General features: G+C 68.8%; 45 protein-coding genes (1 of these 45 running past the window's edge). 30 read left to right on the forward strand and 15 right to left on the reverse strand.

The genetic code is table 11. The annotated features are described in order from the left end of the window. Positions 1 to 430: 430 nt before the first annotated feature. Positions 431 to 1,849: a M24 family metallopeptidase gene (locus F8M74_RS20300; RefSeq protein ID WP_141253718.1), complete on the forward strand. Its 1,419-nt coding sequence runs from the start codon at positions 431 to 433 to the stop codon at positions 1,847 to 1,849. A 7-nt stretch (positions 1,850 to 1,856) separates the two neighbouring features. On the opposite strand, the gene rtcR is transcribed toward F8M74_RS20300, so the two are convergent. Further along, positions 1,857 to 3,479 (reverse strand): RNA repair transcriptional activator RtcR, encoded by a 1,623-nt coding sequence (gene rtcR / locus F8M74_RS20305; RefSeq protein ID WP_141253719.1) that lies wholly within the window; start codon positions 3,477 to 3,479, stop codon positions 1,857 to 1,859. A 144-nt stretch (positions 3,480 to 3,623) separates the two neighbouring features. Here rtcR and F8M74_RS20310 point away from each other — a divergent pair, with 144 nt between their 5' ends. From F8M74_RS20310 to F8M74_RS20335, 6 genes are all read left to right on the forward strand, one after another. Next, entirely contained in the window at positions 3,624 to 4,859 is a 1,236-nt protein-coding gene (locus tag F8M74_RS20310; protein WP_141253720.1) for an RtcB family protein, read from the forward strand. Between the two features lie 162 nt (positions 4,860 to 5,021). After that, the gene (gene rtcA / locus F8M74_RS20315; protein ID WP_141253721.1) at positions 5,022 to 6,038 is read left to right on the forward strand and encodes an RNA 3'-terminal phosphate cyclase; all 1,017 of its coding nucleotides are present in this window, start codon (positions 5,022 to 5,024) and stop codon (positions 6,036 to 6,038) included. 84 nt (positions 6,039 to 6,122) lie between these two features. Continuing rightward, a complete protein-coding gene (locus F8M74_RS20320; RefSeq protein ID WP_141253722.1) occupies positions 6,123 to 6,908 on the forward strand; it encodes an Fpg/Nei family DNA glycosylase in 786 nt (261 codons plus the stop codon). A 235-nt stretch (positions 6,909 to 7,143) separates the two neighbouring features. Beyond that, positions 7,144 to 15,045: a CARDB domain-containing protein gene (locus F8M74_RS20325; RefSeq protein ID WP_162295018.1), complete on the forward strand. Its 7,902-nt coding sequence runs from the start codon at positions 7,144 to 7,146 to the stop codon at positions 15,043 to 15,045. A 58-nt stretch (positions 15,046 to 15,103) separates the two neighbouring features. Continuing rightward, positions 15,104 to 15,346: a hypothetical protein gene (locus F8M74_RS20330; protein WP_140864752.1), complete on the forward strand. Its 243-nt coding sequence runs from the start codon at positions 15,104 to 15,106 to the stop codon at positions 15,344 to 15,346. 16 nt (positions 15,347 to 15,362) lie between these two features. Continuing rightward, on the forward strand, positions 15,363 to 16,739 hold the full coding sequence (locus F8M74_RS20335) for a sigma-54 dependent transcriptional regulator (protein WP_141253724.1): 1,377 nt from the start codon (positions 15,363 to 15,365) through the stop codon (positions 16,737 to 16,739). Between the two features lies 1 nt (position 16,740). Here the strand turns inward: F8M74_RS20335 and F8M74_RS20340 are convergent, their stop codons facing one another. After that, positions 16,741 to 17,463 (reverse strand): hypothetical protein, encoded by a 723-nt coding sequence (locus F8M74_RS20340; protein ID WP_141253725.1) that lies wholly within the window; start codon positions 17,461 to 17,463, stop codon positions 16,741 to 16,743. Positions 17,464 to 17,568: 105 nt separating this feature from the next. Between F8M74_RS20340 and F8M74_RS20345 the strand changes: the two genes are divergently transcribed. The 5 genes from F8M74_RS20345 to F8M74_RS20365 all read left to right on the forward strand — a co-directional run bounded on the left by F8M74_RS20345 (position 17,569) and on the right by F8M74_RS20365 (position 22,669). Continuing rightward, positions 17,569 to 18,828: a PleD family two-component system response regulator gene (locus F8M74_RS20345; RefSeq protein ID WP_141253726.1), complete on the forward strand. Its 1,260-nt coding sequence runs from the start codon at positions 17,569 to 17,571 to the stop codon at positions 18,826 to 18,828. Between the two features lie 86 nt (positions 18,829 to 18,914). Beyond that, the gene (locus tag F8M74_RS20350) at positions 18,915 to 19,664 is read left to right on the forward strand and encodes a YebC/PmpR family DNA-binding transcriptional regulator (RefSeq protein WP_141253727.1); all 750 of its coding nucleotides are present in this window, start codon (positions 18,915 to 18,917) and stop codon (positions 19,662 to 19,664) included. 24 nt (positions 19,665 to 19,688) lie between these two features. Beyond that, entirely contained in the window at positions 19,689 to 20,264 is a 576-nt protein-coding gene (ruvC, locus tag F8M74_RS20355) for a crossover junction endodeoxyribonuclease RuvC (protein WP_011554951.1), read from the forward strand. Continuing rightward, a complete protein-coding gene (ruvA, locus tag F8M74_RS20360; protein WP_141253728.1) occupies positions 20,261 to 20,869 on the forward strand; it encodes a Holliday junction branch migration protein RuvA in 609 nt (202 codons plus the stop codon). The genes ruvC and ruvA overlap by 4 nt, the downstream gene beginning before the upstream one ends. A 408-nt stretch (positions 20,870 to 21,277) precedes the next feature. After that, positions 21,278 to 22,669, forward strand: a complete 1,392-nt coding sequence (locus F8M74_RS20365; RefSeq protein WP_228559861.1) for an ELWxxDGT repeat protein — start codon at positions 21,278 to 21,280, stop codon at positions 22,667 to 22,669. A gap of 3 nt (positions 22,670 to 22,672) precedes the next feature. Here F8M74_RS20365 and F8M74_RS20370 read toward each other — a convergent pair whose 3' ends face one another. Further along, the gene (locus F8M74_RS20370; RefSeq protein WP_090493225.1) at positions 22,673 to 23,752 is read right to left on the reverse strand and encodes a hypothetical protein; all 1,080 of its coding nucleotides are present in this window, start codon (positions 23,750 to 23,752) and stop codon (positions 22,673 to 22,675) included. A 202-nt stretch (positions 23,753 to 23,954) separates the two neighbouring features. On the opposite strand from F8M74_RS20370, the gene ruvB reads away from it, so the two are divergent. The 6 genes from ruvB to F8M74_RS20400 all read left to right on the forward strand — a co-directional run bounded on the left by ruvB (position 23,955) and on the right by F8M74_RS20400 (position 30,947). Further along, the gene (ruvB, locus tag F8M74_RS20375) at positions 23,955 to 24,986 is read left to right on the forward strand and encodes a Holliday junction branch migration DNA helicase RuvB (protein ID WP_141253730.1); all 1,032 of its coding nucleotides are present in this window, start codon (positions 23,955 to 23,957) and stop codon (positions 24,984 to 24,986) included. 6 nt (positions 24,987 to 24,992) lie between these two features. Next, entirely contained in the window at positions 24,993 to 26,468 is a 1,476-nt protein-coding gene (locus tag F8M74_RS20380; RefSeq protein WP_141253731.1) for a hypothetical protein, read from the forward strand. A 469-nt stretch (positions 26,469 to 26,937) separates the two neighbouring features. Beyond that, complete coding sequence (gene lpxC, locus F8M74_RS20385) at positions 26,938 to 27,882, forward strand: UDP-3-O-acyl-N-acetylglucosamine deacetylase (protein WP_011554945.1); 945 nt, start codon at positions 26,938 to 26,940, stop codon at positions 27,880 to 27,882. Positions 27,883 to 27,929: 47 nt separating this feature from the next. Then, positions 27,930 to 29,015, forward strand: a complete 1,086-nt coding sequence (locus F8M74_RS20390) for a thioredoxin domain-containing protein (RefSeq protein WP_141253732.1) — start codon at positions 27,930 to 27,932, stop codon at positions 29,013 to 29,015. Positions 29,016 to 29,040: 25 nt separating this feature from the next. After that, entirely contained in the window at positions 29,041 to 30,276 is a 1,236-nt protein-coding gene (locus F8M74_RS20395) for a DUF4388 domain-containing protein (protein ID WP_141253733.1), read from the forward strand. 53 nt (positions 30,277 to 30,329) lie between these two features. Continuing rightward, positions 30,330 to 30,947 (forward strand): hypothetical protein, encoded by a 618-nt coding sequence (locus tag F8M74_RS20400; protein WP_141253734.1) that lies wholly within the window; start codon positions 30,330 to 30,332, stop codon positions 30,945 to 30,947. A gap of 43 nt (positions 30,948 to 30,990) precedes the next feature. Here the strand turns inward: F8M74_RS20400 and F8M74_RS20405 are convergent, their stop codons facing one another. Further along, entirely contained in the window at positions 30,991 to 32,580 is a 1,590-nt protein-coding gene (locus tag F8M74_RS20405; RefSeq protein ID WP_141253735.1) for a leucyl aminopeptidase, read from the reverse strand. Positions 32,581 to 32,721: 141 nt separating this feature from the next. Here F8M74_RS20405 and F8M74_RS20410 point away from each other — a divergent pair, with 141 nt between their 5' ends. The 3 genes from F8M74_RS20410 to F8M74_RS20420 all read left to right on the forward strand — a co-directional run bounded on the left by F8M74_RS20410 (position 32,722) and on the right by F8M74_RS20420 (position 34,970). Next, positions 32,722 to 33,615 carry a zinc dependent phospholipase C family protein gene (locus tag F8M74_RS20410; RefSeq protein ID WP_141253736.1) on the forward strand — a complete coding sequence of 298 codons (894 nt, stop codon included), beginning with the start codon at positions 32,722 to 32,724 and terminating at the stop codon, positions 33,613 to 33,615. 90 nt (positions 33,616 to 33,705) lie between these two features. Next, on the forward strand, positions 33,706 to 34,488 hold the full coding sequence (locus F8M74_RS20415) for a sulfite exporter TauE/SafE family protein (protein WP_141253737.1): 783 nt from the start codon (positions 33,706 to 33,708) through the stop codon (positions 34,486 to 34,488). After that, positions 34,485 to 34,970 carry a hypothetical protein gene (locus F8M74_RS20420; protein ID WP_141253738.1) on the forward strand — a complete coding sequence of 162 codons (486 nt, stop codon included), beginning with the start codon at positions 34,485 to 34,487 and terminating at the stop codon, positions 34,968 to 34,970. Before F8M74_RS20415 ends, F8M74_RS20420 begins: the two co-directional genes overlap by 4 nt. Positions 34,971 to 35,016: 46 nt before the next feature. Here F8M74_RS20420 and F8M74_RS20425 read toward each other — a convergent pair whose 3' ends face one another. After that, the gene (locus tag F8M74_RS20425; protein WP_141253739.1) at positions 35,017 to 35,892 is read right to left on the reverse strand and encodes a tetratricopeptide repeat protein; all 876 of its coding nucleotides are present in this window, start codon (positions 35,890 to 35,892) and stop codon (positions 35,017 to 35,019) included. Positions 35,893 to 35,900: 8 nt separating this feature from the next. Then, positions 35,901 to 37,520, reverse strand: coding sequence for a short-chain fatty acyl-CoA regulator family protein (locus F8M74_RS20430; protein ID WP_141253740.1), 1,620 nt, complete (start codon positions 37,518 to 37,520; stop codon positions 35,901 to 35,903). A gap of 473 nt (positions 37,521 to 37,993) precedes the next feature. Here F8M74_RS20430 and F8M74_RS20435 point away from each other — a divergent pair, with 473 nt between their 5' ends. The 4 genes from F8M74_RS20435 (at position 37,994) to F8M74_RS20450 (ending at position 41,406) form a co-directional block, all read left to right on the forward strand. Continuing rightward, positions 37,994 to 39,409 (forward strand): hypothetical protein, encoded by a 1,416-nt coding sequence (locus tag F8M74_RS20435; RefSeq protein WP_228559863.1) that lies wholly within the window; start codon positions 37,994 to 37,996, stop codon positions 39,407 to 39,409. Between the two features lie 57 nt (positions 39,410 to 39,466). Next, on the forward strand, positions 39,467 to 39,712 hold the full coding sequence (locus F8M74_RS20440) for a hypothetical protein (protein ID WP_140794029.1): 246 nt from the start codon (positions 39,467 to 39,469) through the stop codon (positions 39,710 to 39,712). Positions 39,713 to 39,826: 114 nt separating this feature from the next. Further along, complete coding sequence (locus F8M74_RS20445) at positions 39,827 to 40,672, forward strand: DUF692 domain-containing protein (protein ID WP_141253742.1); 846 nt, start codon at positions 39,827 to 39,829, stop codon at positions 40,670 to 40,672. Then, on the forward strand, positions 40,669 to 41,406 hold the full coding sequence (locus tag F8M74_RS20450; RefSeq protein WP_141253743.1) for a DUF2063 domain-containing protein: 738 nt from the start codon (positions 40,669 to 40,671) through the stop codon (positions 41,404 to 41,406). Before F8M74_RS20445 ends, F8M74_RS20450 begins: the two co-directional genes overlap by 4 nt. A gap of 22 nt (positions 41,407 to 41,428) precedes the next feature. Here F8M74_RS20450 and F8M74_RS20455 read toward each other — a convergent pair whose 3' ends face one another. Genes F8M74_RS20455 through F8M74_RS20475 form a run of 5 tightly spaced genes read right to left on the reverse strand, consistent with a single transcriptional unit; the run spans position 41,429 to position 48,401 of the window. Further along, a complete protein-coding gene (locus F8M74_RS20455) occupies positions 41,429 to 44,218 on the reverse strand; it encodes a PKD domain-containing protein (RefSeq protein ID WP_141253744.1) in 2,790 nt (929 codons plus the stop codon). Between the two features lie 4 nt (positions 44,219 to 44,222). Beyond that, positions 44,223 to 45,347, reverse strand: coding sequence for a carboxypeptidase regulatory-like domain-containing protein (locus F8M74_RS20460; RefSeq protein ID WP_141253745.1), 1,125 nt, complete (start codon positions 45,345 to 45,347; stop codon positions 44,223 to 44,225). After that, positions 45,347 to 46,990, reverse strand: a complete 1,644-nt coding sequence (locus F8M74_RS20465; RefSeq protein ID WP_141253746.1) for a caspase family protein — start codon at positions 46,988 to 46,990, stop codon at positions 45,347 to 45,349. The genes F8M74_RS20460 and F8M74_RS20465 overlap by 1 nt, the downstream gene beginning before the upstream one ends. Before the next feature lie 10 nt (positions 46,991 to 47,000). Then, positions 47,001 to 47,819: a hypothetical protein gene (locus F8M74_RS20470; RefSeq protein ID WP_216619953.1), complete on the reverse strand. Its 819-nt coding sequence runs from the start codon at positions 47,817 to 47,819 to the stop codon at positions 47,001 to 47,003. Between the two features lie 6 nt (positions 47,820 to 47,825). Beyond that, the gene (locus F8M74_RS20475; protein ID WP_171410236.1) at positions 47,826 to 48,401 is read right to left on the reverse strand and encodes an RNA polymerase sigma factor; all 576 of its coding nucleotides are present in this window, start codon (positions 48,399 to 48,401) and stop codon (positions 47,826 to 47,828) included. Positions 48,402 to 48,560: 159 nt separating this feature from the next. Here F8M74_RS20475 and serC point away from each other — a divergent pair, with 159 nt between their 5' ends. The 3 genes from serC to F8M74_RS20490 all read left to right on the forward strand — a co-directional run bounded on the left by serC (position 48,561) and on the right by F8M74_RS20490 (position 50,680). Next, the gene (serC, locus tag F8M74_RS20480; RefSeq protein WP_141253749.1) at positions 48,561 to 49,649 is read left to right on the forward strand and encodes a 3-phosphoserine/phosphohydroxythreonine transaminase; all 1,089 of its coding nucleotides are present in this window, start codon (positions 48,561 to 48,563) and stop codon (positions 49,647 to 49,649) included. A 41-nt stretch (positions 49,650 to 49,690) separates the two neighbouring features. Then, on the forward strand, positions 49,691 to 50,248 hold the full coding sequence (locus F8M74_RS20485) for a chalcone isomerase family protein (protein ID WP_141253750.1): 558 nt from the start codon (positions 49,691 to 49,693) through the stop codon (positions 50,246 to 50,248). A 183-nt stretch (positions 50,249 to 50,431) separates the two neighbouring features. Further along, positions 50,432 to 50,680: a GlsB/YeaQ/YmgE family stress response membrane protein gene (locus tag F8M74_RS20490; RefSeq protein WP_141253751.1), complete on the forward strand. Its 249-nt coding sequence runs from the start codon at positions 50,432 to 50,434 to the stop codon at positions 50,678 to 50,680. Between the two features lie 22 nt (positions 50,681 to 50,702). Here the strand turns inward: F8M74_RS20490 and F8M74_RS20495 are convergent, their stop codons facing one another. The 4 genes from F8M74_RS20495 to F8M74_RS20510 form a co-directional block, all read right to left on the reverse strand. Next, on the reverse strand, positions 50,703 to 51,740 hold the full coding sequence (locus F8M74_RS20495) for a PA0069 family radical SAM protein (RefSeq protein WP_140794007.1): 1,038 nt from the start codon (positions 51,738 to 51,740) through the stop codon (positions 50,703 to 50,705). A 121-nt stretch (positions 51,741 to 51,861) separates the two neighbouring features. Beyond that, complete coding sequence (locus F8M74_RS20500) at positions 51,862 to 52,257, reverse strand: hypothetical protein (protein WP_141253752.1); 396 nt, start codon at positions 52,255 to 52,257, stop codon at positions 51,862 to 51,864. A gap of 464 nt (positions 52,258 to 52,721) precedes the next feature. After that, positions 52,722 to 55,505: an Ig-like domain-containing protein gene (locus tag F8M74_RS20505; protein ID WP_141253753.1), complete on the reverse strand. Its 2,784-nt coding sequence runs from the start codon at positions 55,503 to 55,505 to the stop codon at positions 52,722 to 52,724. Between the two features lie 526 nt (positions 55,506 to 56,031). Next, positions 56,032 to 56,496 (reverse strand): hypothetical protein, encoded by a 465-nt coding sequence (locus F8M74_RS20510; RefSeq protein ID WP_141253754.1) that lies wholly within the window; start codon positions 56,494 to 56,496, stop codon positions 56,032 to 56,034. A 203-nt stretch (positions 56,497 to 56,699) separates the two neighbouring features. On the opposite strand from F8M74_RS20510, the gene F8M74_RS20515 reads away from it, so the two are divergent. Continuing rightward, positions 56,700 to 57,110 (forward strand): TetR/AcrR family transcriptional regulator, encoded by a 411-nt coding sequence (locus F8M74_RS20515; RefSeq protein WP_203330815.1) that lies wholly within the window; start codon positions 56,700 to 56,702, stop codon positions 57,108 to 57,110. Further along, positions 57,107 to 57,671, forward strand: partial view of a hypothetical protein gene (locus tag F8M74_RS20520; protein ID WP_141253755.1) — the 5' portion only. 4,445 nt of this gene lie beyond the right edge of the window; only the first 565 of its 5,010 coding nucleotides appear in the window; its start codon is at positions 57,107 to 57,109; the stop codon falls past the right edge of the window. The genes F8M74_RS20515 and F8M74_RS20520 overlap by 4 nt, the downstream gene beginning before the upstream one ends.

Genomic DNA, 57,671 nt, shown 5'->3' on the forward strand with positions numbered 1-57,671 from the left:
GGACGGGAGCTCCAGTTGGGGGGAGCGGGGCGGTCTGGGGGACGCGCGGAGTGTCGTGAAAGCGGGGGGGAACACGGAGGACCTGGGGGGGAAGGAACTGGAGGCGTTCGACGAGAGCGACTTCGAGTTCCGGATCGCCAGCTTCTGAGTTCGGCGCGCGGGGGACGAAGCCCCGCTCCAGCAGACGGCGTCGGGGGACGGCCGTCATCTCGAAGGGTGGCCGCGTCGGGACCGGGGGGCCGACGACCACATGACGAGGGCGTCGAGGACGCGCTCATCCGGAGAGGCGCTGGAGTGCGGACTTCCAGGGAGTGAGGGAGGGGGCGCGCCCCAGGCCCTCCGTCTCCAGAGATTCCAAGGGCTCTGGAGGCGGAGGCCCCCTGGCTTTCATGCGATACGGTGCGGCCTCCTTCTCGATGGGAGTCCTCACATGAAGTCCGCGAAGTGGGCGGCCCTGCCGCTGTTGCTGCTGGCCGCCTGTGCCACCACGGGGCGCCGGGGCGCTGCTGACGACTCGCCGCCGCGCCTCATGTCCTGGTCGGAGCAGATCGCCGAGCGCGAAGCCTGGCTGGAGAAGCGCCACGGCATGCTGCTGGACATGATGCGCCGCCATGGCGTGGGCATGTGGGTGGTCGTCAACGAGGAGTTCCACGACGACCCGCTCACCCAGTTCATCGCGCCGCCGAGGCCCTACGCGGGCAACCGGGACATCTTCGTGTTCGTCGACGCCGGGCCCGAGGGGCTCAAGCGCGTTGCGCTCTCCGGCTACTCGGAGGCCACGCTCGCGCGCTTCTTCGAGCTGCCCGAAGAAGGGCGCAAGCCGCAGGAGCTCCTGGCGGACCTGAACACGCGCTATCAGCCCCGGACGATTGCCCTGGGCATTGGCGGCAAGCGCGGGGTGACGCGCAGCCTGACGAAGGACAGCTACGCCTTCCTGGTGGAGGCCCTGGGCGCGGAGGCGGAGGCCCGCTTCGTGAGCGCCGCGCCGCTCATCGAGGAGTACCTGGACACGCGCATCCCCGAGGAGTGGCTGCACTACCAGCGGCTGGTGATGCTGACGGAGGCCGTGGTGAAGGAGGCCTTCTCTCCGGAGGTGGTGGTGCCGGGGAAGACGACCGTCGGTGATGTGCGCCGCTTCCTCTATGACAGGCTCTGGGCGCTGGGCGTGGACACCTGGTTCCAGCCGGATTTGCGCGTGCAGCGCAAGGGCGCGGACGGCGCCAGCTCGCGAGGCTTCCTGGCGCCCGCGAAGGAGGATGTCGTCATCCTCCGCGGCGACCTGCTGCACGTGGACTTCGGCATCACCTACATGGGGCTGAACTCCGACTGGCAGAAGATGGCCTACGTGCTGAACGAGGGGGAGACGGACGCGCCGGAGGGCCTCAAGCGGGCGCTGGCCAACACCATCGAACTCCAGGACGCGCTGATGCTGCGCGCCTCCCGTCCGGGCCGCACGTCCGCGCAGGTGTACACGCAGACGATGGCGGAGATGAAGGAGAAGGGCATCGAGGCCATGGTGTACAGCCACCCGCTGGGCAACCAGGGCCACGCGCTGGGCGCGAGCATCGACTTCCGTTCGGCCAGCCGGCAGGAGGAGGCCAAGACGTTGCGCCTGGGCTCGTACATCGCCATCGAGCTGAACACCGCCACCTCGGTGCCGGAGTGGGGCGGGCAGAAGGTCTTCGTGATGCAGGAGGACCCGGCCTACCTCACCGAGGAGGGCTGGAAGTTCTTCGTGTCCAGGCAGGAGTCGTTCTACCTCCTGGGCCGCGATGGGCAGGGAGGGCAGCGGAGTCAGGGCGCAAAGGGAGGCAAGGGCGTGACGACGCGTGGCATGCCCATGCTCTGAGCCTGGCCTACGCGCCTCGCCCGCTGACGTCCGCCCACGTGAGTCCGAAGCGGGCCAGGTACTTCTTCAGCCGGTCCGCGTCGTTGACGCTCTTCTTCTGGGCGCGTGACTGAGCGAACAGCACGCGCCCCGCGTCCGACAACGAGCGTGATGCCCGGCAGACGCTCAGCACGTCCGCGAGCTGGACCCGGTCGAAGCGGTCCAGCTCGCTGGCGAGGTTTTCCCCCAGCACCTCCGCGACCAGGTCCCCGGCGACGACCGCCGCCTTCGCTCCGGAGGGCCGCCACTGCTCGCGGAGCCGTTCGAGCTCCTCGTCCACCACGTCCCGAGTAATCCGTCCGCCCACCGCCAGCGTGGCCATGCGCAGCACCGCCGCGTTGAGGTCCCGGAAGTTGCCCGCCCACCTCGCCTCGGTGGACGTGGCGAAGTCCAGAAAGCGCTCCTGCGCCTCCTTGTTCATGGTGACGCGCGTGCCCACGGCCTCGGAGGACTGGTCCAGTTCGAAGAGCAGGTTGGGTGGGATGTCCTCCGGGCGCTCGCGCAGCGCGGGCAGCCGGAACGTCCACAGGTTGATGCGCGCGAGCAGGTCCTCCCGGAAGCGCCCGCGCTCGACCTCGACTTGGAGGTCCCGGTTGGTGCCGGCGATGAGCTGGAAGTCGCTCTCCACCTCGCGGTCCGCGCCCACGGGCAAGAAGCGCTTGTCCTCCAGTGCGCGGAGCAACATGGCCTGCTCGTCCGCGCCCAGTTCGCCGATTTCGTCCAGGAACAGCACGCCGCCATTCGCCTGTCGCAGCAGACCGGGCCTGTCGCTCAGCGCGCCGGTGAAGGCGCCCTTCACGTGGCCGAAGAGCGCGGACATGGCGCCGTCGCCCCGGAGCGTGGCGCAGTTGAGGTCCACGAAGGGGCCCGCCACGCCGCGCCGCGACTTCTTCAGCGCGTAGATGCGCCGCGCGAGTTGCGACTTGCCCGCGCCGGTGGGGCCTGTGATGAGCAGGGGCGCGCGGGATTGGACGGCCACCTGTTCGATGCGCTCGATGAGGCGGTTGAACGCCGCGTTGCGGGTGTCGATGCCGGACTTGAGGAAGGCCAGGCCTTCTCGCTGCTCCTGCCGGAAGCGCGCGGCCAGGGTGTCGTACTGGGACAGATCCAGGTCGATGAGGGTGTGCGTACCCGCGCCCGCGCGGTCCCTGGGGTCGGGTGACACCTGGACCAGCTTGCCAGGGATGAGCCGGCTCTCCACCAGCAGGAACATGCAGATCTGCGCGATGTGCGTACCCGTGGTGATGTGGACCAGGTAGTCCTCCGCCTCGGGGTTGAAGGCATAGCCGCGCACGTAGTCGAGCAGCGCGCCGTAGGTCTCCTCCAAGTCCCATGGGTTCCGGATGTCCAGGACCCTGCCCCGCACCTCCGTCTCCGGTGACACCTGCCGGATGTCCCCCACCAGCGTAGCCGCGAGCGAGGTCGCGTTCGGCGGATGCAACAGCTCCAGCCGGTGCACCAACAGGTCCTCCTGCTGGCACAGCGCCACCGTGGGCCGCCACCGCGCCCAGCGATGTGGCCCCTGCCCGTTGTCGAGCGTCGTCCCGAGCATCCCCAGGACCACTGTCTTGCGCGCGCGCGATTTCGCCATCGAGATAGGACTTTATCTGTGGAGATAGGAAATGCCAGCTCGCTTGGAGGGCTCCCCTCGGAAGCGGTGTTGGCACGCCGGCTGCTCTAGGCCTCCTCCGTGACCGGGACACAGCGCCCGGCGGACGACTGAAAGGTGGAGACGATGAGCCGCATCAACGGGAACTACGAGGTGCTGTCGGACGAGGCGGGCCGCCCCATCAAGGCGTGGACGGTGGGTGTGCCGTTCGAGGACGAGGCGAAGAAGCAGCTCCGCAACCTGCGTGGCCTCCCCTTCATCCATAAGTGGGTCTCGGTGATGCCGGACGTGCACCGCGGCTACGGCGCGACGGTGGGAAGCGTGGTCCCCACGGTGGGGGCGGTGGTGCCGGCGGCGGTGGGCGTGGACATCGGCTGCGGGATGATCGCCGTTCGCACGACGCTGCGGGCGGACCAGCTCCCGGACTCGCTGCGTGGGGTTCGCTCGGCGATTGAGCGCGCGGTGCCGCATGGCCGCTCCGACAACGGTGGCCGCAACGACGTGGGGGCGTGGCGTGTGGCGCCCGCACGGCACCAGAAGGAGTGGGCGCGGTTGGTGGAGGGGTACGACCGCATCGTCGGGAAGCATCCGCGCATCGGCCGTGGGCCGGAGTTGTCGCACCTGGGGACGCTGGGAACGGGGAACCACTTCATCGAGCTGTGCCTCGATGAGTCGGATGGCGTGTGGCTGATGTTGCACTCCGGTTCGCGCGGGGTGGGGAACCGCATCGGGAGCTACTTCATCGAGCTGGCGAAGGAGGACATGCGCCGCTGGTTCATCAACCTGCCGGACGGGGACCTGGCGTACCTGGCGGAAGGGACGGAGCACTTCGAGGACTACGTCTTCGCGGTGAGCTGGGCGCAGGACTTCGCCGCGACGAACCGCGCGCTGATGCTGCAAGAGGCGGTGGACGCGCTGCAGTTGAGCGGTGAGCTGCCTCCGTTCGAGCTGAAGGACGCGGCGGTGAACTGCCACCACAACTACATCTCCCGTGAGCATCACTTCGGGAAGAACTGCTTCGTGACGCGCAAGGGGGCGGTGCGGGCGCGCGAGGGTGACCTCGGCATCATCCCCGGAAGCATGGGGGCGCGTTCGTTCATCGTCCGCGGGAAGGGGAACGCGGACAGCTTCCACTCCTGCAGCCACGGCGCGGGCCGGGTGATGTCGCGTGAGGCGGCGAAGCGGCGCTTCACGGTGGAGGACCACGTGAAGGCGACCGCCGGCGTGGAGTGCCGCAAGGACGTGGACGTCATCGACGAGACGCCGGCTGCGTACAAGCCCATCGATGCGGTGATGGCAGCGCAGGCGGACCTGGTGGAAGTGGTCCACACCCTGAAGCAGGTCGTGTGCGTGAAGGGCTAGAGACCCAGAGGTGACCATGCCGGGATGAAGACACCGAGGCGCCCGCGCTCCCCAAGAGGCCGAAAGGCCGCCAGGATGGGGACGCGGGCGCCGCTATTTTCACGGGGGTGTCAGTGCGTGCCGGGTGGTTCGTGAGTCGCGAGCAGCAAGGAGGAAGTCGTCATGGTGCGCATCGATGGTTCATTGGGAGAGGGCGGGGGGCAGGTGCTGCGCACTTCGCTGGCGCTGTCGCTGGTGACCGGCAAGCCCTTCACCATCCAGAACATCCGCGCGGGCCGGAAGAAGCCGGGCCTGCTGCGCCAGCACCTGACGTCGGTGAAGGCCGCGGAGGCCGTGGGGGCCGCGGAGGTGTCGGGCGCGGAGCTCGGCTCGCGAGAGCTGACCTTCCGGCCGAGTGCCCTGGCCGCGGGGAACTATCACTTCGCGGTGGGCACCGCGGGCAGCGCGACGCTGGTGCTCCAGACGGTGCTTCCGGCGCTGCTCCTGGCTGAGGGGCCTTCCACGCTGATGTTGGAGGGGGGAACACACAACCCCATGGCGCCACCGTTCGACTTCCTCCAGCGGGCGTATCTGCCGCTGGTCCGTCGCATGGGGCCGTCCGTGGAGGCGACCCTGGAGCGGGCCGGTTTCTTCCCGGCCGGGGGCGGGCGGTTCCGGGTCGACGTGCGACCCGCGCCGCTGAAGCCACTGCACCTGCTGGAGCGGGGGCGCGTGGTCCGTCGCGACCTGAAGGCCGTGATTGCGATGATTCCGTTCGACGTGGCGCAGCGCGAGCTGGGCACGGCGGGGGCGGCGCTGAAGTGGCGGCCCGATGAACTCCGGACGGAGGAGCTGAAGCGCCCGCTGGGGCCCGGCAACGTGCTGGTCGCCGAAGTGGAGAGCGAGCACGTGACGGAGGTCTTCACCGGCTTCGGTGAGCGTGGGAAGCGGGCGGAGGCCGTGGCCGGACAGGTCGCTGAAGAGGTGAAGCGCTACCTCGACGCGGACGTGCCGGTGGGCGAGCACCTGTGTGACCAGCTGTTGCTCCTCATGGCGCTGGCGAAGGGCGGCGTGTTCCGCACGCTGCCGCTGGATGGGCATGCCGAGACGCAGCTCCAGACCATCGCCCAGTTCCTCGATGTGAAGGTCGAGGTGCGGGAGGTATCTCGCGAGGTTCGCGAGGTGGAGGTCCGCGCCTGAGCCCCAGGGGGCGCGTCCGTTGGCTGACGGCCCTGGGGCGCGGCGTCATGCGCTCCGCTCGGAGGGCAGCCAGGCCGCCGCTTCGTGGGGGCGGAGGTACTGGTTCCCACCGTCGTTCGCTTCCCGTCGCCGCCAGACTTCATGGAGGCCTTGAAGGGGCGGCAGGTCACCGCCGCGAACCGAAGGGCCAAGTTCATCTTGTTCGCGCTCGATGACGGGACGACGCTCGCGCTGCACTTCATGCTCTTCGGAGAGCTGGCGCTGCGCCCTAAGGGGAATGAGCGCCCGTCTTCGACACTGGTGGTGCTCGAGCTGGAGGGGGACGAGGAGTTGCAGTTCACGGACTCGCTGGGCTATGCGCGCATCGCCCTGGCGCCTTCCGATGAGCTGGCCGCGCGCCTGAAGCTGAGCGAACTCGGGCCGGAGGCGCTGGGAGAGGGGTTCACTCCAGCGGTGCTGGGGCGTCAGCTGCGGCGGCGGAGAAGTCCCCTCAAGACGGTGCTCCTCAATCAGCGGGTGGTGGCGGGGCTCGGCAACCGGGATGCGGACGAGAGCCTGTGGCAGGCGGGGATTGCCCCACGCCGGCTGGCGTCGTCTCTCACGGCCGATGAGGTGGTGCGGTTGGACCGCGCCATCCAGGCGGTGCTCGATGAAGGGCTCCGCATGCGGGGTACCCAGGGAGACCTCTTCGGCGTTCAAGGCCAGGCGAAGCACCGGCGCAATGTGTTCGGCCGCGCGGGGGCGCCGTGCCCGCGCTGTGCCACGCCGGTCTCCCATCAACGCATCGGTGGGCGGAACACATACTGGTGTGCCACCTGTCAGCCCTTGACGAGCGCGCTCGAAGTCCCCGCGCAGTCCTCGCTGCTGTGATTCGCGGCAGGGGCCTCTCCCGAACTCAAAACCGGTAACTCCAGACAGACGTTCCGGTTCTCGATGGTTTGTCATGCGCGGGTGCGGCGTGACACCGATGTCTGTTCTGGCCTCCGTGCGCATTCGTCATGGTCCACCTCCTCAACCGTCGGGGATGTTTGCTAAAGCGCAGCTCAAGCCGTCAGGGGCGCTGAAGCCAGAAGTTCAGGTCCGCCTCGGACGTGGAGGGGGAGTGATGCCGTCAAGGTTTGCGTGGCTTTTGGGGCTCGCGCTGCAAGTGTCGCTGAGCGCGTGTGGTCCACAGGACGTGTCCGTTTCGCGCATGCCCGCGGGGCCGGAGAGGGCGCTGTCCCAACTCGCGCCAGGTCCGCTTCCCGACCTCGTGGTGCGCCGGCTGTCGGTGCCGTCGTCCGCGCGTGTGGGTGACGACATCGCCGTCGCAGTCGAGGTGTGCAACCGCGCGCCATTTCCGGCCGGTCCCTTCCAGGTGGAGGTTCGCCTCTCCGTGGACCGCGACTTCACGTCGTCGGACCCCAAGCTGGTGCGGCTGGGCGTGAGTGAACTGGGCGCGTCGCTCTGTGTGGAAGTCTGGGACTGGGTGGAGGTGGACGCGGCGCTGGTGGGGGCTCATTACGTGGCCGCCGTCGTGGACGCGGATGGCGAGGTGGAAGAATCCGACGAGGCGAACAACCTGTTCCAGGGGGAAACCCTGGGTGTGGGGAACGGGCCCGACTTCGTCATCACCGCCCTGCGTGCGCCGGCCGTCGTTGAATTATGGCAGCCCTTCCTCACGACGGTGACGGTGTGCAACCGCGGCACGCTCGCAACCAATGGCACCGTCGACCTCCTTCTTTCGGAGGATGCCGTCCTCACGGCGGATGACAGGGTCGAGACCTCGACGGGCGGCCTCTTCCTCTTTCCCGATGAGTGTGAGGACGTGGAACTTCAAGCGATGTTCCCGGGCCTGTTCCCGCCTGTCCACGTGGGCGCCCTGGTGGATGCCTATCCCGGGGAGTCTGCCGACCTGGTTCCTGGCAACAACCTCTGGGTGGGTGGGCGAATGACGTTCGCGGAGTTGCCAGACCTCATCGTCACGCGGGTGGACGTGCCCTCGAGCGTGACGGGCACCCTGCCGTTCCGGGCGGAGGTCACGGTGTGCAACCAGGGCACCCGGCCGACGCCGACGCCGTTCGCCGTGGAGCTCTTGCTGTCCGCCCATCCCGTTGTCGTGGCCGAGGACCGTGTCATCGGTGATGCCCAGGTGGCGCCGCTGGCGGCGGGGCAGTGTGCTCGGGCACGGGTGGAGGCGTCGGTTCCCGGAATCGTCGACGGGACCTGGTACGTGGGCGCCGTCGCGAATGCCCGGTGGGCGCGTGCGGACGAGGCCTTCTGGGACAACAACGTGGGACCGGGGACCCGGCTCCATGTAGGGGAGGCTCCGGACTTCCGTGTCGTCGCCATCGAATCGCCCACGGTACTCGCTCCGTGGGGGGACGGCACGGCTCGGGTCACGGTGTGCAATGACGGCACCGTGGGGGCGCCCGTGGATGTGGGCCTCTACTGGTCCGCGGATGAAGAACTGGTCCTCCCCGAGCCGAGCGCGGGCAGCCTGGGATTCGGCTTCCTGGCGCCCGGGCAATGCGCGACGGAACCGGTGTCGGTCCATGCAGATGACACCCTGTCCGGGCCCCGGTACCTGGTGGCGTTCGCGGATGCTGGCGAGCTCTGGGCGGAGCTGAACGAGGATGACAACACGTTCGTCGGCAGGCGCGTGTTCCTGGGGCGTGGCCATGACCTCGCCGTCACGGCTCTGGAGGCGCCTGTCAGCGTCCACGAGCGTTCCCGGTTCCTGGTCCGGGTCACGGTGTGCAACCAAGGCAACGAGGCGTCTCCCAACGGAAACCTGGCGATTCGTTCCCGGTCGACACGCACCTCTTCGTGGGCGGAGACGTTGGAGCTCGCGTTCCTTCCCTCCATCGCCCCAGGCGCGTGCCTCCGTCAGGACGTGCCGGTGCAACTCCCATTTGATCGCCCGCTGGGGTTGCTCCTGGATGCACGAGTCTGGACGCCGGATGCGTTCGAGGAAAACGACACCTCGTCCCCACTGGTACCCGTGGGCGTGGGAGACCGGCCCGACTTCACGGTGACGTCCGTGGTGGCCCCCGCGGGTGTCTCCCCGGGGCAGGGCTTCTTCGCGGACGTGACGGTGTGCAACCAGGGGCTCCGGGATGGAAGCACGGACGTGATGGTCGTCCTGTCCCAGGATGCCGAGGTCTCCACTCGCGACCTCTTCGCCGGCTGGGCGGAGACCGGGCTCGTGCAGGCGGGGCAGTGCGTGCCCGTCAAGGTGCCGTCACACGCGGGCTCGCTGTGGCCCGGTGTCTTCACCGTGGGCGCCATCGTGGACCCGTTTGGGGAGCGATACCTGCGCAACGAACTGCGCGAGGACAACAACGTCCTGGCGGGAGCCCAGGTTTCGCTCGGGCGTGTGGCCGACTTCGCCGTGACCTCCGTGTCCGCGCCCAAAGCAGTGGCGCCTGGCGCTGCCTTCACGGCGAAGGTGACGGTGTGCAATCAGGGCGCGGCCCGAGGTTCGACGGACGTGGCTTTCGTGCTGTCTCAATCCACGCGCATCTCCCGGACGGACCTGCCGCTCGGAGGAATGCCGGTGGGCACCCTGGAGCGGGGTCAATGCGTCACTCGGGATGTCCCGCTCACGGCGCCGTCCGCGGCCACTCAGGGAGAGCTGGGCGTGCTGGTGGATTCACTGGACCTCCAGATGGAGCCCCGGGAAGACAACAACACGTTGGCGGGAGGCCCCTTGGCAGTGGGCCTGGGCCCGGATTTCACCGTGGACATCGTGGAGGTGCCGTCCGTCCAGCCCTCGCATGTCCCGTTCACCACGAAGGTTCGGGTCTGCAACGCAGGGACGCTGACCGCTCCTGGAGAGGTTCGCGTCTTCCTGTCTGCGGATGCCGTCATCGACCCAGGCGCTGACACCTTGCAGGGGTGGAACTACTTCGACGGCCTTGCGCAGGGGCAATGCCAGGTCGTCGACGTCTGGGTGGCTAACTCCACGCCCGGGTGGGCACTGCCAGATGGCCGCTGGTTCTGGGGGGCGGCGGTGTTTGCCCATGGGGCGGAGCAGGAGCTCCACTGGGACGACAACTTCGATGCCCGCCCCTTGAACGTCGGCCTGGTGCCTGACTTCTCCGTCACGGCGCTCGATATGCCGTCCTCGGTTCTTTCGGACCAACCGTTCTCGGCGCAAGTGACGGTGTGCAACGCTGGGACCGCGGCAGGAGCCACGTCCGTGAGACTGGTGCGCGACTGGTCTCCTTTCTACGCACCGCCCGCGCACACCCTGGGCGAGGCGATGACAGAGTCCCTGGCGGCTGGACAGTGCACCAAGGTAAGCGTGCAGGCAGCCGCCGGCGTGTCATTCGAAGGCATGTACACCGTGAGCGCGGTGGCGAACCCGGAGGGCGCCGCGGCGGAGTTGCGCGAAGACGACAACGTCCGCACGGCGCGCCTGGGCGTGGGGGCGTTGCCGGACTTCACGCTGGGGAGTGTGCGGGTGCCTGTCCCCGTGGCCGCGTCGGCGGATGTCGCCACCATCGCCGTGCAGGTGTGCAACGTGGGGACAGTGGCCGGGGAGGCGGAGCTGGCGCTCGTGCTGTCCGAGGATGCGGCCATCACCGCCGCGGACATGCCCCTGGGCGCGGTGCCCGTGGGGCCGCTGGCGGCTGGGGCGTGCACCACGGTGGACGTGCCCGTGAGCCTCTGGGTTCCTTCGAGTGGCGTCTGGCACGTGGGCGCGGTGGTGGACCCGTATGGAGCGGCGTCCGAGCTGCGAAGGGACAACAACACGAGCATCGGTGTCCCGGTGGGCATCGGATTGCTGCCCGACTTCGTCGTCACCCGGCTGTCTGTGCCTCCGAGCATGGAACCCGGGATGTCGCTTCCCGCGCTCGTCGAGGTGTGCAACGTGGGCGCCGTCGCGGAGGCCGTGGACGTGTCCTTCTATCTGTCGGCCGACGAGGACGTCACGGCCGAGGACGCCCTGCTGCAGACGTGGAGCTTCGGCACGTTGAACCCGGGTCGTTGCGCCTCGGCGGAGGTCTCACTTGTCACGGGGCCGCCCTCGCTGTTTTGGGGCGTTCGTTACGTCGGGGCGCTCGCGGACGTGGGGCGGCTGCGGGCCGAACTGTCAGAGACGAACAATGGGAGCCCGGTAGTCCCCGTGAGCGTCGGCTCGGGGCCGGACCTCGTCATCCGCCGCATGGACGCGCCGCCTGGCGTCCTTCCTGGCGCGTCGTTCCAGGTGGCGACCCTGGTGTGCAACCAAGGGAACCAGGAGACCGCTTCCGGTGTGGTGAGCGGTTATTTCGCTCGCAGCGGTGCGGGGGCCTCGCGCGGCGCTCCAGCGTGGGAGTCGGAGGTTCCGCACCTGCTCCCGGGAAGGTGCGCCACCCTGGTCAGCACATTGACCGCGGGCCAAGGCGAAGGCCTCTGGTTCCTGTCGTCCGAGCTCAAACCCGTCCCTGGCATGCGAGACATCGCGGCGGAGAACAATACTGGGCCCGTGCTTCCCGTGCGCGTCGGGCACCTGCCGGACTTCGTCGTCACGTCGGTTCATGCACCCACGGGCGTGCGGCCTGATGACGCGTTCCAGGTGGACGTCACGGTGTGCAATCAGGGCACCGTGGAGGGGCAGTCGGATGTGACGGTGTTCGTGTCTCGGGATTCGAGCCCCTCCGTCGAGGACCGCTACGTCGGCTCCGTGCCGACCGGGGCGCTGGGGCAGGGGCAGTGCGCCACGCTTCCGGTCACCGTCCCCCGGGATTCGCAGCGGGCGGGAACGTGGTTTGTGGGTGCGCTGGTTGATCGGGATGCCCAGGTGGCCGAGCTGTCGGAGGCGAACAACGCGCACGACGGCGTGCCCGTGCGGTTCGCCTCGCTTCCCGACTTCGTCATCTCCACGGTGGTGGCGCCCGAGAGCGTGGCGTTCGGCGACACGTTCCCGGCACAGGTGACGGTCTGCAACCAGGGGACGGCTTCCGGAAGTGCGTCGCTCACGCCCTATCTGTCCCTGGACGCGGTCATCTCCCGGGACGATGCCCAGGTCGCGGGCACGCAGACCGTGACGGGGCTGTCTCCCGGTGCCTGTATCCTGCGCGAGTTGTCCATCCAGGCCCTGCCTTCACGAGAAGGCCTCTGGTACCTCGGTGCCGTGGTGGATTCGCAGCGGTGGGGGGAGGAAGCCAGTACGGCCAACAATGCCAGCGCCGGGCGTCCCCTGGGCATTGGCTTCAGGCCGGACCTGGTCATCAACGTGGTGGAGGCGCCCGCCGTTGCCCGGCCGGACGCGTTGCTCCCGGTGGAGGCGACGGTGTGCAACCAGGGCACCACCTCCGTCAGCAACGCGCTGGTGGGACTCAACGTCCACATGCTCCCGGAGGTGAGGCTGGACCGCGGGTTCGCGGCGACGGCCTCCGTGTCCCTGTCACCCGGCACGTGCAAGCGTGTGGCGTTGTCACTGCCGCTCGATGACTACGAACCGTGGTGGCCCACGACGTACGTCGTCGCCAGTGTGGACCCCAACGACACTGTGCTGGAGTTCAACGAGCACAACAACGAGCGCGTCAGCCATCCTGTCTCCGTGGAGGACGGGCTCGCAGACCTCGTGACGGAGGCTGTGCGTGCGCCGTCCACGGTGGAGCCGGGGCAGTCCTTCACGGCATCGGTGCGGGTGTGCAACGAAGGACGTGTGCCGGCGCCCGCGCAGGTGACATTGCATGCGTCGCGCGACGTCCAAGTGACGCCCGCGGACCCTCTGCTTGCGGAAGCGTCCCTCGGCATCCTGGCGCCTGGCCAATGCGCGGAGCAGGCCCTCCCAGCGGTCCTCCAGGGAGCGGGCACCTTCTATCTGGCGGCGGTCGCCAGCACGGGGGGCGAGGTTCGCGAGTACGACGACACGAACAACATCGGGCCTGCCTCGCAGGTGTATGTCGAAGGCAGCGGAACGGACTTCGTCGTGGAGTCGGTCGTGCTGCCGTCCGTGGTGCTCCCGAATGTGGAGTTCACGGCCACCATCCGTGTCTGCAATCGGGGCAGAGTGGGTTGGGCGACGTCGGTGGCCCTCTACCTGTCCCCCGACGCACTCGTCGACCCTGCGGACACTGAGCTGGCTTCGCGACAGGGCTTCTTCGTTCCGGCTGGGCAGTGTGTGGCTGTCGCGTTGGAGGGCCAGGTGCCTCAGCCGGGGCACTGGTACCTGGCGGCCATCGTGGACCCGTTGAACCAGCATTCCGAGGATGATGAGGGCAACAACTCCAGCCCGGTGTCCACGCTGGTGGTGGGCTCGCTTCCGGACTACACCGTCGCCGCGTTGACGGCGCCACCGGTGGAATCGCGCAGCGGGCCGCTGCCGGTGCGAATCACCGTGTGCAACCAGGGCACCGCGCCTGCGCCGGCCACCGGAGTTCGTTTCCAGTTGAAAGCCAACGGCCCATTGGCCGAAGGCGTCCTGCGCGTCTCGTCCCGAGGCGTTCCCGCTCTGGCCGCGAATCAGTGCGCCGAGTGGGAGGAGTCATTGGGCTCGGTCGGAAATGCGCCTCGCGCATGGCAGTTGGTGGCCACGGTGGACCCGGAGGGCGTGGCGACCGAGGCCCACACGGACAACAACGTCAGGGCCGTGGACGTTCGCGTCGGAGACCTGGCGGAGCTCGCGGTCACTCGTATCGCGCCGGAGAGGAACGGGCTTGCTCCGGGGAGCACGTTCACTACGGAGGTCTCTGTCTGCAACACCGGCAGCATTCCCGCCAGCGAGCTGCGCGTTCATGTCCTGTTGTCGGAGGACGGCCTGGACCCGGACGTGGGCACGCATGTCGGAATGAAGACCTTCGCTGCACTGGGGAAGGGGTGCGCCGTGGTGCCCGTGGTTGGAACGGTTCCCTCGCAGGGCCTTGGGGGAGAGGTCCACGTGAAGGCGCGCGTGGAACTCGTCACGCCACAAGGGGGTGAACTGAACCTGGAGGACAACGCGCTCGTCGGTCCCGTGGTGGGGATTGGTAACGGTCCGGACCTGGTGGTGACGCGGATGTCGACGGACGTCCCGGTGACCTGGCCCTCCGTTCCCGTGGATGTCACCGTGACGGTTTGCAACCTGGGTGACGGACGCTCCCCGCGAGCATCCATGGCGACCTTCATCATTCCAGAGGAGGACGTGGGCTCAGGGTCGGTCGTCGTGGGGCCGAACGTGTCCATTGACTCCCTGGCATCGGGCGCCTGCGCCGAACTGGACGTGCAGATGATGGCGCCGCAGTTCGTGGGAGGCTGGCGCCTGAGGGGCATCGTGGACGAAAGGAATGCCATCCCGGAGACGGTGGAATCCAACAACCTGGTGGAGGGTGAGGCGTTCCGGGTGACGACCTTCACGGGGCACGTCATCACCGGACTCCAAGCGCCTACCTCCGTCCGGCCGAATGACTTCTTCATCGCGGTGGCGACGGTGTGCAACCGGGGGCCCCAGTCACCGTCCAGCGCGCTGATCCATCTCGCGTTGGAGACGGCGGATGGCTTCCCTGTCACCCACTTGCCGGTGCAAGGGACGTCGCCCAATCTGGAGCAGGGGGACTGTGCGCAGGTGACGTTGTCGGGTTCGGCCAGCGTCCCCTTGGAAGGGGCCTACCGGGTCGTGGCGGGGCTGGGGCACTGGGCGGATGCGATGACGGAGGCGCAGCGGCGTGCGCTCTCATTCTCAGTGCCCATGGGCGTCGGCAATCGAAGTGACTTCACCGTTACCGCCGTGAGCGCCCCCGAAAGTGTCCGCACCGGAGGCGCGTACGCGACGGCGGTGACGGTGTGCAATCACGGCACGGTGTCGGGCACCGCCACGGTGAGGTCCTACCTGTCTCGGGATTCGCAACTCGACGCCTCGAGTGACGTCCGTGTCGGGCAGACGAGCGTGACGCTCTCCCGGAATCAATGCCGGACGTTGTCGGTGTCGTCGCTGGCCAACGTGAGCAGCGGGGATGTCTGGTACGTGGGCGCGCACGCGAGTACGGGCAGCGCGCCGGACCTGACGCCCGCCAACGACGGCCGTGTGGGCTCCCGGATTCTCGTGACACCTTGAGTCCGTGCCGGGCGCGGGGCTTGTGGGCAGCGGACACGGTGGCTGTTATGACAGCCCCGTGTCCGACGTCACCCACTCCGCGCCACCTCCGTTCGAAGCCGCGCTGGTTCGCGCCAGCGAGGAACTCGGCTTCCCCAGCTACTACCAGTCCTGTGTGCGCCCACTGCTGCGCAACCCGGAAGGCCGCTGGCCGCGGTGCTGTGGCGGCGGGTGTGAGCCGTGCGCCCAGACGCTCATCCAGGTGGCCCTGCGCACGCTGGAGCTGATGGGGACGCCACGCCAGGCGCCGCTTCCGGACTGAGGCGGAGGCCACACGTATGTCCGTACCGCACCCGTTGCTGCTCGTGGATGACGACGCCGCGTTCCGCAAAGTCTATGGCGGGCTGCTGCGCGAGGCGGGGTACGAGGTGGTGGAAGCCGCGGACCGGCCTTCCGCTCGCGCCGCCTTCGACGCACGCGACTTCCCCCTGGTGCTGCTCGACCTGATGCTGCCTCCCGATGGCAGCGTCTCCGCGGGGCTGGAAGGACTCGCGGCGTTGCTGAGCGCGAAGCCCGGGACGAAGGTCATCGTCGTGTCCGGGGCAGGGGACACGCGGCACACGCTGGATGCGGTGCGCCTGGGCGCGTACGACTTCCTCACCAAGCCGGTGGACCCGGATGTGCTGCTGGTGGTGGCGCAACGGGCGCTCGCGCGGGTGACGCTGGAGCGGCAAGTGGAGACGCTGCGCAGCTCGCTCACGCGCGCGGCGGGCGGTGTCTCCCTGGTGGGGCAGAGCGCGTCCTTCCTGGCGGCCACGTCCCTGGCGGAGCGCGTGGCGGCCAGTGAGCTGCCAGTGCTCGTCACCGGGGAGAATGGGACGGGGAAGGAACTGCTCGCGCGCACCGTCCACCTCAAGAGCCGGCGCCACGATGGGCCCTTCATCCCCATCAACTGCGGCGCACTGCCGGAGTCGCTGCTGGAGAGCGCCCTGTTCGGCCACGTGAAGGGCAGCTTCACTGGGGCGACCAAGGACCACCGTGGCCTCTTCGCGGAGGCGGACGGAGGCACGCTCTTCCTGGACGAACTGGGCGACATGTCGCCGTCCCTCCAGGTGAAGGTGCTGCGTGCGTTGGAGACGGGCGACATCCTTCCGGTGGGCGCGGACCGGCCCGTCCAGGTGGACGTGCGGCTCATCTCCGCCACCCACCAGGACCTTGGGCGCATGCTTCAGGAAGGCGCCTTCCGCGAGGACCTCTACTGGCGCGTGAAGGGCGTTGAAATCCGCCTGCCGCCCCTGCGCGAGCGCCCCGCGGACCTGCCGCTGCTGGCCAAGCACTTCCTCAATCAGTGCGCCCACCTGTGCCCGGACGGGCGCGCCCGGCTGTTGTCGGACGCCGCGGCGGAGGCCCTGCTGGCCCACGCGTGGCCGGGGAATCTGCGCGAGCTGCGCCATGAGATGCAGCGCGCCACCGTGCTGGCGGGGGAGCGGCGTGAAATCCAGCCCGAGGATTTGTCCTTCACCGGCAGCGAGCGGCTGCACGCCACCCGCGCGCCGGGCACCACCACGCTGGCGCAGAAGGTGGAAGCGTTGGAGCGGCGCGAAATCGAGGAGGCCCTGCGACGCCTGAATGGCAACCGCACGCACACGGCGGAGGCGCTGGGCCTGTCGCGCCAGGGACTGCTCAAGAAGCTGGAGCGCTTTGGACTGACGTGAGTCAGAAGAGCCGTGCACCCAGGCCCAGTCGTACGCTGTAGCCCAGGCGCGTGTGGCTTTCGCCCGAGCGCTCCTGGAAGGACTCCACGCCGAGCTGGCCCGCCGCCAGCGCCGACAGGTTGCTGCCCAGGTACACCTCCACGCCGCCTCCGCCGAGCGCCTGGATGCGCCGCGACTGGCCATTGGACAGGCCGATGTCCACCGGCACGTCCAACAGCCCCAGCACGGACACCGTGTCCGCGACGCGCCAGCCCGCCACCAGCCCGGGCGATACGCGGAACAGCACGCCGGAGTAGTTCCGGTCATCCATGTACGTGGCACCCGAGTTGAGCACCACGCCCAGGCCCAGCGTGGGCGCCAGGGACAGGATGCCTTGCTCCAGCACCTTGCGCCGCACCGCGAGCTCCAGCGCGGCGGAGAGCTGGAACCACTGGAGTCGCGCGCGTGCCTCCAGTTCGAAGCCGGAAATGCCTTGCCGGAAGCCCACGCCGATCTCCGGTGCGCCCACGAAGCCATAGAGCGCCGTGGCTCCGTCCGGCAGCGTCACTGGCGCCAGCACCGCGCCCAGCGGGTCCTCGCTCGTGCCGCGAAGGAGCGCCGTGTCAGACGTCGTGACGCGCGGCGTTTCGTCGGCGGGAGCAGGGGCCGGCGCCTGGGCGGCGGACTCCAGGGAAGCGAGCAACAGCGCGGACACGAGAGGGCCGAAGCAGCCGGGACGCATCATGTGCACACCCTACCCCGCACAGTGGCGGGCGGAAACCCCAACGATTTCAGGAGTTTGTCGGCGCCTTGCGTATTTGTCCGGCTTGGCGCGAAGATTTAGTAATTCATGGCTACCGCGCTCCCACAACCTTCCACGTATGCCGGACCGGAAGCCCTGGCCGAGGCGGGGGCGCGTCGCCGTGCGTCACGAGGCCGGCTCCGGGTGTTGCTGGTGGATTCGGCGCCGGGCGCGCAGGCCGTGCTGGCCGCTGCGCTGGCGGAAGCGGGCTTCGAAGTCCTGTTGGTCGCGGGCGCGCAGGCCGCGCTGGCGTCGCTGGCGGAAGGCGGCACGGCGCCTCAGTTGGTCGTCACCGAGGTGGAGCTCCAGGACGGAGACGGCTTCAGCCTGTGTGGCCAGGTTCGCGCGGACGCGCGCACGGCGCACCTGCCGGTGCTGCTGCTGGCTCGGCGTGAAGAGGAGTTCCACCGGGACCTGGCGGGCGGTGTGGGCGCGGACGACTATCTGGCCCATCCTGTGGACGCGCGAGACGTGGTGGCGCTGGCCCGGCTCAAGGCGGGCCGGTGCAGCGGTGACGCGGCCTTCGAGTCGGACACGCAGCGGCTGCCGCTGACGGACGTGGCGCGTGCGCTGCTGGCGGGCGTCCGCTCTGGCCGCGTGATGATGGCGGAGGGCCAGGGCTGGTTCGCCTTCCGGCACGGCCTGGTGGTGGACGCCGTCTTCAATGGCGAGCGCGGCAGCCTGGCCTTCCGGCGGATGCTCTGCTTCGGCGCGGGGGACTACTCGGTGATGCTGGGGCCCGAACTGCACAAGGGCTCGTTCACCATGGACCGCCCGTACCTGTGCGAGACGGTGCTGCAGGGGCTGGAGCGCTTCGACGCGCTGCGTGCCCGAGGCCTGCCGCTGGCATCGCGGCTGACGGTGGACTTCGCCCGGCTGGCGGAGATGTTGGCGTCGTTGCCGGAGGACGTGGGCGAAGTGGTGCGCCTCTTCGATGGGCGCCGCACGCTGCGCGCCATGTTGCTGGAGTGCCAGTTCCCGGAGGCGGTGGCGTACGAGGCGTCCACGCGGCTGTTCGCGCTGGGCATCCTGGTGCCCGCGTGCCTGCTGGAGGAACGCGAGCGGGCGCGCTGTGGCGCCACGGTGCCTGGCTTCTTCGAGCCCGAGCCCTCCGTGGACGCCGTGCCGGTGGATGCGCGGGAGCCGGCCCCCGCTGCCTGCGGTGGGGATGGGGCCTCCGCGCCCTTCACCCTGGTCGGAGGCTCGCAGCCTCCCGTCATCCTGGACTTCCCCAAGAAGGTCCCCGGCGCGCCGAGTGGCGCGGAGGGCCTGGAGGGGGCTGTCCGGTCCGACGACGCAGGCGTTTGAAGGGTTTGACTCGGCGGCCCTCGGTAGGGGACAAGGCCCGGCGCGGGGTGCTCCATCCGCTGGGCGCCCGCTGAGGCACACCCACCATGTCCGGTCACAATCGGTGGTCGAAGATCAAGCGCCAGAAGGCCGCGATGGGCGCGACCAAGGGGAAGCTGTACTCCAAGGTCGTCAAGGAAATCACCGTCGCAGCGCGGCTCGGGGGCGGTGAGCCCTCCGGCAATGCCCGTCTGCGCGTCGCGCTCGCCGCGGCCCGCGAGGCCAACATCCCGAAGGACACCATCGAGCGCGCCATCAAGAAGGGCACGGGCGAGCTGGAGGGAGAGAACTACGAGGAGGTGACGTATGAGGGCTATGGCCCCGGCGGCGTCGCCATCCTGGTGGAGTGCCTCACCGACAACCGCAACCGGACCGCGGCCGACATGCGCTCCACGTTCAGCGCGTACGGGGGCAACCTGGGCGCCGAGGGCGCGGTGGCCTGGATGTTCCAGAAGAAGGGCGTCATCAGCGTGAAGCCCGGCCCCTCCGAGGACCAGGTGATGGAGCAGGCCATCGACGCGGGCGCCGAGGACGTCATCATGCTGGGGGACGAAGGCTCCGAAGTGCGCACCGCGGCGGCGGACCTGCACACGGTGGCGGGACGGCTCCAGGAGTCGGGTCTGCCGCTGGGGCAGCAGCGGTGGGTGTTCCTCCCCCAGAACACCGTCGCGCTGGACGTGGACACGGCGAAGAAGCTCCTGAAGCTGCTGGACGCGCTCGAGGAGAACGACGACGTGCAGAACGTGCACGGGAACTACGAAATCGAAGACGCGATGCTGGATTCGTTGTTGCAGTAGCGGAGTCCTGGAACGGAGTGGAACGTGCGCGTGCTTGGCGTTGACCCGGGAAGCCGGTTCATGGGCTTCGGGGTGGTGGAGGAGAAGCGGGGCCGGCTGGTGCACGTGGGCCACGGCGTCATCAAGGGCGACCCGGCGCTGCCGCTGTCGGACCGCCTGCGGGACTTGCACGGCGCCCTGACGGCGGCCCTGGTGAAATACCGCCCGGCCGCGGTGGCGGTGGAAGGCGTGTTCACCTTCCGCAACGCACGCAGCGCGCTGGTGCTGGGGCATGCACGCGGCGTCGCGCTGCTGGCGGCGGCGCAGGCGGGGTTGCCCGTCTTCGAATACGCGCCGGCGAAGGTGAAGAAGGCGGTGGGGGCGGGCGGCGCGGACGGGAAGGACGCGGTGGCGCGGATGGTGCGGACTTTCCTGGAGCTGGATGCGTCGGTGCTGGAGCGCGCGGACGCGAGTGATGCGCTGGCGGTGGCGCTGTGCCACCTCAACCATGGGCGGGCCGCGGTACCGGCGGCGTCCGCGTCGGGCAAGAAGCGCAAGGGCGCGGCGGCGCTGCTGGCGGACCGGCTGGCGCCCGCGTACCGGCGTCCGGAGGCGAGATGATTTCGCGGTTGCGTGGGACGGTGTTGGAGAAGGACCTGGAGGACGCCACCATCGACGTGGGCGGCGTGGGCTACCGGGTGAACTTCTCCTCACTGTCGCTGGGGAAGCTGCCGGCGGAGGGACAGCCAGTGGACGTGCGCGTGCGCACCGTGGTGCGTGAGGACGCCTTCGACCTCTTCGGCTTCCTGACGAAGGGCGAGGAAGAGGTATTCCTGCTGCTCAACAGCGTGTCGCGGGTGGGGCCTCGGCTGTCGTTGATGGTGCTGTCCGGCATGGAGGTACCGGAGCTGGTGGCGGCGCTGTCGCGGGGCGAGGTGGCGCGGCTGGCGAAGATTCACGGCGTGGGCAAGAAGACCGCTGAGCGGCTGGTGCTGGAGCTCAAGGACAAGGTGAAGACGATTCACCTGGAAGCGGTGTCGCGTGGGACCGCGCCGCCCGCCGTCAGCGGCGCCCATGCGGACCTGGTCTCCGCGCTGCTCAACCTTGGCTACAAGCAGCCCCAGGCGGAGAAGGCCGCGGACCTGGCCAGCGAACGGCTGGGGGCGGAGGCCACCTTCCAGGCGCTGTTCCGCGAGGCCCTCAAGGCGCTCCGCTCCGGTGGCTGATCGCTACGACACATCGGGTGTGACGGCGCTGTGACGGCAAAATCCGGGAGAACGGCTGGGCCGTACCGTCCTCTCTCCCGTTGAGAGCTTGAAAGACGCTGGGGCCAGAAGGCCCCAGTGTTGCCCTGTCTGCAGAAGTCGTCAGGCGTCGCGTGATGACGGACAGCAGACGCGATTTCCTACCCGAGTCCGAGTAGGAGCATCCGGCATGGGTGACACTTTCCAGCTCCAGCGGCGAGGGCCGGCACGGCGCCGAGGATGAGGGTTGCATACATGACGTCATGGCGTGCCATTCCTGTGGGGTTGTTGCTGCTTTGCGGGGGAGCGGCGGGGTGTGAGTCGCTGGTGGAAGGTGATGCGGGGGAGGAATGGGCGCGGGCTGTTCCCGGGTCGCAGGCATCTGTCGACGTGTCGACGGAGTCGTCGGGGCGCAAGGAACCCGTCCTGTTTCCGCAGCCCTGGGCGGTGTGCAGCGACACGGCCCAGCGGCTGCGTGACATCCGACCGGGACTGACAGGTTCGCAGCCGCAGGAGCTGGCGCGGGCGGGCGAGGTGCTCGTCTTCAGCGCGGATGACGGCGTGAGTGGCCGCGAGCTGTGGGCCAGCATCGACGGGGCGCGGCAGACGCTCCGGCTGAAGGACCTGCGGCCGGGGCCGGCGGGTTCGCAGCCTCGGAACCTGACGCGGGTGGGGCCCTGGGTCTTCTTCGTCGCGGACGACGGCGTGCATGGCGCGGAGCTGTGGCGCACGGACGGCACGGCGGACGGCACGGTGCTGGTGCGGGACGTGCGGCGTGGGACGGTGGGCGCGGCGCCGGAGTTCCTCACCGAGGTGGACGGCGCCCTCTACTTCACGGCGGATGACGGGGTGTCCGGCCGCGAGCTGTGGCGCACCGACGGCACGGAGAAGGGCACGGAGCGGGTGCACGAATTCCTGCCCGGCGCGGGTTCGCTCGCCCTGAGCCAGTTGACGGCGTGGGGCAAGGGCCTGGCGCTGGTGTCCGCCAACGCCGCGGAGACGGTGCTCTGGTGGGTGGACCGCCAGGGCTGGCCGACGCGGCTGTTCTCCCAGCAGGGCGCCGGGGTGATTTTCGGGCTGACGCCGGCGGGCCGGCACCTGTTCTTCCTGTTGGACCCGGGCACGGAGCAGGCCGAACTGTGGGTGGCGCGCACGGCCCCGCCGTCGGCCGAGCGGGTGCGGACCTTTCCAGGGGACTACCCGGCGTACCTCGCCGCGCTGGATGACACGCTGTACTTCCTGGCGGGTGCGAGCGACTGGTACGGCAACCCAGGCGACGCGATGCACGGCGGCGAGCTGTGGCGCAGTGACGGCTCGGTGGAGGGCACGAGGCTCGTCGGGGACCTCTGGCGGGGACCCCAGGGTTCGATGCCCAAGGAGCTGGTCGCGCTGGGCGGCGAGCTGTACTTCACCGCGGACGACGGCGTGCACGGCCGCGAGCTGTGGCGGACCGACGGCACGGCGCAGGGCACGATGATGGTGCGCGACATCGCGCCGGGGCCGGTGGGCAGCGCGCCCACGGGGCTCAAGGCCGAGTCCGGCTGGTTGTTCTTCTCGGCGGAGACGGCGGGGCACGGGCGCGAGGTCTGGTACAGCGCCGGCCGCCCCTGGGTGACGAGCCGGCTGCTGGACATCGCGCCGGGGGCCGCGTCGTCGAACCCGTTCAACTTCGTGCGCGCCGGCTTCAACATCTTCTTCGCCGCGTCGGACAGAGACAGGGACCAGGAGTTGTACGCGGTGCCCTTCCGCCCCTGGTGGCTCTGCTTCAGCCGGGACTGCTGAGCGCTAGGCGGCCCGCCGTGACGCGGGGGTGGGCCGCACGTCGCCGAAGTTGGGCGCGGGCAGGACGATGGTGGGCGACAACCCGGGCGCCATGACGTGCGCGGTGAGCTGCGAGGACGGGTGGAAGTTGATGAACGCGCCCTCCACGGAGGACGTGCCCGCGAACAGCTTCTCCACCACCATGGAGGAGTACTGGTCCAGGGAGTCCTCGCGCGTGTTTCCGTTGAGGACGACCTCCCAGCCCATGTGCTCGGCGAAGCGCCGCACGCCGGGGATGGCGGACTGGAGCGGCGTGTAGCTCTCCGTGGCCACGCCATTCTCGCTGGTGACGAACACCTCGCGCGAGGTGGCCACCGCCAGCGACATGTTGCCGCGCGTGTGGCCGGGCGTGCTCAGCAGCGCCGCGCCCTGGCCCAGCCACACGTCACCGTCCAGCAGCACCACGCGCTCGCGGGGGATGTCGGCGCCGCCCGGGACGAGCCACACCGCCTGCATGGGGTGCGGCTCCAGGGCCACCTCCCATTCGGCGCGCTGCACCAGCAGCCGTGCCCGGGGGAAGTACGCGGGCATGCCGTCACCGCCCAGCCAGCCGCGCAGGTCCTGGATGTGGAGGTGGTCGAAGGCCAGGTAGTCCACATCCGCCGGGATGAGGCCCAGCGCGGCCAGGTGGCTCTGCACCGAGCCGTGTCGCGTGGACATCACCTTGTCTGAGACGAAGGCGCCGTAGCGCTCGCGCAGCGCGCGGTAGAAGGGGGCGGAGACGCCGCGTTCGTAGTCGGAGGGGTTGAACAGCAGCGTGCGCCGCGCGCCCTCCCGGTCCACGAACTGCACCACCTGCATCCGGTTCGTCAGCATGACGTAGGGCGCCGGAGACGACGCCGCGCCGCTGAAGGCGAACTGGGCGGGGTAGGGGAAGGTGACGAGGTCGCAGGTGGCCACCGCGGCCACCGGGCCTTCCCTCACAAAGGCCTCCCGCGCATCCAACGCGGCCCGGCGGAGCTTCTGGAGCCGGAGCCCGGGCACGGGTTCGGCGCGCGCGCCGGCCAGGGAGGGGAGGGGACGAAACGCAGGGCTCGTGTTCATGCGGTCTCCAGGCTCGACTTTCGCACACGGCAGGCGCACTTCAATCGCCTCGGAGTATCGGCGGGGGGCTGTGCCTGGAACGCTGGGAGAGGGGCCCACCTTCCCCTGCCCGCGCCCGCCTGGCTGGCGGGCCCGGCGGCCCACTGGATGTATCGCCGCCAGATGTGCGGCGACACGCGCGGCCTTCCTGTATAGGGTCCGGATGGTCATGGCGAGGAAGTCCGACACACTCTCGGAAGACGTCCTGCCCGAGGACGTCCGGCTCGAGGCTTCCCTGCGTCCGCGCTCGTTCGACGAGTACGTGGGCCAGGGGCCCGTCGTCGAAAAGCTCAAGGTCTACGTGCAGGCCGCGCGCAGCCGGGGCGAAGCCCTGGACCACTGCCTGTTCTCCGGCCCGCCGGGCCTGGGCAAGACGTCGCTGGCGCACATCATCGCGAACGAGCTGGGCGTGGGAATCCACGTCACGAGCGGCCCCGCCCTGGAGCGCAAGGGGGACCTCGCGGGCCTGCTCACCAACCTCGACGCGCGCGACGTGCTCTTCATCGATGAAATCCACCGCCTCAACGCCGCCGTGGAGGAATACCTCTACCCGGCCATGGAGGACTTCCGGCTGGACATCACCATCGACACCGGGCCCGCCGCCCGGGCGATGAAGATTGATTTGCCGCCCTTCACGTTGATTGGCGCCACCACGCGCACCGGCCTGCTCACCTCGCCGCTGCGCGACCGCTTCCAGATTCAGGAACGGCTGGAGTACTACGACGCCAAGGCACTGGAGAGCATCCTCCACCGCTCCGCGCGCATCCTGGGCATTCCCCTGGACAAGGAAGCCGCGCGCGAAGTGGCCAGCCGCTCGCGGGGCACGCCGCGCATCACCAACCGGCTGCTGCGCCGGCTACGTGATTTCGCGGAGGTGGAAGGCAATGGCAGAATCACCCTGGAGCTGGCGCAGAAGTCGCTGGACAGGCTCGGGGTGGACGCCAGCGGCCTGGACTCCATGGACCGCAAGATTCTGCTGACCATCCTCGACAAGTTCGGCGGCGGCCCGGTGGGCGTGGAGACCATCGCCGCCAGCGTGGGCGAGCAGCGCGATACCATCGAGGACGTGTACGAGCCCTTCCTGATGCAGGAAGGCTTCCTCCAGCGTACGCCGCGGGGCCGGATGGCCACGCACCGCACGTACCAATATTTCAAGAAGCAACCACCGCCCACGCCCCAGGGCAGCCTCTTCTGAGATGCCATGAGCCAGGACACGCCTTCCTCACCGCCCCGCGTCCCCCGCGACTTCTACGCCGACCTGATGCGCGCTTCCCAGACGTCGCGCGCCGGCTTCCTCGCCGAACGCGAGCGCTGGCTGCGTGGCGTGCCCGTGGAGGGGCGGGAGGAGCTGCTGTTCGAGTTCGAGATGCTGCTGCGCGCGGTGGAGCGCTACCTCAACCTCAACACGGTGGTGGACGCGCGCGACAGGCCGCTCGTCACGCGGGACTTCCGCGAGGAACTGGCGGATGTGCGCGACGCCATGGACCGCGCCATCCGCGTTGCGCGCCACCTGCAGGACCCGGACAGCGACCAGAAGATGGTCTTCCGCAAGTACGTGGAGACCCAACTCGCGGACGACCGCGTCCGGCGCGCGCTCATCGAAGAGCAACTGGACCAGGAGACGCCGCCCGAAAGCCTCTTCGTGTTGCGCGAGGCCTTCGACGCGCTGAAGAACCTGCTGGACCACCTGCTCAAGTTGCCGGCGGCGAACCTCGGCCTGTTCCAGGACGTGGGCAAGCTGTCCCTGCGGGAAATCGTCCTCAACCGCTACTTCCGTCCTTTCCGCCCGTTGGAGTTCCGCGTCGAATACGACCGGCTCCGTTCGGTGCGGCTGCTGGACACGCTGGTCACCCTCCAGGAGGAGCAGCGCACCGCCTTCACCACCGCCTTCCTGGGCCTCTTCCGGCTGCTGCACTACCTGGCCTACGTGGACGCGGAGGAGCAGCCGCCCTTCTCCCGCCGGGTGCGCGTGCTGCTGGCGCTGGTGCGCAGCGAGGCCACCGCGCTGGCGTCGTGGATGCACTCGGAGCTGTCTCCGAAGGCCGGCTCCAAGTCCCTGCAGGCCGCCACGCTGCGCGCCGCGCGCGACATCGCCCGAGAGACGGAGCGCGTGGCCCGCGAGGTGCTGGTCAACCTGGACCGCGACGCGGAAGCCCCCTTGCGCGCCGCGTCCGCCTTCACGGCGGTGCTGCGCACGCAGGTGGTGGCGCTGGTGGAGGCGCTGGCGCCCAACGGGGGCCTGGCCGACGGCGTCTTCGACGAACTGATGAGCCCGCAGGAGGCGGCGCTGCGCCTGCGCAAGGACCTGTGGGTATACGCCCAGCTGTGCCGCGCCGCGGAGTCCCACTTGCGCGCCGAGGACGTCCCCGCCGCCGAGCGCGTGCTGGACGCCCTCAAGGGCTTCCTGGGCTACTTCCACGACGGCAGCTACCAACTGCTGCGCTACGGCGACTACGACGCCTTCGACCGCTTCACCTCGCTGCTGGTGGAGCTGCCCTGGCCTCCAGAAGGGCCTGGCATCCGCGCCCGGCTCGGCGAGGACCTGCGGCGTTTCATCCAGACGCTGGAGTCTACCTTCCACGCCGTCAGCCGCCGCACGCACCTCCAGGGTCGGGGCTTTGATCGCCCGGACGCAGAAGCCCTGCGGGACAGGTTCCTCACCACCCCCGCACGCTGATACAGCCCTGTCGTGGTGCTACTGGCCACCCCGCACGACAGCCCCTGTGTGGGAGGGATTGTCACGGTGGGTGTTTGCGTCGTTGAGTTCCTTGCGCTATGGACGCGCCCGTGTTGCATGGAAGACATGGGTTGGTGAGGAGGGGGAGGGCGCGGGGATGCCAAGGACGGGGATGACAAATCCCCGACATCGGTGTCGCGGTTCAGGAGGGAATCAGCAATCCGCTACGGGGGGAGGGGCGCCAGGCCGGAACCGGTGCCCCTGAAGACGCACGAAAAAGCCGAGCAACTCCAAGGGGTTGGAGCCGAATTTCAAGCCCCGCGGCGCTGCCAGGCATGTCACACGGAAGTGGCATGCTGCTTGCTCGACTCGCGCGTCACATCAGACCACTGATGAACGTTTCCAGCCCCTCCGGCGGGTCTGGAGCGGAAGCTCCGCAGCACCGAGAAGCCACGAGGCGACACCCACAATGCGACCGTCCTCCTACAACCAGCGCACTCTCTCGAAGATCGCCTCCCTGCAGGGCGTGGGACTCCACTCGGGTGCCCGGGTGACGCTCACCCTGCGCCCGGCGCCCCCGGGGCATGGCATCGTCTTCGTGCGCACGGACCTCGCCCGCCCGGTGAGCATCCCCGCGCTGGCGGAGTACGTGGTGGACACGTCGCTGGCCACGACGCTGGGGCGTGACGGTGTCCGCGTGGGCACGGTGGAGCACCTGATGGCGGCGCTGGCCGGCATGGGCATCGACAACCTCCGGGTGGAGCTGGACGGTCCGGAAGTCCCCATCATGGACGGCAGCGCGGCGCCCTTCGCGGCGCTCATCCAGAGCGCGGGCGTGCGGGAGCAGGAGGCGCCCAAGGAGCTGCTGGTCATCCGCAAGGCCGTGTCGGTGGTGGACGGCGACAAGCAGGCGTCGCTCACGCCGGCCCGGCACTTCCGCATCAGCTGCACCATCGACTTCGAGCACCCCGTCATCCAGGGCCAGTCCTTCGACCTGGACTTCGGTGACCGGGACTTCGCGCGTGAGATTTCCCGCGCGCGCACCTTCGGCTTCCTGCGGGACGTGGAGAAGCTGAAGCAGATGGGCCTGGCCCGGGGCGGTTCGCTGGAGAACGCCATCGTCGTGGACGAGGTCTCCATCCTCAACCCGGACGGGCTGCGCTTCCCGGACGAGTTCGTTCGCCACAAGATCCTGGACGCCATCGGCGACGTGTCGCTGTTTGGCCGGCCCGTCATCGGCCACATGACGGCGTACAAGACGGGCCACGCGCTCAATCACAAGCTTGTGCGCAAGGTGATGTCCGACCCGAGCTGCTACGAAATCGTTCCCGCCCGCCGCCGCGAGCTGGAGGGCATGGGATTGGGCTTCTCTGGACTGGCCGGCGCGCTGGACTTCGAGCCGCTTGTCGCCTGACGTCATTAACTTGCAGGTCCGGTAAGGCTCGGCTAAGTGGGCGGGATATGCTCAACCGTCCCACCCGCGTCATCCTCGCCGCGCTCCTGGCGGCTACCTTCACCGCCGGCTGTAACAAGGAGAAGGCGCCGGCCACCGCCCCCGCGGCGCAGCAGGCCGCCGGTGAGCCCGCGCCCGACACTGTCGTCGCGACGTTCGGCGACGGGCAGAAGATCACCTACAAGGAGCTCAACGAGCGCCTCCAGGAGCCGCTGGCCAACCTGGAGAAGCAGAAGTCGCAGCTCCTGAAGCGTGGCCTGGACGGCATGGTGACGGAGAAGCTCGTGGATGCCGAGGCCAAGAAGCGTGGCCTCTCCCAAGAGGCGTACCTGAAGGCGGAGATCGACGACAAGGTCCCCGCGCCCACCGAGGAGCGCATCAAGGAAGTCTACGACGGTGCCGCTGGCCAGCTGCCCGAGGGTTCCACCTACGAGCAGATGAAGCCGCAGATCGTGGAGTTCCTGACGCAGCAGCCGAAGCAGGAGCGCGCGCAGGCCCTCTTCGAGGAGCTGCGCAAGTCCGCCAATGTCAAGCTGACGCTGCCGGAGCCGCCGCGTCCCCCCGTCGTCCGCAAGCAGGTGGCCGCCACGGGCGCCGCCAAGGGTGGTCCTGAGGGCGCGCCCATCACCATCGTCGAGTTCAGCGACTTCCAGTGCCCGTTCTGCAGCCGCGCCAACCCGGCGCTGGCGCAGGTGCAGCAGGAGTACGGCGACAAGGTCCGCATCGTGTTCCGCCACTTCCCGCTCGACTTCCACAAGGAGGCGCCGAAGGCCTCCGAGGCCTCGCTGTGCGCGCAGGACCAGGGCAAGTTCTGGGAGATGCACGACCTGCTCTTCGCCAACCAGCAGGCGCTGAGCGTGGACGCGCTGAAGAAGTACGCCGCCGACCTGCAGCTGGACACGGCGAAGTTCAACGCCTGCCTGGACTCGGGTGAGAAGGGCGCCATCGTTCAGAAGGACCTGGCCGAGGGCAAGCAGGCGGGCGTGTCTGGCACCCCGGCCTTCTTCATCAACGGCATCCTGCTGTCCGGCGCGCAGCCCTTCGAAGAGTTCAAGAGCATCATCGACGCGGAGCTGAACGCGCCGAAGAAGTAGTTCCCGGCAGTCGGAGAGGTGGGCAGTGGCGACACGACCCAAAGCCACGCCCCGTCTCGCGGGTGATGCGGCATCGCTCGACCTGGAGCGGCCGCTCGCCCAGGGGTTGTCCCCCTCCCGTCCCCTCCAGGCCTGGTTCCATGGGCCGGAGGGGATGGTCCTCCTCCAGGAGCCGCCCGGCTTCGCTGGCTTCCTCGCCGGCAGCCTGCGCACCCTGTCGGTGGAGGAAGTCTTCGCCCATGTCCTGTCCGGCATCCGCAGCGGCCTGCTGGCGGTGCAGCACGCCACGGGGCGCCGCACGGTGTCCTTCCGGGACGGCCAGGTGGTGTTCGCCACCTCCACGGAGCGCTGGGAGCGGCTGGGCGCGGCGCTGCTCCGCCTGGGCTTGCTGACGCAGGCGCAGCTGACGCAGGCCCTGTCTCGTGTGACGCCGTCGCGCCGCATCGGCCAGGTGCTGACGTCGGAAGGGCTCGTCTCCGAAGCCAACCTGTACAGCGCCATGACGTACGTGGTGCGTGAGGTGGTGCTCAGTCTCTTCGAGCTGGAGGACGGCAGCTTCGTCTTCGTCGAAGGCCCCGCGCCGATGGCGGACGTGGTGAAGCTGCCCGAGCGCACGCGGGACCTGGTCCTCACCGGCATCAAACGGGCGGAGCTGGTGTCGCGCCTGCGTCGGCGCTTCCCGGACGACACGCGCGTCACGCTGGGGCCCGAAGGGCCGCTACCTGGTGAGTCGCGGTTGTTCGCCAGGCTGGCGGACGGGCTGCCGCTGGCCAGCCTGCGCGCGTCCTATGAAGGCGGCCCGCACGCCTTCTACACCTGGCTTGAGGAGGCAGTGCGCGGCGGCAACGTGGCCGTCCACCCCGCGGCGCCGCCTCCGGCACAGGTGCCCGCCGTGGAGGGCATGGCCTGGGAGCTGCTGTCCGCGGAGGAGCGCTACAACCTGTTGTTGTCCCTGGTGCACCGGGCCCTGCGCGAGGCCGGAAAGGACACGGACCTGCTGCGCGGCTTCCTCGACGCGCCGCCGCAGGGCTTGGAGGACGCGTACGCCGGGGTGACGCTGGCGGCGGACGGGCGCGTGGACGTGGCGCGGCTGAGGGCCAACCTCTCCACGGGAGGCGAGGCGGTGGGCCGGGCCCTCACGTTGGAGGCCCTGGACGCCTTCGTGTCCTATGCGTTGTTTTCAGCGCGCAACGTCCTGCCCGCGGACGTGGCGGAGCGGCTGTCCAACACCTACCGCACCCTCCAAGGAGGACTGGCCTAGGGGGTCGCCCGTGCTCACGTTCGCCGTCACGGCGTTTGGGGCGGGGAGCGGGCATGGTCGCGATGCGGAAGTGGGTGTGGGGACTCCTGGCGCTGACGACGGCCTGCAGTGGCGCTCGCCAGGCGGTGAAGCACGGGGGGACCGGCGGCTCCGGGCCCGCCCCATCAGCGGAGGCCGCGAGCGAGGACAGTCGCTCGACGACGCGCCGCTACGTGGACGAGGACCTGGGCTTCGAAATCATCCGGCCCACGGCGGACTGGCAGCTGGACGAGACGAATGAGCGCACGCCGGAGGGGCTCGCCATTCCCGTCATCCTCCGCCACAACGTCTCCGGAGCGCAGGTGGTGTTGCAGGTGGCGCCCGCGGTGGCCTCTCCCACGCAGTTCGCGGAGCGGCTCACCGAAGGGCTCCGCCAGCACCCGGGATTCACCACCACGGACCCGGCGCCCATTCCGCTGTCGGACACCGCGGTGGGCTTCGATTTCCAGGTGGGGGATGGCGTGCACGGCAAGGTGGCCGTGCGTGAAGGCGTCCCCGGGCGCGTGTTGATGATGCTGGCCACCTGGCCAGCGCAGGCCGCGGCGGACGTGCCCCAGAGCGTGGATGCGCTCATCCAGGGCGTCCGCCCGCTCGCGGGGCCGGCGACGGCGTGGAAGGTTCCCCAGCGCTGAGGGCGCCCCTTCATCCAGGACGCCCTCTGTCTGGAAGGCCGCGCTACTTCGCGCGCTTCCGGGCCGGCTTGGCCTTGCTGGCCTTGGGCGCCGCTTCTACGGGCGCGGTGTCCTGCGTCTGCGCGCGCAGGCGGACGTACTCCACCAGAGTGCGCACGCCCACGCCGGTGCCGCCCTTGCTCAGGTAGCCACGCTCCTTGGGGCTGCTCGCCGGACCCGCGATGTCCAGATGCACCCACGGCGTCTCGCCCACGAACTCGCGGAGGAAGATGGCGGCGTTGATGGAGCCACCCCAGCGCTCGCCGGAGTTCTTCATGTCGGCGACCTCGGAGCGCAGGGCGTCCTTCTGCATGTCGCTGATGGGCATGCGCCACATCTCTTCGCCCGCGGTGCGCGCGGCCTGGAGCACCTGCGTCACCGTCTCCTCGTGGTCGCCGAAGGCGCCGACGATGTAGTTGCCCAGCGCGACGACGCAGGCGCCCGTGAGCGTGGCCAGGTCGATGATGGCGGCCGGCTTGTGCTCGGTGGCCCACGTCAGGATGTCGCCCAGAACCAGGCGGCCTTCCGCGTCCGTGTTGGTGATCTCCACCGTCTTGCCCAGGCGCGAGGTGAGGATGTCACCCGGCTTGTAGGCGTTGCCGGCCGGCATGTTCTCGCACGCGCCGATGAAGGCGTGCACGGGGAAGGGCGGCTTGAGCGCGGCGATGACCTTCATGGCGCCCAGCACCGCGGCCGAGCCCGCCATGTCCGTCTTCATATCCACCATGCCGTCCGTCGGCTTGAGCGACAGGCCGCCCGAGTCGAAGGTGACGGCCTTGCCCACCAGCGCCAGCGGCGGCTGCTTGGCGTCGCGCGCGTTCTTGGGCGTGTACGTCAGGTGGATGAGGCGAGGCTCCTCGGTGCTCCCCGCGGTGACGCCGAGGAACATGCCCATGTCGAGCTTCTCGATGTCGCGGCGGCCGCCGATGGTGGCCTTCATCCCGCCTTCCTTCGCGGCCTGCCGCGCGGCCTCGGCCAGCACCGTGGGCGTCACCGCGTTGGGCGGCTCGTTGACGAGGTCACGGGCCCAGTTGGTCGCCTCCGCGACGCGCTGCGCCAGCGTCAGCGCGTCATCGAGCTCGCGCGTGCGCTCCGTCCCCTCGGGGAGCACCAGGGACACCTTGCCCAGCTTCGCGGCGCCCTTCTTCTCCTCGCGCGCGGAGGACTTGTACTTGTCGAAGCGGTAGACGCCCAGCGCCACGCCTTCCACCACGGCGCGCACCGCGTCCTGCGCGGACTCGGTGGCCGGCAGGGCGAACGCCACCGAGGTGACCTTGAGCCGCTGCGCGGCCTTCGCGGCGCGGCCGGCGGCCAGCCGCAGCACTTCCGGGTGGAAGCGGGCGCGGTTTCCCAGGCCCAGCAGCAGCACGCGCTCGGACGACGTGCGCCCCAGGGTGTGCATCACCAGGCTCTGGTCCGCGCGTCCCTTGAAACCTTCCTGGGTGGCGGCGCCGCGCAGGCGTCCTTCCAGGGCGCCATCCGCCGAGGAGAGGGAGGACGGAGCGCTGTCTCCCAGCTCGCCCTCGAAGAGGGGAATGACGAGCAGGTCGCCGCTCGTCCGTGTGGCATCGCCGGAGACGAAGCTGAAGTTCATGGGCCGTGGAACTCCTGAACAGTGAAAAGGCTTGGGCTGGTGGAAAGGGCGCGGACTGTAACGCCCGCCCTGTTACACGCAAAGCGTTGGATTTCATTCGAGCATTGCATTGCTTCGTTGCACTGGGTAGCAGTGTGGGGAATGCCCACGCTGCTGATGCATCTGACCGCCATTGAACGGATGGCCGCCAACCCGGGCGAGCTGCCGGCGGATTGGGTGCGTGCGTTGTCGGAGGACCTGCCGTATGCGCGCTTCGGCGCGGCGCTGCCAGACCTCCCGTTATGCGAAGGCATCCGAGGTGGGCTCGCCGCCTTCCTGCCCGAACGGGAGCTGCCGCACTTCGCGCGGCTGTACCATGAGCGCGCCCCGGTGGGCTTCGGGCTGAAGATGGCGGAGCTGGTGGCCTCCGGCGCGTTGGTGGGCACCGAACCTGGCCTCGCGGTGCTCTCGGGTTACTTCACGCACCTGTGCCTGGACCGCCGTTTGTATCCGGTGGTGGACAGGTTGGTGGTGCGACACCGCCGCCGCGGTGAGCGCGCCCTGGAGGCGCACCGCGACATCGAATGGGCGCAGACGCTCTTCTATCTGCGCGAGCTGCACGGCATGGAGCTGCTCGGCACGCCGCGGCTGCGGGAGAAGTGTCAGGTGGTGAAGCGCCCGGGCTTCCCATGGCGGGGCATTGGCGGCGGGCTCTACGAGCTGGTCCGTTTGTCCTCACAGGAGCGTGTGGGCCAGGCGCCCAGCAAGTCGGAGGTCGATGGCTGGGTGCGCGGCCTCTACGTCTCCGGTCTCTTCCTTTCAAGTCCCATGGGCCGGGCGCGCGCGTTGCCGGCCTATGCGCGGCTGTCGTTCCAGGAGCTGTACCGCAACGACACGTTCGACTTCGCCGCAGAGGTGGAAGGCGCGCTGGAGACGGCGCGTGGCGTACTGCGTCGGTTGCACGGCTACATGGCGAGGGGCACCTTTACGCCCCGTACGCGAGCCCGCTTCCTGGAGGCCTTCCCCGAAGGGACGCTGGGCGCACGGGCGGCGTGATACCCGCAGAGCAGGCGTCCTGGCGAGCCCGGTTCCCCTCGGGGAATGGCGCTGTCCGAAGCGCGAGGCCGCTCCTATCCTCGAAGAGGAATGACGGTCCTACTCCTCATCGCGGTGGGCGCACTCGCGGGTACCTTGGGTGCGATGCTCGGCATCGGAGGCGGAATCGTCCTGGTGCCCGCGCTGGTGCTGGGGTTCGACATTCCTTTGGAGCAAGCCATCCCCGCGAGCCTCATGTGCGTGGTGGCCAGCTCGTGTTCCGCCGCCGCGGGCTATGTGCACAAGCACCTGAGTGACATCCGCCTGGGGCTGTCGCTGGAGCTGGCGACGGTGATGGGCGCCATCGCTGGCGGCATGGTGGCGGCCATGGTGGCGCCGGCGATGGTGGCGGTGGTGTTCGGGCTCTTCACGCTCTACGTGGCGCTGCAGATGTTGCTGCTGCGTTCGCCGCGCCAGGAGCCCGCCGCGATGGACGACTACGCGCCCGCCAACTACCCGCTGGGCATCTCCGGCTCCTTCGTGGCCGGTGGCTTGTCCTCGCTGTTGGGGGTGGGCGGAGGACCGCTCAAGGTGCCGCTGATGGCGTACGGCATGCACGTGCCGTTCAAGGTGGCCAGCGCGACGAGCAACCTGATGATTGGCGTCACGGGCGCCGCGAGCGTTGCCGCGTACGCGTTGAGGGGCCATCTGAAACTGGCGCTGGTGTCACCGTTGGTGGTGGGTGTCCTGGGAGGCGCATATGTGGGCAGTCGGCTGATGCCGAGGGTGCCCACGGCGGTGCTCAAGCGTTTGTTCGCGGTGGTGTTGTTGGTGGTCGCGGGACAGATGCTGTGGAAGGGAGGGGAGGGATTGTGGCCGAGCATCCTGAAGTGAGTGAACCCGAGGAAGCGCGCGCGGCATGTGCTTCCGTGTCGGCGGTGACAGCGGAGCATCCCGCCGTCGCGCGCAACGTGGCAGTCACGGGAGGGGCCGCGTCGCTGACGCCCCCGATGGACGGGGCGCCCATGGCGCAACCGGGCGCGGGGGCGGCGGAGCAGGCGCGGCATCATCACCGAGAGCGCGCGGTGGTGGGCGACCGGTGGATCGCACGGGTGCTGCGCGTCGGCGCGGTGGTCAGCGGCGGAATGTTCGTCCTGTCGCTGGGGCTGGAGGCCATGCCCCAATCCGAGCGCGTGCACGTCGCCATCGACATATTGCGAAAGGGCGCCGCGTCACTGCTGTTGGTGACGCCCGTGGCGCGGCTCGCGGTGGCGGGCACGCTGCTGGGCCTGCGGGGTGAGTGGCGCTACATGGCGATGGCCGTGGGCGTGCTGGGGCTGCTCGCCATCGCGGTGGGCACCGGCATCCAAGCCTAGGAAGAGCGCGTGTGACAGCGCTCTCCCCGGTGTCAGGGAGGAGCGCTCACACGCCGCGCGCGGTGAAGTGGGCCAGGATGTTCTGGACCTTGGCCACTTCGCCCGTCTGACCCAAATCTCCGTAGAGCGGAATCAGTGTCTCGAACTGCTTGCGGGCCGCCGCGAAGTCCTGCTGGTAGTAGCAGGACAGGCCCAAGTCCCAGCGGGCGCGGGCCTCATATGCGTGGTCGTGCACCTCCTGGTACAGCTCCACCGCGCGGAGCAGGTGCGGGCGCGCACCTTCGTGGTTGCCGAGGAGCCCCTCGGACTCGCCCAGCAGCAGGTGGCCCAGCGCGAGCGCCTCCGGGTCCTCGCCCTGCTCCAGCAGCGGCACGGCCTCCAGGAAGCGCTTGCGCGCGGGCTCGTAGTCGCCCTTCTCCATGCGGATGTCGCCGATGTCGATGAGCAGCCGCGCCACCCGCTCCGTGTTTCGCGTCTGGCGCAGGAGGATGAGCGCCTCCTGGTACTTCTCCTCGGCGGCCTCCGGCTGGCCCAGCGAGCGCAGGGACTCGCCGATGCAGGCGCGGGCCAGGGCCTCGCCCTCACGGTCCTTGGACTCGTTGAAGAGCATGGCGGCGCGGGCAATCTGCTCGATGGCGCCGCGGTGATCCTCGAAGTTCGCCTTCACCACGCCCAGCCCCATCAGGGCCTGCGCCTGGCCGGGTTTGTACTTGGCCTCTTGGAACTTCTCGAGCGCCTCTTCGTAGAACTGCCGGCTGGCGGCGTGGTCCTCCAGCAGACCGTGCAGCTCGGCCAGGGTCACCAGACCCTGTCCCACCTCGGTGGGCGAGCCGGTGATGCGCAGCGGCGCCAGCGCGTTCTTCTGCTTCTGGATGGCGTCGAGGATGTGGGTACGTTGGGTGTCTTCGGGCGGGTGGTGCATGGGGGGCCTCAGGCGTCGCCACCCTTGCGGCGGCGGGAGGTCTTGTCCAACGAATCGTCCTTCTCGCTCCCGTCAGTCCCGTTGGCGGCCACGGCCAGGGAATGGGCGCCCGGGTGCCGGTCCCTCTCCACCTTGTCGGCCTTTTCGTGGACGAGGATGGGGGAGAAGAAGCAGTCCTTCTTCGTGTACTCGTCGAAGGCGAAGGCGAAACGGTAGCTGGCCGCCGCGCGTTGGTTGCAGTCGGTGCGCTCGCAGAAGCGGCAGGAGATGCCGGACGGAATGGCGTCCTTGCGCAGGTCCGTCGTGGGCAGGCCGTAGGCCAGGTACTTGGCGTTCTCCGCGTGGGTGCCCAGGCCGATGGAGTACGCGGTGCCCTTGACGATGGAGCCCTCAATCGGCTGGAGCTGCACCTTGGCGAAACAGAAATAGGCGGTGCCGTCCGGCATGATGGAGTACTGCCGCGTCAGCTGGGACGGGTTGAGGAAGGCCAGGTGCACGGCCCACTTGGCGCAGCTGCCGCCGCCGGAGGCGAAGCGGATGCCGGTGCCGCTGTAGCGCTTGGAGATGTTGCCGGCGATGTCCGCGCGCAGGAAGTGGAACGGAAGCCCGGGGCGCTTCGGGTCCGACAGGTTGCACAGGCGGTGGGCCACCGTCTCGTAGGTGGAGCCGAAGATGCTCGACAGCAGCTCCACGTCGTAGCGCGTGCGCTGGACCTCCTTGAAGAAGTCCCCGTAGGGCAGCATCAGAGCGCCGGCGAAGTAGTTGGCCAGGTTCACCTTGATGAGCCGCTGCGTCTCGCCATGGCGCATGCGGCCCGCGTCCAGCACGCGCTCCAGCAGCTTCTCGCGATCCATCACCAGCAGGCCAATGGACGCGGCAATCTGGAACTTCAGCGGCTGTTCGGTGAGGAATGGCGACAGCGTCAGCGTCCGCTCCTCCGGGTCCAACCGCCGCACCACGGACGAGCCGGAGGGGGATGGGTCGTCGAAGAGGACGCGGTAGCCGAAGCGCTCCTCCAGGAGCCGGATGAGCTGACCGCTGGTGAGCTGCCGCTCAAGCCGCACGTCGCGGCGCAGCGCGTCCGCCTGCTCTTCCAGCTCCGGGAAGTAGTTGCGGTGCTTCTCCAGGAAGTCGCTGACCTCGTCGAAGGGCGAGTAGTCGAAGCGCACGCCGGGCGAGGTGCCGTTGCCCGGGCCGCCCTGGGCGCGCGTGCGCTCCTCGACGTTGAGCTGTGCCAGCACGTTCTCCAACTGCGTGCGGGTGTTCTTGTAGAGGTTGAAGAGCGCCGCCACCGTGCCCGCGAGCTTCGGCTCCGCGGAGAGGGACTGGAGCGACTCCGGGTCGATGTCGAGGCTCTTGAGGAGCGGCTCGTCCAGCAGCTTCGCGAGCGCTTCATCCACGCGGCCTTCGCCCAGCGTGGACATGAACTGCTCGGGGTCCTGGTCGAAGTAGCGCAGGGCCTTCCAGAGCAGGGGGAAGGGCATCACCCGCTTACCCTTCTCGATGAGGTTCAGGTACGCGGGGGAAACGCCCAGGTCCTTGGCTGCGTCCGCCTGCTTGATGTTCCGTGCAAGGCGCAGTCCCCGAAGCTTCAGGCCCACGTTGGCGTTCAGTGCGTTGTCGTTCATGGCCGGGTGCGTTGATGCCTTCGGCGATCGCGAATGGCCGCGCGCGCCTCGGGCTCTTTACCCACTCTGCAAATCGATTTACCGATTTGCAATGATCCTTTTCATCCACGAGGACCCCTGTCGGCCCTGCGACGGACCGGTTGGACCGCGGTCGGAACCGGGGTGCCGGGTACATTCAACCTCATGAAATCACTTCCCTTTTGGGGCGTGTGGGGAACCTGTCGCCGCTCTCTCCACAGCGCCTTGTCAAGCATTTACTGATGCGCTGCGGCATGGTCGGGTCGCGTTTCGGTAAAGGGTAAAACGCCGGTTTACAAGAACAGTCCGGGGCTCGGGTGCGATCGAAGGTGGGGACTGAGCGGGGCGCCCGCTGCCAGGGGACGATTCACCTCCGGCGCGTCATGGGCGAACCTTCGCCGCGTATGGATGGTGGGCATGGATGGCCGCGAAGGTGGAGCAGGGCACCGCTGCGCATGCGTGCCCGAGCCGCCGCCGTCATCCTGCTCGGCCTGTCGCTGATGTCGTGTCAGGCGTCGCTGCGCCACCACCCCAGGGAGGATGCAGCGGCGCTGCGCTACAACCTCACCTACGTGCGTGAGCCCGAGCACGCGGTGGACGTGGAGGTGGTGCTGGTGCGGGGAACGCCGCGAGAGTTCCTCTTCAGTCAGCCGGGCGCCGTGACGACAGTGGTCGCGCACCGGGAGGATGGGGGCGTCCAGACGTTGCCGGTCCAGGAGGGCCGCGTCGTGCTGCCTCGGGGGACGCGCTTCTTGCGCTACCGCTACGCGCTGGACGCCTCTATTCGCGAGCGCGGCCCGGACTTCTTCCAGGGCTCCGGAGACGGCGATGCGCGGCACGTCGCGGGCCGCGCGTACCTCATCCGGCCGCGGGTGGTGAAGCCGGGCCTTCGCGTGGAGCTGTCGCTGGTGGGCACCGATGCATTGCTGCCGTGGCAGCCCGGGGAGAATGGCGTGTACCGGCTGCGCGGCGAGGACCTGGTGGACTCGGGCTTCCACGGCTTCGGTGGCCGCCGGTGCCAGGTGCGTCTGCCGGACGCGGTGCTGGACGTGGCCATCCTGGGACACTTCACGCACCTGAGCGACGCGGCCGTCTGCACCTGGTTGGGCAAGGCCGCGGAGGAGGTCCGCACCGTGCGGCGCGCCTTCCCGCATCCGCGAATCACCGTGCGGGTCATCCCCGCGCCCGGACACCACGGGCCCAGCGTCTTCGGCATGGTGCGCTGGAGTTCGCCGCCCAGCATCTCCATCAGCGTGGGGCAGGAGGCGCGGCCGGAGGACTTCGCGCGGGACTGGGTGGCCGTCCACGAGATGCTGCACCTGACCCATCCTGTCTTCGTGCCCCGCGTGCCGTGGCTGTCGGAGGGGCTGGCCACCTACTACACGGAGGTCGCGCGTGCTCGCTCCGGACGGCAGGACTCGCGGCGCGCCTGGGAGGAGCTGCTGGGCGGCTTCGCTCGGGGGCTCGAGGGCAATGACACGCGAACCATGCAGGAGGCCGTGTCTCAAGACAGCTTTTCGCTCGCTGTCTATTGGACGGGAGCGCTCTTCGCGTTGCATCTGGACGTGGAATTGCGCCGTATCACTGGAAACACGCGTGGGCTGGATGACGTGCTGGAGTTGCTCGCGGTTCGCGGTAGTTCCTCGACCTTCGGGGCATTCGGTGCCGCGGTGGATGCCATCGCGGGACAGCCGCTGTTCAATGCTCTGCTGGAGCGGCACTTGCCGCGGCCTGCTTTTGCAGAGCAGGCCGGTCTGCTAGAAGCGCTGGGTGTCCAGGAAGGACCCAACGGCGTCTCGCTGGTACCCGCCCGAGACAGTCTGTTGCGTGATTCGGTGGTCGGTCGGCGCAGCCACGGCGAAACACCCTGAATGCAACCACGACCTCCACACAACACCCCCACGCAGTACCGAAAGGAAGTCTCATCCATGAACGTCAAGGCGCTTGCAGCGGTTGTCGGCACCCTGTCCCTGGCCGCGCTGGCCACGGGTTGTGTGACCAAGAAGTCGGCGGAGATGGAGCCCGCCACGGCCGAGGAGACCGGCGCGGAGAGCAGCGGCGCCACGGAGTCGCAGGAGGCCGCTCCGGCCGCGACCGAGGAGAAGGGCGCCGAGGGCAGCTGTGGCGCCGGCTCGTGCGGCTCCGGCTCCTGCGGCGGCCAGAAGAAGGAGTAGTTCCGCCGGACGGAAGTCCCGAGGGCCTGGTGAAGGCCGGGCCCTCGCTGCCGGGCGGTTGAGCAGCGCCACCGCCGCCCGGGTTGTTTCCCACGCTTCGAGAGGGCTTCTGCCGTGGTGACGTACGCACAGCGACATGGGCTGAAGCCGCTGGGCGCGGGCATCGGGCTGCGCAGGAGCTTCTATGCGGAGCTGCCGCGCACCGAACGGACGCTCGACTGGGTGGAGATCATCCCGGAGAACTTCCTGTCACTGGGTGGGCGCTCGCAGCGCGCGCTGGACGCATGCACGGAGCGGTGGCCCGTGTTGCCCCACGGCGTGGGGTTGAACATCGGCGGCCCGGACGCGCTGGACGACGACTATGTCCGGGGACTGGCGGCACTGGTGAAGCGGGTGGACGCGCCCTTCTTCTCCGACCACCTCTGCTTTTCGCGGCTGGACGGCGTGTACCTGCACGACTTGCTGCCGCTGCCGTTCAGCGAGGCCGCTGTCGAGCACGTGGTGCCCCGCGTGCGCGAGGTGATGAACCGGGTGGGCCGTCCCTTCCTGCTGGAGAATCCCAGCTACTACGCGCGGATGCCCGGCGGCACGTTGCGGGAAGCGGACTTCCTCCGCCACGTCGTGGAGCAGGCGGACTGTGGGCTGTTGCTGGACGTGAACAACGTCTACGTCAACGCGCGCAACCATGGCTACGACGCGCGGGCCTTCGTGGATGCCCTGCCGCTGGAGCGCGTGGTGCAGATTCACCTGGCCGGCCACACCTGCTACCCGGACGTCATCGTCGACACGCATGGCGATCGCGTCTGCGACGACGTGTGGTCGCTCTACCGCTACGTGCTGGCGCGCACCGGCCCGGTGGCGACGCTCATCGAGTGGGACCAGGACCTTCCTTCACTGGATGCGGTGTTGGACGAGGCGGACGTGGCGCGCGCGTCGCTCCGGGAGGTCGCCGGCCCATGAAGCCGTCCCTGCGCGACTTCTTCGACAGCATGGGGGACTACCTCGCGGAGCCCGGCCCGGAGTCGCTGGCCGCGTTGTACGCGAGGCACCCGGGGTGGGAGGCGCCGCGCGAGCGGGTGTCGCTCTACGGCGGCTTCGTGCTCGGCCATGTGCGCTCCGCGCTGGACAAGGTCTTTCCGTTGACGCGCCAGGCCCTGGGGCAGGACGCATGGGACGACCTGGTGGTGGCCTTCACGCGGACGCGGCCCTCTCGGCACCATGAGCTCAACCACCTGTGCGAGGGCTTTCCCGCGTTCCTCGCGGACGCGGCGGCCTCGCGGAGGTTGGCGTCCTTCGTGCCCGCGCTGGCCCGCTTCGAGTGGACCGACTTCGCGGTGTTCGCGTCCCTGGAGCCTTCGCCCGAACGCGTGGAGCGGCTGACGGCCAATCCCACCCTGGTGGTGCTGGAGCACGACTTCCACCTATGCGCGTACGTGCGGGCCCGAGGCGCCGCGACGTCACCGGAGGCAGGCGCGGAGCTGGCGCTGCTGTGGCGCCACCCGGAGCAGTTGAAGACGCTCTACATGGCCGCCACGCCACCGGCGCTGCTGGTGTTGAAGATGGCGGTGGAAGGGCTGGCCCTGGCGGACGTGGTGGCGGCCACGGGCATGGTGGAAGCCGACCTGCACGCGACGGTGACGCGCTTCGGCCGCGACGGACTGGTGCTTGTCCCGGACGGCAGCGACGGGGGATGAAGGGCCCTCGCTGTCTGGGCGCTCAGTGCCAGGGGTACGTCACCAGGCCTCGCGCCGTGCCCACGTAGCGAGGTCCTCCCGGAGCCACCAGCAGGGCGCTCACGTCCGGGGCCGGCAAGCCCTCTTCCGTTCCGAAGTGGGTGGCGATGTCTGCTGACACGTCATAACGCACCAGCCCGTTCTTCGTGCCGGCCCAGAGGATGTCCCGGGTGCGCGCGTCCGCGGCCTGCCGTTCGAAGTGGAGCGTGCGAATCTCCTCGTCCTGCAGTCTCCAGGGCGCGTCGCGCAGCGCGGGACCGGGCTGTCCCAGCGCGCTGAAGCCCTTCCTCGTGCCGGCGAACACCTGGCCCTCCGGCCCCACGGCCACGGAGAGGACGTCGTCATCGGGGATGGCCGGCGGAGCGTGAAGCCGCACCGAGACTTCGGCGAGCCCGGGCTCGAAGTCGTCGTTCGCCCAGATGGTGATTTCCGCCAGGCCGCCCGATGTGGCCGCCCAGGCCGTCACGCGTTCCGGGCTGGAGTCCGGGGAGATGGCGAGCTGGCGCACCTCAAGTCCCTCCAGCAGGCGGCGGCCTCCCACGGTGCCCGCGCGTCCTCCGGAGGCGGGGTCGCTCGCGCGTGTGAGGACCAGGCCCCGGCGGGTGCCCAGCAGCAGCACGTCCGGGGATTCCCATGCGGCCACCGCGGTCACCGCCGCGCCCGTGGACCCCAGCATGGCGCCCGTGTGTCGCGTGCAGGTGCGCTGGATACACCGGAGCACGCCGCCGCCGTCGGTGCCCACGAAGAGCACGTCGTCGCCTCCACCTTGAAACGCATGGAGCGACAGGGCCGGGGCGTCCACGTCCAGTAACACCGTGGAGGCGCGCTCCGCATACACCCGAGGGGAGGCACCATCGGCGTAGCGGAGCCCGTCCGGGGTGAGTGCGAGGGCCACCACGGGCCGCTGCGCGTCCGGAACGTCCTCCATCAACCGCGCGCGTCCCAGCGGCAGCACCGTGAAGGACGTCGCCGCGCGGCTCACCGCGCCGTCCTGGTCGGTGGCGGCCAGCACCGTCGTGTGGCGACCGACGAGGGGAAAGGCGAGGGTGGCGGTGGGCAGCGGCAGCGCGACCGTCAAGAAGCTCCCCGCCAGGTTGTCCAGCCACGCCAACTCCGCGATGTGGCCCTGAGGGGCCGCGGGCCTCGCGAAGCCGGTGAGGACCACGGGTTGCCCCTCCAGGCATGGGCCTCTGCCGCAATCCAGCGGTCCTTGCATCACGCTCTCCACCCGCACGTCGGGCGCGCCATTCACGGTGACGGCCACGGCCGCCGCGCAGGCGAGTCCCCACGGGTCCGTCGCGGTGAGCGTCAGCACGTGGTGGCCGGGCGTGGACAGGCGGACGGTGTGCGTGTTCGGACCCTGGGCCAGCGCGCCGTCCCGCGAGGACACCCACGTGTAGCGCAGGCCCGTCCGCGCATCCTCCGCGTCCGACGCCGAACCCGTGAGCGTCTGGGGCACACCCGCGTTCACCACCGCGTCCGGAAGCGGTGCCTGGATGGAGCAGCCCGTGGGCGGCGTGTTGATGATGGCGCGCACCGGCCGTTCCACGCAGCCGCGCAACGCGGTGTCTTCTGGGTCCACGGCGCACGCGGACAACACCTGCGCACCGGCCACGGACAGCACGGCGCTCACGGCTTCACCCGTGCCCAGGGGCGTGGGCTCGGCGCTGGCGGTCCAGATGGGCTCCACCGGTTGCTCCGTCTCCGGGTCCACGCAGCGGGCCCGCAGCCGGCTGGGGACGCCCACGAGCAGGCGTGGATTCTCGGTCGTGGGGAGCTCCAACTCGCACCGGGGCGGAAGGTTGGTGACCAGCCGCACCTGCACGCTGTCCAAGGCGGTGTTGCCGCGCCCATCCACCACCCGCGCCCTCACCGTGTAGACGCCGGGCGTGGTGAAGGCGTGTGTCAGGGCCGGGCCTCGGCCCAGCGGATGCCCGGAGGGCGCCAGGCTCCACTCCACCGCGCCGTCCAGGTTGCCCGTGCCTCCCTCGGCGTGGAAGTCCTGGGCGGTGGCCGCGAAGCGGACGGAGGCGCCGTGGGGCGGGGCCTCGCCTTGCTTCACGAAGATCTCCGCGGGCTCGGGCCGGAGGATGCGCACGCTGGGGGCGCGCGTGGCGCGGACGGTGACGCGCACTTCGGCGGTGGCGGAGGCCTTCGTGGCGGAGTCCTCCGCGGTGCAGCGGAGGGTGTCCTCGCCGGCCACGGACAATGTCGCCCGCGCCACGTCGCCGGCAGGCAGCGGCCCGGACAGCGCGGACGTCCACTGCACCGCGCGCCCCTGGAGCCGCACGCCACGCTCCGTCATCGCCATGCACTCCAGGCCCAGCTCCTCGCCGAGGTTGAAGGTGCTGCCCGGCGCGGGGCGCAGCACGGTGGCCACGGGAGCACCCCGCGCGAGGACGTTCAGGTGGAGTGACGCGCTCGCGGCCAGTCCACCGGCGTCCACCACCGAGGCGGTCAGCCGCTGCTCTCCTGGTTCGCGGAAGGCGAGGGTGGCGCGCGCGCCGCGGGCCAGTTGCCCTTCGATGGAGGACACCCACAGCACGTTGGCGCCCAACGCTGCGCCTTCCTCTTCATCTTCGACGGTGGCCGCGAACTCCACGGCCTGGCCCACGCGCAGCGGGATGATGTCCAGGGTGGGGCTGACTTCGAGCCGGGGAGGCGTGTTGTGAGTCGTTGACGGAGGGCGGGGGGCTGGCTCACAGCCCCACAACGTGGCGGCGTACAGGGGGACCAGGACGAGGCGGAGCCGAGGGGGGCCTTGGCTCGCCACGGGGTCACGTCCCGGCCTGGCAGACGGGGCCCGCCGATGAATCCACGCACCGCCGGCTGCCCGGGCAGTCGAGGTCTGTTGCGCAGGGCGCCGTGCAGGCCCCGCTGACACAGCGCCCTTCGAGCAGTCCCAGCTCGTGGCAGCTCGCGTCGTCGGTGCAGGGCGCGTCCATCCGCCGCAGGGCATGGCAGCCCGCGAAGTTCGCGGCATCCGGCAGGCACCGCCCGGACTGGCAGGTGAATCCCGGCGCGCACCGTGTCGACCCATCGTCGTCCGGCGGTACCTGGACGGTGGGGGGGGCGACATCGTTGTCGTCACACCGGGTGGCGCATGCGGCGCTTCCTCTGGGCAGCACCTCGCAGTGCGTCCCCGGGGCGCATTGCCAGTCGCCCGTGCAGGGCGCGCACAGGGGACCGGGGCCTTCGCAGCGGTTGCCCTTGCAGGTCAATCCCTCGCCGCAGTGCGAGTTGCCGAAGCACTCCAGGCACTTCTTGTTCGGCGCGCACACCAGGCCTTCCTCGCAGCCAATCTCTTGGCAGCCCTGTTCGAGGAGCGACTCATCCACCACCAGGTCGACCTTGAGCTCCTTCTTCTCGCCCGGGCCCGCGCAGTCCTGGACCTGGGTGGCCGGAAATCCCAGGGCCGTCACCGTCACCGTGTAGCAGCCGTCCGGAAGGGGCCCCACGCGCAGTCGCCCCTTCGCGTCCAGCAGCAGCCGCTGGAAGGGCGTGCCCTCCACGGACGCCTCCGCCGCGGACAGCCGGAAGCCGTTGGTCGTCTTCACGTGCAAGTCGAGGAAGCCCGCGGGCGTGGGCGCCACCGGTTGCACCTGGACGGACTGGCCTCCCAATACCCGCACCTGGACGCGGGCGGCCTTTTCGGTCGTGGCGATGATGAAGAGCTCCGCCATCCCCGTGGGGACGTCTTCCAGGGTGAAGCGCCCGTCCGCGCCGACATGGCTGCTCACGCCGGGCTGGCCCACCAGCGACACCATGGCCACCGCGGGGTCGCTCTCCGTGAGCTGCCCATGCACGGTGCCTACCCGGAAGGGGGCGTTCTCCAGGTTGCCGCAGCCCGCGGCGCAGCAGGCCACGAGGGTGGCTACCGCGATGTGAAACGTCGAGCGCATCAGAAACGATATCCCGCGCCTGCCCAGCCACCCGTGAAACCCACGGCCTGCCCCTGCCCATCCACAACGACATACGTCAGCATGAACTGGGCCTGTGTCATCAGCTCCAGCCGCTCACCCACCCGCCACACGATGCCGCCCACCACGCCGGGGCTGACGGTGAAGAACCGTTGCCCGTTGACGGCGGCCTCTACGTCAAAGGACCGCCTGAGGTGCAGGCCGGCCACACGCGGCCCCGCGAACAACGTCAGCCGCTCCCAGCGCCACAGGTAGGGGAGGGCCACGCCCGCGGAGACGGTGGTGTAGCGGAAGGGCACCTCGCTGCCCGGCGTCAGCTGCAGGGCCCGGTCGCCGGTGCTGAAGGCCACGTCGAAGAGCAGTCCGAAATCCTGAAGCGGCTGGTCCTCCAGCCGCAACGACAGGGCGACTTCGGGGGACATGGGCAGCAGCTCCGTGCGGCTGCGGGCATCCGCGAAGCTGAACATGCCGCCCATCAGCGACAGCGAGCGCCGCGGGAAGGCCTCCGCCAGCAGGCGCTCCAGGGGCAGACGGTCCCCCTGGCCCACCTCCACGTCACGGCGCATGAGGACCGCGTCGCCCTTGGTCAGCTCCACCGTCCGCTTGCCGGGCGTCACCGCCGCGCCGCCGGGCAGGTCCGTGCGCTCCTCGCCGTCCACCTTGAGCGTGAAGCCGTCCAGGCGCGGGTTGTAGGAGAACAGCTCGGGGCGGCCCGTCCGGGTGATGCTGCCGGAGAGCACCACGGGGTCCGCGCCCACTTCCAGGATTTCCGCCGACGGCCGCTGCCGCCCCTCGGTGAAGGCGAAGGTGCGGCGGCGTGCGTGGTCATGGGCCTCGGTGGCCGTGACGGCGCCGTCACCATTGCGGTCCGCCGCGCCGCTCAAGCCGTCGATGAGGAAGTGGGTGTAGATGTCGTTGCGCAGGCTCTCGTCCTCGCGCGCCGTCTCGCCCCAGTCGCAGGCGGCGAACACCATGGACGCGCGCGACGACTCCTCCAGCGGCCGGGCGTAGAAGCCGGACTTGATGCCCTCCAGCTCCGCCTTCAATTCCTTGGGCAGCAACGACTTGCCGCTGCCGCTGTGGCAGGTGGCCAGCACCAGCATTCGGCGCCGGCTGGCCAGCCCGTCGAACTCCGCCTTCAGCGTGTCCATGCTCAGCGCCGTCTGGGGGATGTCCCGGTAGGCCGCGTCGCGGGTGACCAGGTAGCGCCGCAGCTCGCCCTTCGCGTCGCGCGCCAGCGTGCCGTGCGCTGAGAAGTAGACGACCACCACGTCATCGGGGCGGTTCGCCTCCTTCTTGAGCTGCTGGAGCGCCGCGAGGATGGCCTTGCGCGTCGTCTCCTCGCGCCGGGTGAGCACGCGCACCTGGTCGAACCCGCCGCGCGCGGGGTCCTTCAGCGCGGCGCCCAAATCACGGGCGTCCTTGCCGGTGTAGCGCAGCTCCTTCCAGCGCGGGTCGTCGAACGAGGCGATGCCCACCAGCAGGGCCATCCGGCGTGGCTTGTAGGCGCTGGACAGCGACGCTTCATCGAGCTTCAGCGGCACCAGTCCACCCTTCTCCCCGGAGGAGGAGGGCGTCGCGCACGCGGCCAGACAGGCCAGCAGGATGGGAAGGAGTCGCCTCACGTGGAACCGTTCAAGGACGATTCTGGCCGCTTCGCACGCTCACGTCGAACCGGATGATGGCCAGTGGGCCCTGGCCCTGGGGGCCTGCCCCGCTGCCTCCCTCCAACATTTCACTGACCGTCTCGGCCTCTGGCGGCGCACCGGTGGAGCCCACCAGCCACAGCGTCACCGGGCCGGCCTCTCCCGCGAGGCTCACGCCCGCGAGCCCCTGCGGCCCCTGCAGGTCATGGGTGCCCGCGACCAGGGGAAAGTGGCCCAGCAGCTCCGGCGCCGCGCCCTGCCGTTGCTCGAAGAGCAGGGCGGTGCCCGCCTCGGTGGCGTGGTAGCGCAGGAGCAACACATCCGAATCCTTCACCGAGCTGCCCGGGTCCAGACGCCGCAGGACTCCCGCGCTGTCGCGAGCCACCACCGACAGCTCCAGGGCGATGCGTGCCAGGCGTCCCTTCTCACCCGTCCATTCCACCGCGGAGCCTTCCTGGCCGACCGGGTCCGCCACCCGCATGCGGGGCAGCAACACCACCGCCAGCAGGCACGCGGCAAGCCCTCCGGCGACCATGCCCCAGCGCCCGGCCGCGGGCCGATGGGCTCGCAGCTCGCGCCGCACTCGCGCCAGACCCACTTCATCCAGGGGCGGAGCGGACGCGCCGGTCGGAGCGAGCCCCAGCAGCAGCGAGTCCACCTGGCCGTCGAGCAGGCCCGGGCCCGGGTGCGTGGCGAGGAACGCCTCGCACGTCTCACACGGGTGCGCCAGGTGCGTGGCGAAGTACGCCACGGCCTCGGGCTCTCGGCGGGAAAGGGCGCCCAGTGCGCCATCATCCAGGTGCTTCATGAACACTCACTCCCACCGGCCGGCGAGGACTCGCCGCAGCAGCTCGCGTTTGATTCGAGACCGGAACCGCTCCAGCCGCATCGTCACCGCGCTTTTTCCCACGCCCAGCTTCTCCGCAATCTCCCGCGCGGACAGCTCACCCTCCACGTAGAAGAGGTGCACCGTCCGTTTCTCCTCGCCTTCGGGCAGCTCCGCGATGAGTCGCCGCACCACCGCGATGTCACGCTCCAGTTGCAGCGCCTCGGGAATGTGGGGGACCGGTTCCGGTTCCGGGTCCGCCACGTCTTCCTCCAGCCGCCGGGTGCTGGACTTCCGCTCCAGCCGTGTCCGGGCCCGGTTTCGGGCAATGGACAGCAGCCATGACTCGAAGGCCCCCGGCTCCTTCAACCGGGGGAGCGCCCGGAACGCCCGGACGAAGGTCTCCTGGATGACGTCCTCCACCTCATCCGCGTCCAGTTGGGCGAAGCCGCCCACCAGCCGCGTCACCAGGGGACGCGTGCGCCGGTAGAGCTCGCTGTAGGCAGACGCCTGCCCTTGCGATGCCCGCCGCACCCACTCCGTCAGTCCCTCCGACGCACCCACCTGACCTCCAGACCCTCGCAAAGGCCCACCGGCCACAGGGCCGGTGGACGCCACCGTCTCCATGGATGCAGGCGGGCAACCTTTTTCTCGCTGGCACCCGGGGGGGCGCTGGGGGGAAGAATGTCTCCGCGGCCGTTCATTTCAAGAAGGGACACTGCCATGCGCGTCATCAACTTCAACGCCGGCCCGGCCGGACTGCCACTGCCGGCCCTCGAGCGGGCTCGGGACGAACTGATTGACTTCCAGGGCTCCGGCATGTCGGTGATGGAGCACAGCCACCGGGGACGGGAATACGAGGGGGTCCACGACGAAGCCATCTCCCTGTTGACCCGGCTGCTAGGGATTCCCGACACCCACCAGGTCCTGTTCCTCACCGGCGGCGCCTCCCAGCAGTTCGCCCAGGTGCCGATGAACTTCCTGCGGCCCGGCGCCAGCGCGGACTACCTCATGACGGGCGTGTGGAGCGAGAAGGCCTTCGACGAGGCGAAGTACTACGGCACGCCGCGCGTCGCGGTGAGCACGGCGCGGCCGGACAAGCGCCACACGCGGGTGCCCCGCCAGGATGAGCTGCGCCTCGACTCGAACGCGGCGTATGTCCACCTGACGAGCAACAACACCATCTTCGGCACCCAGTGGCACACCTTCCCGGACGTGGGGAACGTGCCGTTGGTGGCGGACATGAGCTCGGACTTCCTGTGGAAGGGCTTCGATGTCAGCCGCTTCGGCCTCATCTACGCGGGCGCGCAGAAGAACCTGGGGCCCTCCGGCGTGACGCTGGTGGTGGCTGACAAGGCGTTCATCGCGCGGGGCCGGACGGACATTCCGAAGATCTTCCGCTACACCACCCACGCGGAGAACAACTCGCTCTACAACACGCCGCCCACCCTGGCCATCTACCTGGTGCGCAACGTCCTGGCCTGGATTCAGTCGGTGGGGGGGCTCGCGCAGTTGGAGCAGTGGAACCGGGAAAAAGCGGCGTTGCTCTATGGGGCCGTGGACCGGCACCCGGACTTCTACCGCGCGCCGGTGGAGCGCGAGTCCCGTTCAGTGATGAACGCTGTCTTCCAGTTGCCCACGGATGAATTGGATGCGGCTTTCGTCGCTGACGCGAAGCAGCAAGGAATGGTGGGCCTCAAGGGGCACCGGACGGCCGGAGGAATCCGCGTTTCGATGTACAACGCGGTGAGCGTAGAGAATGTGCGCACGCTGGCCGCCTTCATGGACCACTTCGTGAAGACGCGCGGGTAGGCTGCGTCCAACCGCACGGATTACCCATGCCCGGAGGATTCATGAAAGCCACGCTGACCGCCGTCGTGCTGTCCCTGATGTTCGCCGCTCCGGCCTTCGCCAAGGACGTCGCGGGGGTGAAGTATCCGGAGACGGCCACCGTCGCCGGCAAGGAGCTGAAGCTCAACGGCGTGGGCCTGCGCAGCAAGCTGGTGTTCAAGGTCTACACGGCGGGGCTCTACCTGGAGACGCCGTCCAAGGATGGCGCCGCCATCATCAGCTCGGACCAGATCAAGCGCGTGCGCATGTACATGCTGCGGGACCTGGACAAGAAGACCATCGTCGATGCCATTGGCGACGGCTTCAAAAAGAACGCGGGCTCCAAGCTGCCGGAGCTCCAGCCCAAGCTGGACACCTTCAACGCGGCCATCCCGGACGTGAAGAAGGGTGACGAGCTCATCCTCACGTACATCCCCGGCCAGGGAACGCAGGTGTCCAGCAAGACGGGCAAGGAGATCTCCGTCGAGGGCAAGGACTTCTCCGACGCGCTCTTCTCCGTCTTCGTGGGCAAGAGCCCGGTGGATGGCAGCCTGCGTGACGGGATGCTCGGCAAGGACTGAGTGACTCCGGTGCGCGCCACGTGCGGCGCGGATGCCCCGTGTCTCCGAGCGAGGCACGGGGCGTCGTCGTTTCAGGGGCCGGATGCAATGCGTCCGTGGCTCGCGCGTACATTCGGAGGACGGTCGGCCGCTGCGCGAGGGCGGGAGGTCTGATAGCAACCGGAGGGCACGAAGGAGGTCGTCATGGGAATCTGTACGTGGTTGGTGCTGGGTGGCATTGCGGGCTGGCTGGCCAGCATCATCAAGGGCACCAACGCCCGCATGGGCATGTTCGCCAACATCGCCACCGGCATTGTCGGGGCCATGATTGGCGGATGGATTTTCAGTCTGATGGGCGGCACCGGGGTGACGGGCTTCAACCTCTGGTCACTGCTGGTGGCGACGGTGGGCTCCGTCGTCCTCATCACCATCGTCCAAGCCATCCGGAAATGACGCCCGCCGCCCGCGTGCGCGCTCAGAAGAGACTGAGCTGCGGCGTGGGCGGCGGCTTGCGCTCCGGACGCCGGAAGGTGTCCGGAGCGTCCTCGGTGATGTAGGAGGCGCGGATGCCCACCTTGCGCGCCGCCGTGTGGAAGAGGCGGTGGATGGTCTCCGCGTAGAGGCCGTCACCGCGCATGCGGTGCTTGAAGCGGCTGTCGTTGAGCTCCCCGCCGCGGGTTTCCCGGATGCGGTGGAGCACCCGTTCCGCGCGCAGGGGCAGCTTCGCGCGCAGCCGCTCCGCGAAGACGTCCTTCACCGGGCCGGGCAGCCGCACCAGGATGTGGTGCGCGCGGGTGGCGCCGGCTTCACGTGCCGCGGCCAGCACGCGGTGGATGTCCTCGTCGTTGAGGCCCGGGATGATGGGCGCCACCGACACCGCCACGTCGATGCCCGCCTCGGTGAGCCGGCGGATGGTCAGCAGCCGGCGCATGGGGGAGGCGGCATAGGGCTCCATGGCCCGGGCCAGCTCCGCGTTGTGGAAGGGGAGGCTGATGCTGACCCACAGGCGCGCGTCCCGGGCCAGCCGTTGGAGGACGTCCAAGTCCCGTTCGACGAGCACGCCCTTGGTGATGATGCCCACCGGGTTGCGGTACTCGGCGCAGACCTCCAGGCATCCTCGCGTCAGCCGTAAGGAGGCCTCCAGCGGCTGGTAGCAGTCGGTGACGCCGCTGAAGACGACGGTTTCACCCTTCCAGGAGGGTTTCTCGAAGGCCTCGCGGAGCAGCTCCGGCGCCCGGGGCTTCACCACCAGCTTCGTCTCGAAGTCGGTGCCCGCGCCCATGTCCAGGTACTGGTGCGTGGGCCGCGCGTAGCAGTACGCGCAGGCGTGGAGGCAGCCCCGGTACGGGTTGACGCTCCAGCTGAACCCCACGTCCGGGCTGTCGTTGTGCGACAGCACCTGCCGGCTGTGGTCCTCGAAGACCTCCAGCTTGGACGGCGGGATTTCGTCCAGGTACTCCACCGCGGTGCTCGCCCAGGGGTTGGGCGGATTGTCGATGGGACGCGCCTTCATGCGCCCACCGTGGGCCTGAAAGCACGTTCAGTCAAGGGGCGAGCGACCATGAAAAAGGGGAACCCCCTGCAGAGAGTTCCCCCAGTGCGCCATCCGGATGGCGGGCTACGGAAACAGCGCGCTACCAGGTCCAGACGTAGAGCTTGTGGGTGCCGACGGTGCCGCTCGTGTTGCTCACGTAGAGCCGCGCCCCGGGCCACGCGCAGTTGAGGTTCAGGTTGCTGTGCGTCTGGCCGACACCAACGGTACCGGAGATGTTGTTGCTCCCGCAGTACGCATAATACGACGTGGGGGCGGTACCGACGTTCTGGATGGAGAACGGCGTCACGCCGAACAGCCAGGTCGAGAAATCACGCGTCTGACCAGCGTCAATCCACGCGGACTCCATGGCCTGCTCCACATCGCTCAGCTCAGGCTGCTGCATGGCCTGCTCGTCCTCCGGCGTGTACTCCCCACCGCAGCCAACGGAAGCCAGAGACAGCAGACCCACGACTCCCAACGTATTGAGCTTCTTCATGACTTCCCCCTCATTGCGAGTTGTCCCCGAATTGGAGACGCGCGGTGTGTATGGGGGTTTTCACTTAATGTAAATGGTGTGTTTCTGACACCCGGTGGGTTGAAACGGATTGCATCGTTGGATGACGCATTGCGGTGTCTGTGTCATGGCCGGAACGACCCGGCCCTTCGGGTGAGAGGGCCGGGCACTGGGGGCTCGGGATAACGGCTAACGGCAGACGGAGTAGAAGTCCGTCACGGAGAATGCCGTCTGCCGTCCGGAGATACGGGCCGTCTCGTTGCAGCTACAAGACTTGTCGCCGACCCACCGAGTGAGGCTCGCGTCTGAATAGAAGTCAATCCAGTACGACTCGTTGCCGCAGGCAGCAAGTTCATCAAGGTACCGGCCTCGTCGTCCCCCGGTGCTTGGGCAGGCGTGTCATTGCAGCGATGGGCGCAGGGCTCCGTTGCAATGGCGTCGTAATTTTACCAGGGAGCTACCGCGAAAACGAGGTCGTCGCTTTCATCATAGGCACCCGTCGAGCAAATCGACGGACTCCCTCGAAAGCGAAAGTTTGCTCGAATCGCCTGCCGGCGTCCTGGCGGCAACGTCATCGTTGTTGTCATCGTATGGGGACCCCGTGCGACCGCTGGCGTCGTGCTCATGAGCGACCAGACGGGGTTGTCCGCGTCGGGTGCATGATAGACGTCGAGGAAATCTCCCTTTCCCCAGGCATATACATCCACGACGATGTTCACCAGGTCTCCCTCGAACAGGGGGCCTCGATTCACGGTCTCAACCCAGATGCGCTCGACAGACTCTTCGGCATGAAAGACTCCAGTCGTCCCATCGGGGCAACTGCCTGCAAGGGTGTTCGGCGTATTCAGTTCAGGGCCCAAGGGGCCACGTCCCACCAGCAAGTCGCCAGAGTCACATACAGACTCGGTCCGCAGGCAAGTCGGCGCCTGATAGGTCTCGTTGTAGCGCGCCTCTCCCCCCAGGCCGATGTTGTCTACCTCGACGATCAGTTCCTCGGACACATGCGTGTTTTCGCTCGCATCCCACGCTCGGGCAGTGATTGCGTGGGAGCCATTCGAAACAGTCGTGGTGTCCCAGTGGATATAATAGGGGTAGGTATCGTCTTGCCCGACGACGGCACCATCGACCAGGAACTCAACCCGGGTGACGCCCAGGTTGTCTTGCGCGGAGGCCTGCAGGAAGATTTCTCCCCAGACGACATCTCCGCTCCTGGGCCAATCCATCGTGGCGTGTGGAGGCGCCTCGTCCTTGATGACGAATACGCCCCACGTCACCGACGACGTGTTTCCCGCGGCGTCATGGGACATCGCGCCCATGATGTGGAGCCCTGGAGTCAGCGTTCGGGTGTCCCACAGAAACACGTACGGCGCGGTGTTCCGGGTCGCGATGACCTGATAGTCGACCGAAAAATCGACCCGAACGACTGCGCGATTGTCCGTGGCTTCGACGGTGACTGGAACGAGCCCGGTGACGTACGCTCCCGCCGAGGGTGCCGTGATTACGACGGTGGGAGACTGCCAGTCATTCGTGACAGTGATGTTCACGGGGGCGGAGGTCGTGACGTTGCCGGCTGCGTCATATGCGCGAGCGAGAAGCGTCCTGGGCCCATTATATCCCCACGTCGCTCGGGTGTTCCACGCGAAGGTCCATGGCGCCGAAGTGACGGTCGTCTGCAGTGCCCCGTTCACCAGGAACTCAACCTTGGTGACACCCTTGTCGTCATGGGCATTCGCGACCAGTGTGACGACGCCTTCGACCGTTGCGCCATCCGTGGGTGCGGTGAGCGCTACCGTAGGGGGGGCCTGGTCGTTATCGACCTCGATTTCGATGAACTGTGAAGCTTCGTTCCCCTGCCGGTCGATGGCGGTCACTGTCAGGACATGCGCGCCATTGGAAACCAGGCGCGAATCCCAATGCGCCTCGTAGGGAGCGAAGCTGTCCGCCGCGAAAGGGGGCCCTCCATCGAGTGAGAAGTCGACCCGGGGTGGGGCGTCATTGTCCGAAGCTGTTACCCTGATCGTTACCATTCCCGACACGACGGCCCCATTGGCGGGCGCAGTCAATGTGATGACGGGGGGAGTAATGTCGTTGTAGACATAGACGGTTGATGTCGTCTCGGCGGAGCGACCGGCATGGTCGTATGCCCTGGCTTTCAGTGTCACTGCCTTCGCCGCGGGGCCCGTCTGGAAGAGGCGGGAGTCCCAGGACACCACGTACGGTTCTGTCGTCACGACTCCCTGAGGAACGTCGCCGGCGAAGAACTCGACCCGTTGCGTACCGACATCATCGAAAGTCGCCGCGGTGATATTCCATACACCATGTAACGTCATGTGCGACGCAGGCGAGGTGATCGCTACTTGCGGCGGGCGGGTGTCGTTACGAATAGTAATCGTTGCGTCCGTGGTATTGCCAACGGCATCGAAAGCCCGCGCAATCACGGTGTGAACCCCTTCGATGGCCAGGGTCGCCTCGTACGGCGGTGTCGTGTCCGTCGCTCGGGCCACGGTGCCAACGATGAACTGGACCTGGGTGACCCCTGTTTCATCGCTGGCCCCGGCGACGACATGGTATTGCCCGGTGAAGAATGCGTTGGGCTCGGGTTCGATGAACCAGACAGACGGCCTGGGGTTTGACTCAACCGAGACCGTCGCCGACGTGCCGACATTCCCCTTGGTGTCATACGCCCTGGCAAATACGGTGTGGGGGCCCGCACTTGCATCCCAAGTGAATGTGTATGGGGCCGTCGTGGCTGTTCCAACCAAGGCGCCATCGCCGTAGAACTCGACCCGCTCGACCCCCACGTTGTCAGTTGCGCTCGCCGTCAGGGTGATGGTTTGAGGCACGATGGTGCCTGCCCGAGGCGAGGTCAGCGTGACGGTCGGCGGAGTCGTATCTTGAGGTGCAGGCCCCACTGCGAATGCGAGGTCGTCATGATCGATGGTCGATTGCGCGATTCCCGCACAGGGCGTCGGGCTTGAATTGGTGGACGTGACGCGGCCGCGAATCGCCTGGAGCGCCCCTTCTGGCAGGATGAAGGTTGTACTGACGATCTGACTCCCCGACCACGCGGGATAGAGCGTCGTGACGTATGTCCACGTCGGCTCGTTCGCGTTGGGGGCGTGGTACAATTCAAGCCGGGTCCAATACGAACTCGATGCGTAAAGGATGGCATCAATCTTGACGGGCTTGTTGGCGGCCATCGGCGTTCCGTCGAGGGTCGAGACCGACAAGGACTCCAATGAGTCGCTAGAAAGATAGACGCCCCCGCTTCCGTCAATGCAGGAGCCCTTGATCGTGTTTGGCGCGTTGAGCTCCGGCCCTACAGAGCCGCGTCCTCTGAGGAGCGTGCCTGAACTGCACAGGCTATCCACCGAGCCACACCAGGGCACCCTGAGCGAACTGTTGTAGGTCGCAGTCAGTCCGGAGCGTGCCACGCCCTCGGCTGGGTCGGTAATCACCCCAGATGCTTCGTTCCCACATCCCAAAATGGAGAACACCCAGAACAATAAGGACAAACGTGAATTCAAACTCCCCCCTCTGACGCGCTCATCCCAAGACAATAGATCGACCTGTCAGGGCTGCCAAATGCAATTGCTTGATGGTGCCAGCGCTGGATCGGATGGGCTGAGCCTCTGCACTCGGCGTCTGCCTGGACGTGCACCGGCAGCGGCCGGATTCATCCCACTCGCCTCTGACGGCTTCGGCTCCGCGCCCGCTTCGAGAACTGAGAGGGCCTCAGCTTCGCCCCCGGCGCCGTCACGCGCGCAGGTACGCGAGCATGGCGTCTTTTCCACCCGTGGCCAGCACGAACGGGGTGCCCGGTGCGATGAGGCCCTTGCGTGCCGCGACACCATCCACCGCATCCTGTGCGTGGGTGAGCTGCATGCCAGCTCCACCTCCGCCGAGGACGAGGGGCGCCCCCATCTTCAGGTCGAGCACCACCACCCGGCGTCGAGCGGGCCGGGGCTCCGCCATGTCCACGACGACGAAGTCTCCCGCGAAGCGGCGCTGGTCACAGCGGAAGACCCACAGGTTCCGCTTGCGACTGAGCAGCTCTCGCACGAAGGGTTTCTCGTCGCTCTTCAATGCGTAGCGCTCTGAGAGGAGGGCGGCGGTGGAGAGCGGATAGCCCTCCTCCTTGGCGAGGAGCAGCGCCCACGGGTTCGCATGCCGGAGCAGCGGCAGCGAGATGGGAAGGACGATGGGCGGATCGCGAGGCATCCGTGGGCGTGCTCGACGAGCGGGGGCGCTCGTTTAGGACAGACATTTGAACATCTCGCCGCGATGTCGGTCCAATCCATTGACCAACCGGTCAGTTATCAATGGTGCCAGGGCCATTCTCTCGGAGCGAATGGCGGGTCCATGTCTCCCAGGGTAGTGGAGCAGAACCGGCAGATGCGCGAGCGCTCCAGCGAAGTCATCCGGTGTCCATCGCGGAGATCGCGAAGCGCGCGGGTGTCTCCAAGGGGCTCATCTACAACTACTACCGGAGCAAGGATGCGCTACGACGCTCCGGGGAGGCGCTCGCCCCTGAATTCACGCGCATCATGGGCCAGTTCATCGCGCTGTTCGCTGAGTCGGACAGCGAGGCCCCTCGGATGGATGCCCTGGTCCTCCAGTCGGCCCTGGGGTTGCTCGTGAAGGCGCATGACGAGCCCTTCCCGAGCGAAGCCATCAAGAAACGCGCTCCATTCACAGGAACTCTCCGACTTCGAGGAGACGCGAAACGTGCCCATACGCGGGGAAGGCGGCGTCAGCTCGCTCCTGCGCTGAGGGGCAATGCGCCGGGCGCCAAGCGGGCGGTGGGGAACTGGCGCTATGCTGCTGCATCATGATCTGCCAAGCCTGCGCTCGGCTCCGTGACGTGGCCTTGGGGGCCATGTGTCAGGAGTGCGGTGCCCCGCTCGTGCCCGCCACCGAGCCGAATCTCGACGCACTCGTCAGGGAGACCCTGCGTCGTCACATCGAAGGCTGGCAGGCCAGCGCGCTCATCGACGTCGTCACCGCGACCCGGCTCGCCGAGTCCCTCGCGCCTGGCGCGGACGGCCTTCACCCCGAAAGGCCGAAGGCCGAGGAGGGCGAGCAGGCCCCCGCCCAGGACTTCTTCGAAGCGGTAGCTGTCCCTCCCGTGGACGCGGCGACCCGCGCGGAAGCCTGGGCCGATGGTGTCGCGACCTCGCTTCGCGACGGGGGAGAATGGCGGCTATGGGGCTGGGGCGCTGCGCTCGCGCGCTCGTTGGACGAAGCCGCGAAGGCGGAGCGGGAGCAGAGAGCGCGCAAGCGTCGAGGGCTCCGGCCTGACTCGGAGGCGGGGGATGACGACCTGGGCGCGGCGCTGGATTCCGGGCAGACGTACTTCGACCGGGGTGCATCAGGCCCGCTCAGCGGAGGGCTCG

This window comes from Myxococcus sp. CA023 (assembly GCF_010998615.1).
GTDB lineage: Bacteria > Myxococcota > Myxococcia > Myxococcales > Myxococcaceae > Myxococcus.

What these genes read in the sequence shown, in the direction of transcription:
- F8M74_RS20300 (WP_141253718.1), top strand. Translation starts at nt 431, where the DNA reads ATGAAGTCCGCGAAGTGGGCGGCCCTGCCGCTGTTGCTGCTGGCCGCC.
- rtcR (WP_141253719.1), bottom strand. Translation starts at nt 3,479, where the DNA reads ATGGCGAAATCGCGCGCGCGCAAGACAGTGGTCCTGGGGATGCTCGGG.
- F8M74_RS20310 (WP_141253720.1), top strand. Translation starts at nt 3,624, where the DNA reads ATGAGCCGCATCAACGGGAACTACGAGGTGCTGTCGGACGAGGCGGGC.
- rtcA (WP_141253721.1), top strand. Translation starts at nt 5,022, where the DNA reads ATGGTGCGCATCGATGGTTCATTGGGAGAGGGCGGGGGGCAGGTGCTG.
- F8M74_RS20325 (WP_162295018.1), top strand. Translation starts at nt 7,144, where the DNA reads ATGCCGTCAAGGTTTGCGTGGCTTTTGGGGCTCGCGCTGCAAGTGTCG.
- F8M74_RS20335 (WP_141253724.1), top strand. Translation starts at nt 15,363, where the DNA reads ATGTCCGTACCGCACCCGTTGCTGCTCGTGGATGACGACGCCGCGTTC.
- F8M74_RS20340 (WP_141253725.1), bottom strand. Translation starts at nt 17,463, where the DNA reads ATGATGCGTCCCGGCTGCTTCGGCCCTCTCGTGTCCGCGCTGTTGCTC.
- F8M74_RS20345 (WP_141253726.1), top strand. Translation starts at nt 17,569, where the DNA reads ATGGCTACCGCGCTCCCACAACCTTCCACGTATGCCGGACCGGAAGCC.
- F8M74_RS20350 (WP_141253727.1), top strand. Translation starts at nt 18,915, where the DNA reads ATGTCCGGTCACAATCGGTGGTCGAAGATCAAGCGCCAGAAGGCCGCG.
- ruvA (WP_141253728.1), top strand. Translation starts at nt 20,261, where the DNA reads ATGATTTCGCGGTTGCGTGGGACGGTGTTGGAGAAGGACCTGGAGGAC.
- F8M74_RS20370 (WP_090493225.1), bottom strand. Translation starts at nt 23,752, where the DNA reads ATGAACACGAGCCCTGCGTTTCGTCCCCTCCCCTCCCTGGCCGGCGCG.
- ruvB (WP_141253730.1), top strand. Translation starts at nt 23,955, where the DNA reads ATGGTCATGGCGAGGAAGTCCGACACACTCTCGGAAGACGTCCTGCCC.
- F8M74_RS20380 (WP_141253731.1), top strand. Translation starts at nt 24,993, where the DNA reads ATGAGCCAGGACACGCCTTCCTCACCGCCCCGCGTCCCCCGCGACTTC.
- lpxC (WP_011554945.1), top strand. Translation starts at nt 26,938, where the DNA reads ATGCGACCGTCCTCCTACAACCAGCGCACTCTCTCGAAGATCGCCTCC.
- F8M74_RS20390 (WP_141253732.1), top strand. Translation starts at nt 27,930, where the DNA reads ATGCTCAACCGTCCCACCCGCGTCATCCTCGCCGCGCTCCTGGCGGCT.
- F8M74_RS20400 (WP_141253734.1), top strand. Translation starts at nt 30,330, where the DNA reads ATGGTCGCGATGCGGAAGTGGGTGTGGGGACTCCTGGCGCTGACGACG.
- F8M74_RS20405 (WP_141253735.1), bottom strand. Translation starts at nt 32,580, where the DNA reads ATGAACTTCAGCTTCGTCTCCGGCGATGCCACACGGACGAGCGGCGAC.
- F8M74_RS20410 (WP_141253736.1), top strand. Translation starts at nt 32,722, where the DNA reads ATGCCCACGCTGCTGATGCATCTGACCGCCATTGAACGGATGGCCGCC.
- F8M74_RS20415 (WP_141253737.1), top strand. Translation starts at nt 33,706, where the DNA reads ATGACGGTCCTACTCCTCATCGCGGTGGGCGCACTCGCGGGTACCTTG.
- F8M74_RS20425 (WP_141253739.1), bottom strand. Translation starts at nt 35,892, where the DNA reads ATGCACCACCCGCCCGAAGACACCCAACGTACCCACATCCTCGACGCC.
- F8M74_RS20430 (WP_141253740.1), bottom strand. Translation starts at nt 37,520, where the DNA reads ATGAACGACAACGCACTGAACGCCAACGTGGGCCTGAAGCTTCGGGGA.
- F8M74_RS20435 (WP_228559863.1), top strand. Translation starts at nt 37,994, where the DNA reads ATGCGTGCCCGAGCCGCCGCCGTCATCCTGCTCGGCCTGTCGCTGATG.
- F8M74_RS20440 (WP_140794029.1), top strand. Translation starts at nt 39,467, where the DNA reads ATGAACGTCAAGGCGCTTGCAGCGGTTGTCGGCACCCTGTCCCTGGCC.
- F8M74_RS20450 (WP_141253743.1), top strand. Translation starts at nt 40,669, where the DNA reads ATGAAGCCGTCCCTGCGCGACTTCTTCGACAGCATGGGGGACTACCTC.
- F8M74_RS20460 (WP_141253745.1), bottom strand. Translation starts at nt 45,347, where the DNA reads ATGCGCTCGACGTTTCACATCGCGGTAGCCACCCTCGTGGCCTGCTGC.
- F8M74_RS20470 (WP_216619953.1), bottom strand. Translation starts at nt 47,819, where the DNA reads ATGAAGCACCTGGATGATGGCGCACTGGGCGCCCTTTCCCGCCGAGAG.
- serC (WP_141253749.1), top strand. Translation starts at nt 48,561, where the DNA reads ATGCGCGTCATCAACTTCAACGCCGGCCCGGCCGGACTGCCACTGCCG.
- F8M74_RS20485 (WP_141253750.1), top strand. Translation starts at nt 49,691, where the DNA reads ATGAAAGCCACGCTGACCGCCGTCGTGCTGTCCCTGATGTTCGCCGCT.
- F8M74_RS20490 (WP_141253751.1), top strand. Translation starts at nt 50,432, where the DNA reads ATGGGAATCTGTACGTGGTTGGTGCTGGGTGGCATTGCGGGCTGGCTG.
- F8M74_RS20495 (WP_140794007.1), bottom strand. Translation starts at nt 51,740, where the DNA reads ATGAAGGCGCGTCCCATCGACAATCCGCCCAACCCCTGGGCGAGCACC.
- F8M74_RS20500 (WP_141253752.1), bottom strand. Translation starts at nt 52,257, where the DNA reads ATGAAGAAGCTCAATACGTTGGGAGTCGTGGGTCTGCTGTCTCTGGCT.
- F8M74_RS20510 (WP_141253754.1), bottom strand. Translation starts at nt 56,496, where the DNA reads ATGCCTCGCGATCCGCCCATCGTCCTTCCCATCTCGCTGCCGCTGCTC.